Annotated in this window: 62 protein-coding genes and 1 riboswitch (2 of these 63 only partly in view); of the genes, 37 read left to right on the plus strand and 25 right to left on the minus strand. The window is 70.1% G+C overall.

What is annotated here, in order from left to right; all coding sequences use genetic code 11:
* The 3 genes in view from HHL11_RS24825 to HHL11_RS24835 are tightly spaced (at most 2 nt apart) and all read left to right on the plus strand, a layout consistent with a single transcriptional unit that may run on beyond the window.
* Window positions 1-804 carry the 3' portion of an ABC transporter substrate-binding protein gene (locus tag HHL11_RS24825; RefSeq protein ID WP_169421299.1) on the plus strand. The gene continues 192 nt to the left of window position 1, outside the view, so only the last 804 of its 996 coding nucleotides appear in the window; its start codon lies off the left edge, out of view; it ends in the stop codon at window positions 802-804.
* A 2-nt stretch (window positions 805-806) separates the two neighbouring features.
* Window positions 807-1,574 (plus strand): SDR family oxidoreductase, encoded by a 768-nt coding sequence (locus tag HHL11_RS24830; protein WP_169421300.1) that lies wholly within the window; start codon window positions 807-809, stop codon window positions 1,572-1,574.
* A complete protein-coding gene (locus tag HHL11_RS24835) occupies window positions 1,571-2,584 on the plus strand; it encodes a thiamine phosphate synthase (RefSeq protein ID WP_169421301.1) in 1,014 nt (337 codons plus the stop codon). Before HHL11_RS24830 ends, HHL11_RS24835 begins: the two co-directional genes overlap by 4 nt.
* 102 nt (window positions 2,585-2,686) lie before the next feature.
* Here the strand turns inward: HHL11_RS24835 and HHL11_RS24840 are convergent, their stop codons facing one another.
* From HHL11_RS24840 to HHL11_RS24850, 3 genes are read right to left on the minus strand one after another with little or no spacing between them, the layout of a single operon-like run.
* A complete protein-coding gene (locus tag HHL11_RS24840) occupies window positions 2,687-3,463 on the minus strand; it encodes a thiazole synthase (RefSeq protein ID WP_169421302.1) in 777 nt (258 codons plus the stop codon).
* Between the two features lie 5 nt (window positions 3,464-3,468).
* Window positions 3,469-3,672, minus strand: coding sequence for a sulfur carrier protein ThiS (gene thiS / locus HHL11_RS24845; RefSeq protein WP_169421303.1), 204 nt, complete (start codon window positions 3,670-3,672; stop codon window positions 3,469-3,471).
* Window positions 3,669-4,685, minus strand: a complete 1,017-nt coding sequence (locus tag HHL11_RS24850) for an FAD-dependent oxidoreductase (protein ID WP_169422263.1) — start codon at window positions 4,683-4,685, stop codon at window positions 3,669-3,671. Before HHL11_RS24850 ends, thiS begins: the two co-directional genes overlap by 4 nt.
* A gap of 38 nt (window positions 4,686-4,723) precedes the next feature.
* A riboswitch (TPP riboswitch) is annotated at window positions 4,724-4,835 on the minus strand.
* A 51-nt stretch (window positions 4,836-4,886) separates the two neighbouring features.
* Here HHL11_RS24850 and HHL11_RS24855 point away from each other — a divergent pair.
* The 3 genes from HHL11_RS24855 (at window position 4,887) to HHL11_RS24865 (ending at window position 7,964) form a co-directional block, all read left to right on the plus strand.
* Window positions 4,887-5,372, plus strand: a complete 486-nt coding sequence (locus HHL11_RS24855) for a MarR family winged helix-turn-helix transcriptional regulator (protein WP_169421304.1) — start codon at window positions 4,887-4,889, stop codon at window positions 5,370-5,372.
* A 112-nt stretch (window positions 5,373-5,484) separates the two neighbouring features.
* Entirely contained in the window at window positions 5,485-7,200 is a 1,716-nt protein-coding gene (locus HHL11_RS24860) for a tannase/feruloyl esterase family alpha/beta hydrolase (protein ID WP_169421305.1), read from the plus strand.
* A 50-nt stretch (window positions 7,201-7,250) separates the two neighbouring features.
* On the plus strand, window positions 7,251-7,964 hold the full coding sequence (locus tag HHL11_RS24865) for an aspartate/glutamate racemase family protein (protein WP_169421306.1): 714 nt from the start codon (window positions 7,251-7,253) through the stop codon (window positions 7,962-7,964).
* Here the strand turns inward: HHL11_RS24865 and HHL11_RS24870 are convergent, their stop codons facing one another.
* Entirely contained in the window at window positions 7,965-8,774 is an 810-nt protein-coding gene (locus tag HHL11_RS24870) for a DODA-type extradiol aromatic ring-opening family dioxygenase (protein WP_169421307.1), read from the minus strand. It lies immediately after the preceding gene.
* Window positions 8,775-9,041: 267 nt separating this feature from the next.
* Complete coding sequence (locus HHL11_RS24875) at window positions 9,042-10,007, minus strand: MBL fold metallo-hydrolase (protein ID WP_169421308.1); 966 nt, start codon at window positions 10,005-10,007, stop codon at window positions 9,042-9,044.
* Between the two features lie 251 nt (window positions 10,008-10,258).
* Here HHL11_RS24875 and HHL11_RS24880 point away from each other — a divergent pair, with 251 nt between their 5' ends.
* Genes HHL11_RS24880 through HHL11_RS24885 form a run of 3 tightly spaced genes read left to right on the plus strand, consistent with a single transcriptional unit; the run spans window position 10,259 to window position 12,132 of the window.
* A complete protein-coding gene (locus HHL11_RS24880; RefSeq protein WP_169421309.1) occupies window positions 10,259-10,534 on the plus strand; it encodes a hypothetical protein in 276 nt (91 codons plus the stop codon).
* Window positions 10,535-10,573: 39 nt separating this feature from the next.
* Entirely contained in the window at window positions 10,574-10,702 is a 129-nt protein-coding gene (locus HHL11_RS34735; RefSeq protein WP_281068737.1) for a hypothetical protein, read from the plus strand.
* Window positions 10,699-12,132, plus strand: coding sequence for an MATE family efflux transporter (locus tag HHL11_RS24885; protein WP_169421310.1), 1,434 nt, complete (start codon window positions 10,699-10,701; stop codon window positions 12,130-12,132). The genes HHL11_RS34735 and HHL11_RS24885 overlap by 4 nt, the downstream gene beginning before the upstream one ends.
* A gap of 6 nt (window positions 12,133-12,138) precedes the next feature.
* Here HHL11_RS24885 and HHL11_RS24890 read toward each other — a convergent pair whose 3' ends face one another.
* Complete coding sequence (locus HHL11_RS24890) at window positions 12,139-13,683, minus strand: MFS transporter (RefSeq protein WP_169421311.1); 1,545 nt, start codon at window positions 13,681-13,683, stop codon at window positions 12,139-12,141.
* Window positions 13,684-13,757: 74 nt separating this feature from the next.
* Between HHL11_RS24890 and HHL11_RS24895 the strand changes: the two genes are divergently transcribed.
* From HHL11_RS24895 to HHL11_RS24910, 4 genes are read left to right on the plus strand one after another with little or no spacing between them, the layout of a single operon-like run.
* Window positions 13,758-14,993 (plus strand): 3-methyl-2-oxobutanoate dehydrogenase (2-methylpropanoyl-transferring) subunit alpha, encoded by a 1,236-nt coding sequence (locus HHL11_RS24895; RefSeq protein ID WP_169421312.1) that lies wholly within the window; start codon window positions 13,758-13,760, stop codon window positions 14,991-14,993.
* A gap of 2 nt (window positions 14,994-14,995) precedes the next feature.
* A complete protein-coding gene (locus HHL11_RS24900; RefSeq protein ID WP_425355224.1) occupies window positions 14,996-16,057 on the plus strand; it encodes an alpha-ketoacid dehydrogenase subunit beta in 1,062 nt (353 codons plus the stop codon).
* Complete coding sequence (locus tag HHL11_RS24905) at window positions 16,057-17,328, plus strand: dihydrolipoamide acetyltransferase family protein (protein WP_169421313.1); 1,272 nt, start codon at window positions 16,057-16,059, stop codon at window positions 17,326-17,328. Before HHL11_RS24900 ends, HHL11_RS24905 begins: the two co-directional genes overlap by 1 nt.
* Complete coding sequence (locus HHL11_RS24910) at window positions 17,325-18,080, plus strand: PIG-L deacetylase family protein (protein ID WP_342593272.1); 756 nt, start codon at window positions 17,325-17,327, stop codon at window positions 18,078-18,080. Before HHL11_RS24905 ends, HHL11_RS24910 begins: the two co-directional genes overlap by 4 nt.
* On the opposite strand, the gene HHL11_RS24915 is transcribed toward HHL11_RS24910, so the two are convergent.
* Window positions 18,041-18,430, minus strand: a complete 390-nt coding sequence (locus HHL11_RS24915) for a surface-adhesin E family protein (protein ID WP_169421314.1) — start codon at window positions 18,428-18,430, stop codon at window positions 18,041-18,043. The two genes, HHL11_RS24910 and HHL11_RS24915, sit on opposite strands and share 40 nt — an antisense overlap.
* Before the next feature lie 121 nt (window positions 18,431-18,551).
* Here HHL11_RS24915 and ydiK point away from each other — a divergent pair, with 121 nt between their 5' ends.
* Window positions 18,552-19,604, plus strand: coding sequence for an AI-2E family transporter YdiK (gene ydiK / locus HHL11_RS24920; RefSeq protein WP_169421315.1), 1,053 nt, complete (start codon window positions 18,552-18,554; stop codon window positions 19,602-19,604).
* Between the two features lie 146 nt (window positions 19,605-19,750).
* On the opposite strand, the gene HHL11_RS24925 is transcribed toward ydiK, so the two are convergent.
* The 4 genes from HHL11_RS24925 to HHL11_RS24940 all read right to left on the minus strand — a co-directional run bounded on the left by HHL11_RS24925 (window position 19,751) and on the right by HHL11_RS24940 (window position 24,071).
* The gene (locus HHL11_RS24925; RefSeq protein WP_169421316.1) at window positions 19,751-21,268 is read right to left on the minus strand and encodes a tripartite tricarboxylate transporter permease; all 1,518 of its coding nucleotides are present in this window, start codon (window positions 21,266-21,268) and stop codon (window positions 19,751-19,753) included.
* 1 nt (window position 21,269) lies between these two features.
* The gene (locus tag HHL11_RS24930) at window positions 21,270-21,656 is read right to left on the minus strand and encodes a tripartite tricarboxylate transporter TctB family protein (RefSeq protein ID WP_169421317.1); all 387 of its coding nucleotides are present in this window, start codon (window positions 21,654-21,656) and stop codon (window positions 21,270-21,272) included.
* Window positions 21,657-21,865: 209 nt separating this feature from the next.
* Window positions 21,866-23,266 (minus strand): sensor histidine kinase, encoded by a 1,401-nt coding sequence (locus HHL11_RS24935; protein ID WP_169421318.1) that lies wholly within the window; start codon window positions 23,264-23,266, stop codon window positions 21,866-21,868.
* Between the two features lie 115 nt (window positions 23,267-23,381).
* The gene (locus HHL11_RS24940; RefSeq protein ID WP_169421319.1) at window positions 23,382-24,071 is read right to left on the minus strand and encodes a response regulator transcription factor; all 690 of its coding nucleotides are present in this window, start codon (window positions 24,069-24,071) and stop codon (window positions 23,382-23,384) included.
* Between the two features lie 36 nt (window positions 24,072-24,107).
* Here HHL11_RS24940 and HHL11_RS24945 point away from each other — a divergent pair, with 36 nt between their 5' ends.
* Together HHL11_RS24945 and HHL11_RS24950 are read left to right on the plus strand one after the other, a co-directional pair.
* The gene (locus tag HHL11_RS24945) at window positions 24,108-24,686 is read left to right on the plus strand and encodes a flavin reductase family protein (RefSeq protein WP_169421320.1); all 579 of its coding nucleotides are present in this window, start codon (window positions 24,108-24,110) and stop codon (window positions 24,684-24,686) included.
* A gap of 43 nt (window positions 24,687-24,729) precedes the next feature.
* Entirely contained in the window at window positions 24,730-25,536 is an 807-nt protein-coding gene (locus tag HHL11_RS24950; protein ID WP_169421321.1) for a transporter substrate-binding domain-containing protein, read from the plus strand.
* A gap of 10 nt (window positions 25,537-25,546) precedes the next feature.
* Here the strand turns inward: HHL11_RS24950 and HHL11_RS24955 are convergent, their stop codons facing one another.
* A complete protein-coding gene (locus HHL11_RS24955; RefSeq protein ID WP_342593273.1) occupies window positions 25,547-26,245 on the minus strand; it encodes a siderophore-interacting protein in 699 nt (232 codons plus the stop codon).
* 52 nt (window positions 26,246-26,297) lie between these two features.
* Here HHL11_RS24955 and HHL11_RS24960 point away from each other — a divergent pair, with 52 nt between their 5' ends.
* On the plus strand, window positions 26,298-26,768 hold the full coding sequence (locus HHL11_RS24960; protein ID WP_169421323.1) for a MarR family winged helix-turn-helix transcriptional regulator: 471 nt from the start codon (window positions 26,298-26,300) through the stop codon (window positions 26,766-26,768).
* A 26-nt stretch (window positions 26,769-26,794) separates the two neighbouring features.
* Here HHL11_RS24960 and HHL11_RS24965 read toward each other — a convergent pair whose 3' ends face one another.
* Window positions 26,795-27,718, minus strand: a complete 924-nt coding sequence (locus tag HHL11_RS24965; RefSeq protein ID WP_169421324.1) for a LysR family transcriptional regulator — start codon at window positions 27,716-27,718, stop codon at window positions 26,795-26,797.
* A gap of 167 nt (window positions 27,719-27,885) precedes the next feature.
* On the opposite strand from HHL11_RS24965, the gene HHL11_RS24970 reads away from it, so the two are divergent.
* From HHL11_RS24970 to HHL11_RS24990, 5 genes are read left to right on the plus strand one after another with little or no spacing between them, the layout of a single operon-like run.
* Entirely contained in the window at window positions 27,886-29,178 is a 1,293-nt protein-coding gene (locus tag HHL11_RS24970) for a gallate dioxygenase (RefSeq protein WP_169421325.1), read from the plus strand.
* A 32-nt stretch (window positions 29,179-29,210) separates the two neighbouring features.
* Window positions 29,211-30,299, plus strand: coding sequence for a porin (locus HHL11_RS24975; RefSeq protein ID WP_169421326.1), 1,089 nt, complete (start codon window positions 29,211-29,213; stop codon window positions 30,297-30,299).
* Window positions 30,300-30,315: 16 nt separating this feature from the next.
* Window positions 30,316-31,677, plus strand: a complete 1,362-nt coding sequence (locus tag HHL11_RS24980) for an MFS transporter (protein ID WP_169421327.1) — start codon at window positions 30,316-30,318, stop codon at window positions 31,675-31,677.
* A gap of 30 nt (window positions 31,678-31,707) precedes the next feature.
* The gene (locus HHL11_RS24985; protein WP_169421328.1) at window positions 31,708-31,962 is read left to right on the plus strand and encodes a hypothetical protein; all 255 of its coding nucleotides are present in this window, start codon (window positions 31,708-31,710) and stop codon (window positions 31,960-31,962) included.
* 16 nt (window positions 31,963-31,978) lie between these two features.
* Window positions 31,979-32,506: a nucleoside 2-deoxyribosyltransferase gene (locus HHL11_RS24990; RefSeq protein WP_169421329.1), complete on the plus strand. Its 528-nt coding sequence runs from the start codon at window positions 31,979-31,981 to the stop codon at window positions 32,504-32,506.
* Here HHL11_RS24990 and HHL11_RS24995 read toward each other — a convergent pair.
* Together HHL11_RS24995 and HHL11_RS25000 are read right to left on the minus strand one after the other, a co-directional pair.
* Window positions 32,503-33,495 (minus strand): aldo/keto reductase, encoded by a 993-nt coding sequence (locus HHL11_RS24995; protein ID WP_169421330.1) that lies wholly within the window; start codon window positions 33,493-33,495, stop codon window positions 32,503-32,505. The two genes, HHL11_RS24990 and HHL11_RS24995, sit on opposite strands and share 4 nt — an antisense overlap.
* 19 nt (window positions 33,496-33,514) lie before the next feature.
* Window positions 33,515-34,630, minus strand: a complete 1,116-nt coding sequence (locus HHL11_RS25000; RefSeq protein ID WP_169421331.1) for an NADH:flavin oxidoreductase/NADH oxidase — start codon at window positions 34,628-34,630, stop codon at window positions 33,515-33,517.
* Between the two features lie 115 nt (window positions 34,631-34,745).
* Between HHL11_RS25000 and HHL11_RS25005 the strand changes: the two genes are divergently transcribed.
* Entirely contained in the window at window positions 34,746-35,258 is a 513-nt protein-coding gene (locus tag HHL11_RS25005) for a tetratricopeptide repeat protein (protein WP_169421332.1), read from the plus strand.
* Here the strand turns inward: HHL11_RS25005 and HHL11_RS25010 are convergent, their stop codons facing one another.
* The gene (locus HHL11_RS25010) at window positions 35,259-36,239 is read right to left on the minus strand and encodes a LysR family transcriptional regulator (RefSeq protein WP_169421333.1); all 981 of its coding nucleotides are present in this window, start codon (window positions 36,237-36,239) and stop codon (window positions 35,259-35,261) included.
* Between the two features lie 74 nt (window positions 36,240-36,313).
* On the opposite strand from HHL11_RS25010, the gene HHL11_RS25015 reads away from it, so the two are divergent.
* From HHL11_RS25015 to HHL11_RS25045, 7 genes are read left to right on the plus strand one after another with little or no spacing between them, the layout of a single operon-like run.
* Window positions 36,314-36,862, plus strand: coding sequence for a GAF domain-containing protein (locus tag HHL11_RS25015; RefSeq protein WP_169421334.1), 549 nt, complete (start codon window positions 36,314-36,316; stop codon window positions 36,860-36,862).
* 11 nt (window positions 36,863-36,873) lie between these two features.
* Window positions 36,874-37,272: a VOC family protein gene (locus tag HHL11_RS25020; RefSeq protein WP_169421335.1), complete on the plus strand. Its 399-nt coding sequence runs from the start codon at window positions 36,874-36,876 to the stop codon at window positions 37,270-37,272.
* Entirely contained in the window at window positions 37,269-38,045 is a 777-nt protein-coding gene (locus HHL11_RS25025) for an alpha/beta fold hydrolase (protein ID WP_169421336.1), read from the plus strand. The genes HHL11_RS25020 and HHL11_RS25025 overlap by 4 nt, the downstream gene beginning before the upstream one ends.
* Before the next feature lie 11 nt (window positions 38,046-38,056).
* Window positions 38,057-38,833 (plus strand): ABC transporter ATP-binding protein, encoded by a 777-nt coding sequence (locus HHL11_RS25030; RefSeq protein WP_169421337.1) that lies wholly within the window; start codon window positions 38,057-38,059, stop codon window positions 38,831-38,833.
* 12 nt (window positions 38,834-38,845) lie between these two features.
* The gene (locus tag HHL11_RS25035; protein WP_169421338.1) at window positions 38,846-39,724 is read left to right on the plus strand and encodes an ABC transporter permease; all 879 of its coding nucleotides are present in this window, start codon (window positions 38,846-38,848) and stop codon (window positions 39,722-39,724) included.
* A gap of 22 nt (window positions 39,725-39,746) precedes the next feature.
* Window positions 39,747-40,838 (plus strand): ABC transporter substrate-binding protein, encoded by a 1,092-nt coding sequence (locus tag HHL11_RS25040; protein ID WP_169421339.1) that lies wholly within the window; start codon window positions 39,747-39,749, stop codon window positions 40,836-40,838.
* Between the two features lie 4 nt (window positions 40,839-40,842).
* Entirely contained in the window at window positions 40,843-41,967 is a 1,125-nt protein-coding gene (locus tag HHL11_RS25045) for an FAD-dependent monooxygenase (RefSeq protein ID WP_169421340.1), read from the plus strand.
* Window positions 41,968-41,974: 7 nt separating this feature from the next.
* Here HHL11_RS25045 and HHL11_RS25050 read toward each other — a convergent pair whose 3' ends face one another.
* The 3 genes from HHL11_RS25050 to HHL11_RS25060 form a co-directional block, all read right to left on the minus strand.
* Entirely contained in the window at window positions 41,975-42,853 is an 879-nt protein-coding gene (locus HHL11_RS25050; protein WP_169421341.1) for a LysR family transcriptional regulator, read from the minus strand.
* 32 nt (window positions 42,854-42,885) lie between these two features.
* Window positions 42,886-43,794, minus strand: coding sequence for a Tim44 domain-containing protein (locus HHL11_RS25055; RefSeq protein ID WP_169421342.1), 909 nt, complete (start codon window positions 43,792-43,794; stop codon window positions 42,886-42,888).
* Window positions 43,795-43,897: 103 nt separating this feature from the next.
* Window positions 43,898-44,119, minus strand: coding sequence for a hypothetical protein (locus HHL11_RS25060; protein WP_169421343.1), 222 nt, complete (start codon window positions 44,117-44,119; stop codon window positions 43,898-43,900).
* A 320-nt stretch (window positions 44,120-44,439) separates the two neighbouring features.
* Between HHL11_RS25060 and HHL11_RS25065 the strand changes: the two genes are divergently transcribed.
* On the plus strand, window positions 44,440-44,994 hold the full coding sequence (locus HHL11_RS25065) for an MOSC domain-containing protein (protein ID WP_169421344.1): 555 nt from the start codon (window positions 44,440-44,442) through the stop codon (window positions 44,992-44,994).
* Window positions 44,995-45,001: 7 nt separating this feature from the next.
* Window positions 45,002-45,508 (plus strand): GNAT family N-acetyltransferase, encoded by a 507-nt coding sequence (locus HHL11_RS25070; protein ID WP_169421345.1) that lies wholly within the window; start codon window positions 45,002-45,004, stop codon window positions 45,506-45,508.
* 7 nt (window positions 45,509-45,515) lie between these two features.
* Here the strand turns inward: HHL11_RS25070 and HHL11_RS25075 are convergent, their stop codons facing one another.
* From HHL11_RS25075 to HHL11_RS25085, 3 genes are read right to left on the minus strand one after another with little or no spacing between them, the layout of a single operon-like run.
* Window positions 45,516-46,478 carry a DnaJ domain-containing protein gene (locus HHL11_RS25075; RefSeq protein WP_169421346.1) on the minus strand — a complete coding sequence of 321 codons (963 nt, stop codon included), beginning with the start codon at window positions 46,476-46,478 and terminating at the stop codon, window positions 45,516-45,518.
* A 54-nt stretch (window positions 46,479-46,532) separates the two neighbouring features.
* Window positions 46,533-46,880, minus strand: coding sequence for a cupredoxin domain-containing protein (locus HHL11_RS25080; RefSeq protein ID WP_169421347.1), 348 nt, complete (start codon window positions 46,878-46,880; stop codon window positions 46,533-46,535).
* A gap of 4 nt (window positions 46,881-46,884) precedes the next feature.
* Window positions 46,885-47,763: a metallophosphoesterase family protein gene (locus tag HHL11_RS25085; protein WP_169421348.1), complete on the minus strand. Its 879-nt coding sequence runs from the start codon at window positions 47,761-47,763 to the stop codon at window positions 46,885-46,887.
* A 119-nt stretch (window positions 47,764-47,882) separates the two neighbouring features.
* Here HHL11_RS25085 and HHL11_RS25090 point away from each other — a divergent pair, with 119 nt between their 5' ends.
* From HHL11_RS25090 to HHL11_RS25105, 4 genes are read left to right on the plus strand one after another with little or no spacing between them, the layout of a single operon-like run.
* A complete protein-coding gene (locus HHL11_RS25090; protein ID WP_169421349.1) occupies window positions 47,883-48,458 on the plus strand; it encodes a sigma-70 family RNA polymerase sigma factor in 576 nt (191 codons plus the stop codon).
* Entirely contained in the window at window positions 48,455-49,201 is a 747-nt protein-coding gene (locus HHL11_RS25095; protein WP_169421350.1) for an anti-sigma factor family protein, read from the plus strand. Before HHL11_RS25090 ends, HHL11_RS25095 begins: the two co-directional genes overlap by 4 nt.
* 9 nt (window positions 49,202-49,210) lie before the next feature.
* Window positions 49,211-49,480 carry a KTSC domain-containing protein gene (locus tag HHL11_RS25100; protein WP_169421351.1) on the plus strand — a complete coding sequence of 90 codons (270 nt, stop codon included), beginning with the start codon at window positions 49,211-49,213 and terminating at the stop codon, window positions 49,478-49,480.
* A gap of 9 nt (window positions 49,481-49,489) precedes the next feature.
* Window positions 49,490-49,969 (plus strand): Lrp/AsnC ligand binding domain-containing protein, encoded by a 480-nt coding sequence (locus HHL11_RS25105; RefSeq protein ID WP_169421352.1) that lies wholly within the window; start codon window positions 49,490-49,492, stop codon window positions 49,967-49,969.
* A gap of 4 nt (window positions 49,970-49,973) precedes the next feature.
* On the opposite strand, the gene HHL11_RS25110 is transcribed toward HHL11_RS25105, so the two are convergent.
* Entirely contained in the window at window positions 49,974-50,159 is a 186-nt protein-coding gene (locus tag HHL11_RS25110) for a hypothetical protein (RefSeq protein WP_169421353.1), read from the minus strand.
* A gap of 127 nt (window positions 50,160-50,286) precedes the next feature.
* Between HHL11_RS25110 and HHL11_RS25115 the strand changes: the two genes are divergently transcribed.
* Window positions 50,287-50,439, plus strand: coding sequence for a hypothetical protein (locus HHL11_RS25115; RefSeq protein ID WP_169421354.1), 153 nt, complete (start codon window positions 50,287-50,289; stop codon window positions 50,437-50,439).
* A 4-nt stretch (window positions 50,440-50,443) separates the two neighbouring features.
* Here the strand turns inward: HHL11_RS25115 and HHL11_RS25120 are convergent, their stop codons facing one another.
* Window positions 50,444-51,676, minus strand: a complete 1,233-nt coding sequence (locus HHL11_RS25120) for a 3-oxoacyl-ACP reductase (protein ID WP_169421355.1) — start codon at window positions 51,674-51,676, stop codon at window positions 50,444-50,446.
* 35 nt (window positions 51,677-51,711) lie between these two features.
* Window positions 51,712-52,338, minus strand: the 3' portion of a protein-coding gene (locus HHL11_RS25125; RefSeq protein ID WP_169421356.1) for a benzoate-CoA ligase family protein. It continues 954 nt past the right edge of the window; only the last 627 of its 1,581 coding nucleotides appear in the window; the start codon falls outside the window, past its right edge — the gene reads right to left on this strand; its stop codon occupies window positions 51,712-51,714.

Genomic DNA, 52,338 nt, shown 5'->3' on the forward strand with positions numbered 1-52,338 from the left:
GATTACGTGCCGGGCGCGGGGAGTGCCGACGCCATCCGCAACGTCCTGGCCGGCCAGGCCGACGTCGCCTTCAGCGATGCCGTGACCTTCCTCGCGGCCGTCGACAAGGGTGAGAAGCTGCGCGCCATCTACGACATCTACCCGCAGAACGTGTTCAACGTCGTCGCGCTCAAGAGCAGCGGCATCACCAAGCCGTCCGACCTGAAGGGGAAGAAGGTCGGCGTCTACAGCCTCGCGAGCGGCACGCGCCAGAACCTGCAGGTGTTGCTGCACCAGGCCGGTTTGGCCGAAGGCGACGTGCAGGTGCAGGTGACCGGCGTGCTGAACTTCGCGCCGCTGCTGCAAGGCCAGGTGGACGCGACCGCTGCCACCGACACCGGCCTGGCCGTGGGCCGCCGCCGTGGCCTGGGCGAAGTGAACGTCATCGAAGTGGGCAAGTACCTGCCATCTTCCAGCGACCTGTTCGTGGTGCGCGAAGACGTGTACCAGCAGAAGAAGGCGCTGCTCGCGCGCTTCCTGCTGGCCTACCGCAACGCGGCGGCCTGGATGATCGCGAAGCCGGAAGAAGCCGCGCAACTGGCCACCAAGCGCGCCATCGACGGCAGCGACCCGGCGGTGAACCTGGAGATCATCAAGCTGCGCAATGCGTCCAGCGTGTCGGACCTCACGCGCAAGCAAGGCCTGGGCACGATCGACATTGCCTCGCTGCAGAAGGCGGCCGATGCCTACCGCCAGCTTGGCATGCTGCAGAAGGCCGTCGACGTGAAGCAGGTCGTTGCCACCGACCTCCTGTCCGGACTCTGACCATGGACTTCCGCGGCAAGGTGGTGCTCGTGACCGGCGGCGGCCGCGGCATCGGTGCGGCCATCGCGCGCGCCTTCGCCGGCGAAGGCGCGCTGGTCGCCGTCAACTACCTGCGCGACGCCGAAGCTGCCGCGGCCACCGTGCAGGCGTGCCGGCTCGCGGGCGGCGATGCCTTCGCGGTGCAGGCCGACGTGGCCGTGGCGGACGAGGCGGCTCGGCTGGTGGACCAGGTGGTGGCCGAAGCGGGCAGCATCGACGTGCTGGTGAACAACGCCTTTCGCCCCTATGCCTTCGACCCCGAGCAGCGCAAGACCTTCGGCGAGCTGGGCTGGGGCGACTACCAGGCGCAGTTCGAAGGCGCGGTGGGCGGCGCGCACCACGTCACCCGCGCGGCGCTGCCGCACTTCCTGCGCAAGGCGCAGGGCAGCATCGTCAACATCGTGACGAATCTCGTGGAGCACCCGCTGGTGCCCTACCACGACTACACGACGGCCAAGTCGGCGCTGGTCGGCTTCAGCCGCAACCTGGCGGCCGAACTGGGGCCGCTGGGCGTGCGCGTCAATTGCGTGGCGCCGGGGCTGGTCTATCCCACCAGCGCGAGCGCGTCGACGCGGGCGCGCTTTCGCGAGGACATCATGGCGGCCACGCCGCTGCGCCGGCTGGCGCGGCCGGAAGACGTGGCGGGCCCGGTCCTCTTCCTCGCTTCGGACTGGAGCGGTTTCATGACGGGACAGGTGCTGTTCGTGGACGGCGGCCTGGTGATGCGATGAACGACAGGCAATTGGTGGTGGTCGACGCGGCGCAGTTCGGCGGCCGCCTGCCGGCGGACCTGCCGGCAATCGCGCGCGAGCTCGCGCAGCAGGGGCAGGACGTGTGCATCGCGCGCGTGCTGCATGCCGATGGGCGCATGCTGCACTGGATGCAGGCGGAGCACGCCTGCGGCTGGCTGGAGGCGCAGGGCTCCGGCGCCGCGCTGGCCGTGGACGCCTTGGCGCAACGCGCGCGCGAGGCGCTGGCGCGCGGCTTCGTCGCCGCCGATGCGCTGGTGCTGGCCGTGTGGCAGCCGGGCGAGCCGCTGCCCTGGTTGTCCTGGGGTGAATTGCCGCCGCGGCCACCGCAGCCGCCCGCGGTGCTGCCGCCGCTGGACCTGTACGCCATCGTCGACAGCGCCGCGCGCATGCGGCAGGTGCTGGCCGCCGGCGTGCGCACGGTGCAGATCCGCATCAAGACGCCGGACGCGCGGCTGCGCGCCGAGTTGCAGCAATGCATCGCCGATTGCGCGGCAGCCGGTGCGCGCCTGTTCGTCAACGACCACTGGCAGCTGGCGCACGAGCTCGGCGCCAAGGGCATCCATCTCGGGCAATCGGACCTGGTGGAACTCGGGGAAGAAGGCCGCGCCGCGGTGCTGGCCACCGGCATGGAACTGGGCGTGAGCTCGCACGCGCTGTGGGAGCTGTGCCGCGCGCGCACCTTGTCGCCGGCCTATATCGCTTGCGGGCCCGTGTGGCCGACCACGACCAAGGACATGCCCTGGGTGCCGCAAGGGCTGGACAACCTGGCGTGGTGGGTGAGCGTCGCGGGAAGGCCGGTCACGTCCATCGGTGGGATCCTGGAAGTGGAGCAGGTGAAGCTGGCGGCGAGCACGGGGGCGGAAGGCGTGTGCATCGTGCGCGGGCTGGGAGACGATCCGTCGCAGGTGGTGCCGGTGCTGCGGTCGGCGTTGGAGGAAGGCCGACGCAGCCCGATGCCCGCGCCTGCGTACCCGCACCCCACCTTGTAGGTGCGCCGCTCCGCTGCGCACCGCACGACCACGTGGCCGATCACGCGGTGCGCAGCGAAGCTGCGCACCCTACAGGATCACATGGAGGTCACAGCCTGAACGTCAAAGCACGAATGGCCGCCCCGTCACCGGCGTCGTCGGCACCGCCATCTCCTGCTTCGCCATCACGCCCGCCTCGTAGGCCAGGCGGCCGGACTCGATGGCGAGGCGGAACGCGCGGGCCATCACCACCGGGTCGTGCGCCTGCGCCACCGCCGAATTGAGCAGCACCGCGTCGTAGCCCAGTTCCATCGCCTGCACCGCATCCTTCGGCGAGCCGATGCCGGCGTCCACCACCAGCGGCACGTCAGGCAGGCGCGCGCGCAGCGTGCGCAGCGCGGTGGGGTTCAGCAGGCCCTGGCCCGAGCCGATCGGCGCCCCCCAGGGCATCAGGATGCGGCAGCCCGCATCCAGCAGGCGCTGGCAGGTCACGAGGTCGTCGGTGCAGTAAGGGAAGACTTCGAAGCCGTCCCTCGCCAGCGTGCGCGCGGCGTCCACCAGCTCGAAAGGATCGGGCTGCAGCGTGTACTCGTCGCCCACCACTTCCAGCTTGATCCAGTTCGTGCCGAACAGCTCGCGCGCCATGCGCGCCAGCGTCACCGCTTCGCGCGCGCTGCGGCAGCCAGCCGTGTTAGGCAGCAGGTGGGCGCCGCTCTCACGAATGAGCTTGTAGAAGTCGCCCGGGCCGCCACCGGCGGCCAGCTGGCGCTTCAGGCCCACGGTCACGACCTGCGTGCCCGAAGAAACGATGGCGTCCTGCAGCACCTGCGGCGAGGGATAGCCGGCGGTGCCCAGGAAGAAGCGGCTCTCGAGTTCGATGCCGGCAATGCGCAAGGCCATGGGACTCAACCTCCGGTGATCGGCTGGAAGGTGAACACCGCGTCGCCTTCGGCGAGGTGCACGGTGGCGCGCGCATCGCGCGCGATGAATTCGCCGTTGACGGCGGTGGCCAGCGCCTGTGGCGCCTGGCCCAGGGCTTCCACCAGCTGCGCGAGCGTGGTGCCTTCGGCGACGTCGCGCGGCTCGCCGTTGACGGTGATCTGTTTCATGAGGGCAGTTCGGAAAGCGCCTGTTCCACCAGCGCCGGCGCGATCAGCCAGCCATGGCGGAAGAGGCCGTTGATGCGGGTGCGCCCGGGCTCGTGCGCCAGCAGCGGCAGGTTGTCGGGCAGGGCGGGGCGCAGGTTCGTCTCGCTGTGCACGATGCGAGCCTCGGCCAGTTCGGGCAGCACGCTGTGCGCGGCGGCCAGCAGTTCCACGGTGCTGCGCAGCGACACCGGCGAGCGGTCCTCGCTCTCGATCTCGCTGGCGCCCACCACCACGATGTCCGGCGCGCGCGGCACCAGGTAGACGCGATGGCGCGGATGCAGCAGCCGCACCGGGCGCTGCAGCGCGAGGCCCGGCGCCTGCAGCCAGAAGATTTCGCCGCGCACGCCGCGCACCTGCAGTTCCGGTTTCGCGCCGGTGCCACGCACGTCGAACACCCAGTCGAAGCGCTGTTCGCCGCGCTCGGTCACCAGCAGGCCGGGCGCCGTGCGGGAGACGGTCTCGCCCCAATGCCATTGCGTGTTCTGCGCGCCGGCGGCCAGCGCCTGCATGGCCTGCACGGTGTGCAGTTGGCCTTCGCAAGGCAGCAGCCAGGCGTGGGCCGGGCCTTGCACGTGCGGCTCCAGTTCGCGCAGCGCGGCGGGCGACAGCGTCTCCGGCGCATGGCCGGCCGGCGCCTTGCTGGCCAGCAGGTCGACGACACGGCGCGCTGCACCTTCATCGCCGCGATGCGCCAGCAGCAGGCTGCCGGCGCTGCGAAATTCGACGGGCTGCGGGAGCTGCGAGAGGATGCGCGGCCACAGTTCGAGCGTGCGCAGGCCGAGGCGGAACACGTTGTCGTCCGCGCTTTCCAGCTCGGCCACCGGGCTTAGCATGCCGGCAGCGGTCCAGCCGGCGGCGCCGCGCGCCTGCGCGTTGAAGGCGGGATCGAACACGTGCACCGTATGCCCGGCGCGGCCCAGCTGGAAGGCGAGCAGGCGCCCCAGCAGGCCGGCGCCGGCGATGCCGATCTTCATCATTCGGGGAGGGGGCCGCGCAGGGCGGCGAGAGGAAGGAGGTCTTGCATGGCTCTTCTTACGCCGGTACGAACCGGTTCAAGTTCACGGGTTTGGTTTTTGCCATCTCAGCGAAGCGGCACGATGCCGCCCGCACCCCGGAGCGGTGATGAGTATACGCCCCGCTTGGCGCGCGCCGCTTTTGCGCCAGAATCGCCCCTCATGGCACGCAAGAACGAGGACGGGCAGGCGAGCACCCCGGCGCCCGAGGGGCGCATGGAAGAGGCCGTGCTGCACGACCTCGTCGGCTACCAGCTGGCCCAGGCGCAGATCGCCGCGCTGGCCATCTTCTATGCCGCCGCGGGCCGCCCTCTCGAACTGCGCCACGTCGAATACACGGTGCTGGCGCTGATCAAGGAGAACCCGGCCTGCACGCCGGCGCGGCTGGCCAAGGAACTGGCCGTCACGGCCGGCAACATCACCATGTGGGTGGACAAGCTGGTGCTGCGCGAACTGGTGCGGCGCGAGACCAGCGCGGTCGACCGCCGCGTGCAGCACCTGTACGTCACCGAGAAGGGCGAGAGCCTGGTGGTGGCCGCCACGCGCCAGCTGCTGGATGCCGAACGCAAGCGCCTCGATACGCTGTCGCCGGCCGAGCGCGCCATGCTGGTCGAACTGCTGCACAAGGTCGCACAATCCCGGGATTGATTCAACCCGTCAAGCATATCGGGGCGAACACCTAGGGGAAAGTTCTAGGAAATTGGCGGAAAACAGCTTCATAAGATGAAGTTGTTTGCCCACCAACGAGGAGACATCCCCCATGAAGAACAGACTTCCGGGCTACGCCGCATCCGCGGCCACGCTCCTGCTGCTGGCCGCCTGCGGCGGCAGCGGCAACGACGACAGCGGGCCGCAGCTGGGAGCGGCGGTCGGCGCGCAGCTCAAGTCCTGCACCGACCTCGCCAGCAAGATCAGCTTCGCCAACACCACGATCACTGGCGCCAATGCCGTCGCCGACGGCACGGCGGTGGGAGGCCTTCCCGCGCCGGCGCATTGCCAGGTGACCGGCAACATGTTCAGCCGCACCGGCATCGACGGCAAGCCCTACGCCATCGGCTTCGAGATGCGCCTGCCCAATGACTGGAACGGCCGCTTCTTCTACCAGGCCAACGGCGGCACCGATGGCAGCGTGGTCGCGGCCACGGGCGGCGTCAACGGCGGTGGCGGACTGACGAACGCGCTGAAGATGGGCTTCGCGGTGATCAGCTCCGACGCCGGCCACGCCAACGATCCCACCAACCCGTTCGGGCCGCCCGTCTTCGGCGTGGATCCGCAAGCGCGCCTGGACTACGGCTACCAGGCCGTCGGCAAGCTCACGCCGATGGCCAAGAACGTGATCGCCACCGCCTACGGCAAGGGCCCGGACCGCTCGTACATCGGCGGCTGCTCCAACGGCGGCCGCCACACGATGGTGGCGGCGTCGCGCTATGCCGACCAGTACGACGGCTACCTCGTGGGCGACCCGGGCTTCCGCCTGCCGCTGGCGGCCATCGCCAACATCAAGGGCGCGCAGACCTACGCCACGCTGGCGACCAACCCCGCGGACCTGTCCACCGGCTTCACTACCGCCGAGCGCACGCTGGTGTCCAACGCCGTGCTCTCGAAGTGCGATGCGCTGGACGGTGTCGCTGACGGCATGGTCAACGACACCAAGGCCTGCCAGAAGGCCTTCGACCTGCAGCGCGACGTGCCCACCTGCAACGGCGCGCGCGACGGCAGCTGCCTGAGCGCCGACCAGAAGACCAAGATCGCCGGGCTGTTCGCCGGCGCGACCACCAGCACGGGCGCCAAGATCTATTCCAGCTGGCCTTACGACAACGGCCTGGCCACCGGTGGCTGGTCGTTCTGGAAGTTCACGGTGCCGATGATCCTGGACTCGGGCGCCGTCGGCCTGATCTGGCAGGTGCCGCCGGAAGACCCCGCCACCTTCAGTGGCCCGGTGTTCGCCCTGACCGGCAACGTCGACACCATGCTGGCCAAGGTCAATGCGACGAACGCGACCTACATGGAGAGCGCGATGTCCTTCATGCTGCCGCCGGACGCCGGCAACCTCGACAAGGTGAAGAGCCGCGGCGCCAAGATGATGGTCTATCACGGCACCGCCGACCCCATCTTCTCGAGCGACGACACGACGTCCTGGTATGACCAGCTGTCCACCCGCAGCGGCGGCAGCGCGCAGGGCTTCGCGCGCTTCTATCGCATCCCCGGCATGAACCACTGCTCCGGTGGCCCGGCCACAGACCAGTTCGACATGCTGACCCCGTTGGTGAACTGGGTCGAGAAGGGCGTCGCGCCGGACAGCGTGACGGCCAGCGTGCGCGGCGCCGGCAATGCCGGTGGCGCCAACGCCGACATTCCGTCGAGCTGGTCCGCGACCCGTAGCCGCCCGCTGTGTCCGTATCCGCTGGTCACCCGCTACAACGGCGGCGACAAGGAGTCGGCAGCCAGCTTCAGCTGCGTGATCGCATCGAACTAGCGCTATTTTCCTAGGTGCATTTGCATGGGCCGCAGTGGATACTGCGGCCCATGCCGTCTTTGCCCACCCCCTTGCACATCGGCATCGTGGCCTGTTCCGCCGAGGGTGCCGCGCTCTGCTACCGCACCATCTGCCGCGCTGGCTCCGACCTGCTGGGCGCGCATGCGCACCCGGAGCTGTCGATGCACACGCCCTCGCTGGCGGGCTACCTCGATTGCCTGGAGCGCTCCGACATGGGCGGGGTGGCGCAGCTGATGCTGGAATCGGCGCGCAAGCTGAAGCAGGCCGGCGCCGATTTCCTGATCTGCCCCGACAACACCATCCACGCGGCCTTCGAGCAGGTGGCGCCGCATTCGCCGCTGCCCTGGCTGCACATCGCCGACGTGGTGGCGGCCGAGGCGCAGCGGCGCGGCTTCCAGCGCGTGGGGCTCACCGGCACGCAGTGGCTGGTGGACAGCGACGTGTACCCGCAGAAGCTGGCCGCGCGCGGGCTGCAGTGCGTGAAGCCGAATACGGCGGAGCGCGCGAAGCTCAATCGGATCATCGTCGACGAGCTGGTGCTGGGCGAGTTCCGGGCGCCCAGCGTCGCCTGGCTGCAGCAGCTCATCGCCAGCTTGCAGCGCCAGGGCTGCGATGCCGTTGCGCTGGCCTGCACCGAGATCCCGCTGGTGATCAGCGACGGGAACTCGCCCTTGCCGACTCTGGACTCGACGCGCCTGCTGGCGCTGGCGGCGCTGAAGCGCGCGATCGAAGCGGCGCCCTGATCAGGCCGCGCCGAACTCGTAAGAGGCCATCGGCACCTTCATGACGTGGTCGACGAACAGCCGGTGGCCGGTGTCGTCACCGGCAGCCCCGGCCGCGACCATCAGCGGGATCAGGTGGTCCTCGCGCGGATGCGCGATGCGCGCGGCCGGGGCCTGCTGCCAGTGCACCAGCATGTCGTTGCGCTTGGCCGCATCGGGCTGCGAGATCGCATCGTTCAGCCAGTCCTCGAACGCCGTGGCCGGCGCCGTGGCGGCGTCCTGGTTGAAGCCGCGCATGTTGTGGAAGGTGAGCCCGCTGCCGAGGATCAGCACGCCTTCGTCGCGCAGCGGCTGCAGTGCCTGGCCGGCGCGGATGTGTTCCGCCGGGTCGTAGCTGGACTTCATTGACAGCAGCACGACCGGCACGTCGGCGTCCGGGTACATCAGGTACAGCGGCACGAAGGTGCCGTGGTCGTAGCCGCGCTGCGGGTCCTCGCCGGCGCGGATGCCGGCATCTCCCAACAGGCCGCGCACGCGCTGCGCCAGCTCCGGTGAGCCCGGTGCCTTGTACTGCAGCTGGTAGGTGTGCTCGGGGAAGCCGTAGTAGTCGTAGTCCATGGGCGGCTGCGCCGAGGTGGACACGCGGAACTCCGGTGCTTCCCAGTGCCCGGTGATCACCAGCACGGCTTTCGGCTTGGCGGGCAGGCGCTGCGGCAGCGCGGCGAACTCGCGCACGGTCTTCGCGAAGGCCGCGCGGCGGTCGTCCATCCACGGCCAGGGGCCGCCGCCGTGCGAGACGAAGTAGACGGGAAAGCGCTGCGTACGGGTCATGAAGCATCCAGGCGAAAGCAGCTAGCGTACTACCGCTCATGCAAGCGTGCATTGCGTCACGGCCGCGTTCGGCCCCATCACCCGAATGACCGATGAAAAACACGCTGCAAATGCGCAGACTCTCTCCATCCCGAGGTGCAAACGTGATGACCGCCAACTTCCCCCTGAACGGCAATTCCCGCAAGCAGCGCAAGACCCAGTCCGTGGCCTGGTTCCTGGCCATGGTGGGCTTCTCGCTGGCCGCGGCGGTCATCATCGTCCTGTAACTCAACGCAACGACGAATAGTTCAAGGGCACGAACACGTAGCCCTTCCCATCGGCCGCCGCCCGCAAGTGCCCCACGCCGGGGAAAGCCAGGTGGGCCGCACCGACCAGGTAGCCACCCTTCGCCGCATCCGTATAAGCCGCCACGCGCTGCGCCATCGCGGGCGCGTTGTCGCTGTCGAAGGCGATCGTGACCGCCGGGTCCTCGAACTGCACGGCCGCCACGTGCATCAGGTCGCCCCACAGCACCAGCTTCTGGCCCTGGCTTTCGATGACATAGACCGTGTGGCCCGGCGTGTGGCCGTAGGCCGATTGCGCGCGGATGCCCGGCGCCAGGTCGGTGCTGCCTTCGAAGGTCTTCAGCATGCCGGCCTGCGCGTACGGGCCCACCGAGGCCTGCGCGGCGGAGAAGAAGTCCTTCATCTGCGGCGCGGCGGCGTTCATGTTGGCCTCGCTCAGCCAGTAGTCGGTGTCGCGCTTGTCGATGCGCAGCACCGCATTGGGAAAGGCGCGCGTGCCGCCGGATAGCAGGCCGCCGACGTGGTCGGCGTGCATGTGCGTGATGTAGATCTCGTCCACCTGCTCGGGCCGGTAGCCGGCCGCGCGCAGGTTCTGCAGCAGGAAGCCCAGCGTCGGCCCGAAGGTGTTGCCGGCGCCGGTGTCCACCAGCACCAGCTTGCTGCCCGTGTTGACCAGGAAGCCGTTGACCGAGGTCTCCACCTGCTCGCCGAGGTAGCTGCGCTTGAGCGCTTCGCCGATGCGGGCCGGGTCGCCCTTGAGCAACTGCGCGACCGGCAGCTTCACGGTGCCGTCGGACAGCACGGTCACTTCGTAGTCGCCCACCATCATGCGCTGCCAGCCGGGCGCCTGCTGCTTCTGCAGCGGCGCGTCGGCAAAGCTGGCGCTGGGCAGGGCGGCCGCGCCGGCCAGGCAGGCGGCGGCGAACAGGGTGGCGAGCAGCTTGGGCATCTCTCGGTCCTCCGGTGTGGGATGCGCGGATTTGACATGGCACGGCCCGGCCGTACAAGCAGGCGGGGAATTCGCTGGAACTGCCGCTGGGCTTCCTGCAGGGCTTGGGGCGCGGCTTCTTCTGGCTCGCACTGCTGGCCTGGGCCGCCACCGCCGTCGCGCGGCTGCGCCGCTTCACCGCCGGCCTTGTCCGACACGCGCCGCCCGGTCCGGCACGTTGAATGAGGGCAGATGCGAAGAAGGAGTTACCCATGAAGCTATCCGCCATCGCGCTGGCCCTGGCCGTCGGCTGCGCCGGCTCGGCCTTTGCCGCCAGCGAGACCACCGTCAAGGACCCGAGCACCGGCGTCACGCTGCACGGGCCGCGGGTCGATGACAGCTACAACGCCACGCCGAAATCGCAGAAGTTCTCGGCCGAGGTGAAGTCCGCCCTGCACCGCGTGGCGAGCGCGACCCGGCGCGTGGTGCATCGCGCCGACGTGGCGCTGCACGACGCCGTGCACCACAACGACTCGGGCCGCGTGTAGATTGCGGCTACGGGCCGCAACGACAGGAAGGCAGCCGACATGACCTTGCTATGGATCGCGTTCTTCGTGCTGGCGGCGCTGTTCGCCGCGGCCGTCGTCGCGAAGATCGTGCGCAGCATCGGGCGCGGCGGCCAGTCGCCGGCCCGGACGGAGCGTCCCTGGCGATGAGGCGGGACAAGGTCCCGATCCAGCGCCAGCAACTGCTGCTTACCGGCTCGATCCCGCGGGCGCTGCTGTCGCTGGCCGTGCCCATCATCCTGGCCAACCTGCTGCAGACCGGTTACCAGCTCACCGACGCCTTCTGGGTCGGCCGTCTCGGCGCGTCCGCCGTGGCGTCCATCTCGGTCAGCATGCCGGTCACCTTCCTCGTCATCGCGTTGGGCTCGGGCCTGGCGATGGCGGGCGCGACGCTGTCCGCGCAGTACATGGGCGCGGGGCGGCAGGACATGGTCAACCACGTGGCGGCCCAGACCATGCTGATGGTGGTACTGACCTCGGTGCTGTTCGGCGGCCTGGGCTACTTCCTGGCGCCGCAACTGCTGCATCTGCTGGGCGTGGCGCCTGACGTGTTCGCCAACGCGCTCGGCTTCTTGCGCGTGTCTTTCGTCGGCATCATCTTCGTCTTCACCTACGCCATGTTCCAGGCGCTGATGCGCGGCGTGGGGCAGACGCGCGTGCCGCTGCTGATCGTGGCCGGCACGGTGCTGCTGAATTTCCTGCTCGACCCGCTGCTGATCTTCGGCTGGGGCCCCATCCCCGGCTACGGCGTGATGGGCGCCGCGCTGGCGACCCTGACCACGCAGGCGCTGGCGGCGATCGCCGGCGTGTTCATCTTCCTGCGCGGCCGCCACGGCATCCACCTGCAATGGCGCGGCTTCCTGCCGGACTGGGAATACATCAAGCGCGCCTTCTTCCTCGGCATCCCCGGCTCGCTGGAGCTGTCCACGCGCGCGCTGGGCCTGATGGTGATGTCCTTCCTGGTGGCGAGCTTCGGCACGCTGACCATCGCCGCTTACGGCGTCGGCTCCAACATCCTGCAGGTGGTGACCATTCCCGTGATGGGCCTGTCGATGGCGGTGTCGACGCTGGTCGGCCAGAACATGGGCGCGGGCAACGTGGACCGCGCCGGGCAGGCCGCACGGCTGGGCGCGGTCATCAGCTTCGTGCTGCTCACGGTGGCGGGCATCGTCGCCTGGTTCGCGGCGCCGCTGCTGATCGCCTTCTTCGTGCCGCGGGATGCGGACGTGATCCGTGAAGGAGCGAAGTTCCTGCGCGTGATGTGCCTGGCCTGGGGCTGCATCGGCGTGCAGCTGTGCATCGTTGCGGCCTTCCGCGCCAGCGGCAACATGCTGATGGCGATGGTGATCGCCATGGTCTCGCAGTGGATGGTGCAGTTCCCGCTGGCCTACGTGCTGGGCAAGCACACGGAGCTGCACGAGCAGGGCCTTTGGTGGTCCTTCCCGGTGACCAACGTCATCGTGGCCCTGGTCTCGCTCGCCTGGTTCGCGCGCGGCAGCTGGAAGCGCACGCGGCTGACGGAGGAGGATGCGCAGATCACGCAGGTGACGGACAACGCCTATACGGAGGAAGGGCGCTGAGCGAGGCTAGGATTCTCTGGCGGCGGGGGCGCGCCGCCCTGCCGCGGAATCGAGCATCAGCCCCGCCACCACCGCGCTCGCCAACGCCAGGCCGGCGCTCGCCGCCATGATCCAGCGGTAGCCCGCGACGAAGGCGTCCTTCACCACCTGCGCGCCGGCGCCCGGCGCGGCGATGGCGGCCAGCTTGTCGCGCTGCGACCAGATCTTGTCGACGACGTCCGCCGGCACGTGCGCGGCGGCCAGGCCCTCGTGCAGGCGCGGCCCGAACACCGAGGCCATCAGCCAGCCGAACACCGCGATGGCCAGCAGCGCAGCGACCCGCGACACCGCATTGTTGATGGCGGAGGCGACGCCGGCCTTGTCGCCATCGACGGCGTTCATGACGGTGGTCGTCAACGGCGCCACCGCGATCGCCATGCCGAGGCCCAGCACCGCGATGCCGGGGAAGAAGCCGCGCAGGTAGCCGCTATGCGTGCCGGGCAGGACCAGCAAGGCGAAGCCGACGGCCGCGATGGCCGGCCCGACCACCAGCGGCCCGCGCGCGCCATGGCGCTCCACCAGCGCGCCGGCCCAGCGTGACAGCGCGAACATGATGGCGATGAAGGGCAGCAGCGCCGCGCCCGCGGCCGTCGCCGACAGGCCTTGCACCTGGATCAGGTTCAGCGGCAGGAAGAACAGTCCGCCACCGAGGGCGGCATAGAGCAGCAGAGTCAGCAGGTTGGCGCCGGCGAAGTTGCGGTTGCGCAGCAGCCCCAGCGGCAGCATGGGCGCGGGCTGGCGCCGCTCCACCAGCAGGAAGGCCACCAGGCTGGCGATGCCGATGGCCAAAGCGGCCAGCACCGCGGCCGAGCGCCACTGCCGCGTGGGCGCTTCGATGAAGGCGAACACGATGCCGCCGAGCGCGAGCGTGGCCAGCAGCGCGCCCGGGAAATCCAGCCGCGCTGCGGCGCCGGCGCGCCGGCCTTCGGGCACGTGCTTCCACGCAATGGCGAGCACCAGCACCGACAGCGGAATGTTCAGCGCGAAGGCCCAGGCCCAGGAGAAGCGATCCACCAGGAAGCCGCCCAGCAAAGGGCCGCCAGCCGACGCCACCGCACTGGCCCCGGCCCAGGTGCCGAAAGCCTTGCCGCGCTCCTGGGGCGCGAACACGAGATGGACCAGCGCCAGGCTGCCCGGCACCAGCAGCGCCGCGCCCGCGCCTTGGACGGCGCGCGCGGCAATGAGCCAGCGCACGCCGGGCGCCAGCATGCAGCCGACCGAAGCGACACCGAAGACGGCCGTGCCCAGCAGGAACACCTGGCGCCGGCCGAAGCGGTCGCCCAGCGCACCGGCCGCCAGCAGCAGCGCGGCCAGCAAGAGGGCATACGACTCGACCACCCACTGCGCCTGGTACACCGAAGCGGACAGTTCACGCTGGATGGCCGGCAGGGCGACGTTGACGACCGTGCCGTCGACGAAAGCCAGGCTGGAACCCAGGATGGCGGCAGCCAGCACCCAGCGCTTCTGCGCGGGGGAACAGGCCACTTCGGCGGCGCCGGACTCTGCGGTCATGCCGGGTTGTACCCCACGCGCGGCGCGTTGTGCGCGACACTGCAGGTGCATCACCTCGGCCTGGAGACAAGCCCATGAGTTCGCACCCGCCGTTGCGCCTGCACGTGCCCGAGCCATCCGGCCGGCCGGGCCACGCCACCGACTTTTCCTACCTGTGGCTGTCGGAGGCCGGCAGCGTGCGCCGGCCCGCCGTCGATACCACGCACTTCGACACGCAGGACCTCGCGTATCGCCTGATCCGGGTCCTCAACCACGAGGGCCGCGCGGTCGGCTCGTGGGCGCCGGCTATCTCGCACGAGCAACTGCGCCACGGCCTGCGCGGCATGATGAAGACGCGCATCTTCGACGCCCGCATGATGATGGCGCAGCGGCAGAAGAAGATCTCCTTCTACATGCAGTGCCTGGGCGAGGAGGCGATCGCGGTGGCGCATGCGATGGCGCTGGAACCCGGCGACATGTGCTTCCCCACCTACCGCCAGCAGGGCCTGCTGCTGGGCCGCGAAGACGTGTCGCTGGTGGAGCTGATGTGCCAGCTCATGTCCAACGAACGGGACCCGATGAAGGGCCGCCAGTTGCCGGTGATGTATTCGTCGAAGGAGAAGGGCTTCTTCTCGATCTCGGGCAACCTCGCCACGCAGTTCATCCAGGCCGTGGGCTGGGCGATGGCCTCGGCGATCTCCGGCGACACGCGCATCGCCAGCGGCTGGATCGGCGATGGCGCCACCGCCGAATCGGACTTCCACACTGCGCTGACGTTCGCGCACGTCTATCGCGCGCCGGTGATCCTGAACGTCGTCAACAACCAGTGGGCCATCTCCACGTTCCAGGCCATCGCGGGCGGCGAGTCGACCACCTTCGCCGCGCGCGGCGTGGGCAACGGCATCGCTTCGCTGCGCGTCGACGGCAATGATTTCCTCGCGGTGTACGCGGCCACGCGCTGGGCTGCCGAGCGCGCGCGCAGCAACCTCGGCCCGACCCTGATCGAGTGGGTGACCTACCGCGCCGGCGCGCACAGCACTTCGGACGATCCTTCGCGCTACCGGCCCGCGGACGACTGGCAGCGCTTCCCGCTGGGTGACCCGATCGCGCGGCTGAAGCAGCACCTGGTCGCGCTGGGCATCTGGTCGGAGCAGGAGCACGAGAAGGTGCAGCAGGAGCTGGAAGCGGAAGTGGCGGCGGCGCAGAAGGAAGCCGAAAGCCACGGCACCTTGCTCGACGGCCACATCCCGAACGTGGCCTCGATGTTCGAAGACGTGTATGCCGAAATGCCCGCGCACCTGCGCCGGCAGCGGCAGCAACTGGGGCTGTAGACATGTTGGCGAAGACGCGGGAATCGGAGCAGGCGCAGGACGCGGGCACGAAGAAGCCCATGACCATGATCCAGGCGCTGCGCAGCGCGCTGGACGTGATGATGGAGCGCGACCCGCGCGTGGTGGTGTTCGGCGAGGATGTCGGCTACTTCGGCGGCGTCTTTCGCGTCACCGAAGGCCTGCAGGCCAGGTACGGCGCTTCGCGCTGCTTCGACGCGCCCATCAACGAAGGCGGCATCGTCGGCATTGCCGTGGGCATGGGCGCCTACGGCCTGCGGCCGGTGGCGGAAATCCAGTTCGCCGACTACTTTTATCCGGCGTCGGACCAGATCGTGTCCGAGGCCGCGCGCCTGCGCTATCGCTCGGCCGGCGACTTCACCTGCCCGCTGACCTTGCGCATGCCTTGCGGCGGCGGCATCTACGGCGGCCAGACGCACAGCCAGAGCCCGGAGGCGCTGTTCACGCACGTGTGCGGCATCCGCACCGTGATGCCCAGCAACCCCTACGACGCCAAGGGCCTGCTGATCGCGTCCATCGAGTGCGAGGACCCGGTGATCTTCCTGGAGCCCAAGCGCCTGTACAACGGTCCCTTCGACGGCCACCACGACCGGCCGGTCGTGTCCTGGTCGGGGCAGTCGCTGGCCGAGGTGCCCGAGGGCTACTACAGCGTGCCTCTGGAGACGGCGTCGGTGTTCCGGCCCGGCCAGCAGGTGACCGTGCTGGCGTACGGCACCATGGTCTGGGTGGCCGAGGCCGCGGCGCGCGAAAGCGGCGTGGATGCGGAGATCATCGACCTGCGCTCGCTGTGGCCCATGGACCTCGACCCGGTCGTGGAGTCGGTGAAGAAGACGGGCCGCTGCGTGGTCGTGCATGAAGCGACGCGCACCAGCGGCTTCGGCGCCGAGCTGTCCTCGCTGGTGCAGGAGAACTGCTTCTACCACCTGGAGGCGCCGATCGAGCGCGTGACCGGCTGGGACACGCCTTATCCGCATGCACAGGAGTGGAATTACTTTCCGACTCCGGAGCGCGTCGCCGCGGCTTACCGCCGCGTCCTGGAGGAGTGATGGGGCAGTACACGATCCGCATGCCCGACATCGGCGAAGGCATCGCCGAAGTCGAACTGGTGAAGTGGCGCGTGGCGCCCGGCGAGGCGGTGGCCGAGGACCAGGTACTGGCCGACGTGATGACCGACAAGGCGACGGTGGAAATTCCTTCGCCGGTGGCCGGCACGGTGAAGTCGCTGGGCGGCGAGCCGGGGCAGCGCATGGCCGTGGGCGCCGAGTTGATCCGGCTGGAAGTGGAGGGCGCCGGCAACGCCGCGCGGGCGCCCGTGGCCGCACCGGCACTTGCGGCCACCGCTGCCGTCGTTACGGCGCCCGCGCCGCCGCCTCCACTCGCATCCCCTGCGCCGACGCGTACGCCAGACGAGCGCGCGATCGCTTCGCCCGCCGTGCGCCGCCGCGCCTGGGAGCTGAACATCGACCTGCAATACGTGCATGGCAGCGGGCCGGCCGGCCGCATCACGCAGGCCGACCTCGATGTCTATCTCGCTTCGCGCGGCGGCCAGCCAGCTACCACCACGTCGGCTCCGCCTGCAGGCCGGGTTCGCGAAGCGACCCCAGCTCCCCCCGCGAACGAAGGCGAACAACAGGTCCCCATCATCGGCCTGCGCCGCCGCATCGCCCAGAAGATGCAGGAAGCCAAGCGCCGCATCCCCCACTTCACCTACGTCGAGGAAATCGACGTCACCGAAGCCGAGGCGCTGCGCCAGCAGCTCAATGCCAGGTACGGCGAAGAGCGCGGCAAGCTCACCCTGCTGCCCTTCATCGCCCGTGCCATCCTCGATTCGCTGGCCGACTTCCCGCAGATGAACGCGCGCTTCGACGACGAGGCCGGCATCGTCACGCGCCACGCCCCGGTGCACCTGGGCATCGCCACGCAGACCGACTCCGGCCTGCTGGTGCCGGTGCTGCGCCATGCCGAGACGCAGGACCTGTGGGGGCTGGCGCGCGAGATCGCGCGGCTGGCGGAGACGGCGCGCAGCGGCCGCATCACGCGCGAGGAGCTCTCGGGCTCCACGATCACGCTCACCAGCCTGGGCGCGCTGGGCGGCATCGTCTCCACGCCCGTCATCAACCATCCGGAGGTCGCCATCGTCGGCGTCAACCGGATGGTGGAGCGGCCGGTCTTCCGTCATGGGACCGTCGTCGGGCGGCAGCTGATGAACCTGTCCTCGTCCTTCGACCACCGCGTGGTGGATGGCATGGATGCGGCCCGCTTCATCCAGGCCGTGCGGGCCCTGCTGGAGCAGCCGGCGCTGCTGTTCGTGCGGTGAGCGCGGACCTGTTCGAAATCGGCGCGGGGCCGCGCTCGCTGCGCGAGCTGCATCTCCCGCGGCCGCTGCAGGTCGCCGTCATCGCGCCGCATCCCGACGACTTCGACGCGATCGGCGCCACCCTGCGCCACCTGCACATGCAAGGCCATGCCATCGAGGTTGCTGTCATGACCAACGGGGCCAACGGCGTCGATGGCGAGGCCAGCACCGAGGAGAAGACCGCGCTGCGCGAAGAGGAGCAGCGCGCCAGCTGCGCCTTCTTCGGCCTGCCGCCCGGGCGGCTGCACTTCCTGCGCCTCTGGGAGCAAGCGGACGAAGACGAGCTCGCCGGACTGCGCGCCTGGATGGCGGGCCGCCGCCCCGATCTCCTGTTCTTGCCGCACGGCAACGACAGCAATCGCACGCACCGACGCACCTTCGAGGCCGTGCGCGCGGTGGCGGCGGAGCAGGGCCTGAACGCCTGGGCTTGCCTCAATCAGGACGCGAAGACGGCGGACATGCGGGTAGACCTGTTCTGCGGCTTCGACCAGGAGGAGGCGGACTGGAAGGCATGCCTGCTGCGCTGCCACCGCTCGCAGCAGGAGCGCAACCTGCGCACACGCGGCACGGGCTTCGACGAGCGCGTGCTGCAGGTGAACCGCGGTGCGGCGCAGGCCCTGGGCAGCGCGCTGCCTTATGCGGAGGTGTTCGAGCTGCTGCGCCTGGGGCCGGCTCAGGAGCCGGCCCGCGCTGCCTCGCACACCGCGTCGTAAGTCCAGGCCAGGTCCTCGCCCGTGACCTTGCGGGACGGGCCCGGCACGCTGGACATGAACACCGCGCGCCCTTGCGCGTCATGTCCTTGCGCTTCGAGCATGCGCACGGCGCGTGCGCCGCAATCGAATTCCAGGCGCAAGGTGCTGCGATGCACGGCCGGCGCGTCCTGCGCCAGCAGCGGGGCCCGGCCCCACCAGCGCACCCACAGCACCACGCGCTGGCCCTGCTGCTCTAGCGAACCGAGGTCCACGTTCACTTCCGGTGCGCCCGGGACCGGGAACCACGCGGCAGCGCTGGCGCCGCTGCACGCGGCCACGCAGGCGATGGCGAGAAGGAGGCGCTTGGCCATGGCAGGCCCATGCTAAGCCAAGACCCGCGCGCCGTGCTCCCGCGCCGCAGCATGCCGGCGCCGGCTGGTGAGACCAAGGTCCCAGGCGGCGCGGGGCCCCGCCATCGGTAAACTGCGCAGCGTGACTGAACAGCGAAACGACCTCACGCGCCTCGTCCTCTCCGTGCTGTTCATCGGCGCGCTGATGGGGGCCTGCTTCTGGATCCTGCGGCCTTTCCTGGGCGCGCTCATCTGGGCCATCATGATCGTCGTCGCCACCTGGCCGATGCTGCTGGCGCTGGACCGCATCCTGAAGGGCCGGCGCTGGGCCTCCGTGACGATCATGTCCGTGATCCTGCTGCTCGTGCTGGTGGTGCCGATGACGGCCACGGTGGGCACGCTGGTGGTCCACGCCGACGACATTGCCGAGTGGGCCCGCCAGCTGAAGGATTTCCACCTGCCTCAGCCGCCCGGCTGGGTCGAGTCGCTGCCGCTGGTCGGCGACACCGCCGCGCGGCTGTGGCGCGACCTGGCCACCGGCGGCATGCAGGCCATGGTGGCCATGGTGTCGCCCTACGCCGGGACGCTCACGCGCTGGCTGGTGGCGCGCGCCGGCGGGCTGGGCGCGCTGGTGCTGCAGTTCTTCATGACGGTGCTGGCGGCGGCCTTCCTCTATTGGCGCGGCGAGGACGCCGGGCGATGGGTGCTGCGCTTCGGTGCCCGCCTGGGTGGCGCTTCGGGCGAGAACGCGATCCGGCTGTCCGGGCAGGCGATCCGCGGCGTGGCGCTGGGCGTGGTGGTGACGGCGCTGGTGCAAAGCGTGATCGGCGGGGTCGGCCTGGCGATTGCCGGCGTTCCTTTCGCTTCGGTGCTGACGGCGGTCATGTTCCTGGCCGCGGTGGCGCAGATCGGCGCCGGCATCGTGCTCGTGCCGCCGGTGATCTGGCTGTATTGGTCCGGCTCCCCGGGCTGGGGCACCTTCCTGCTGGTGGTGACCATCGTCGTCACCACGCTGGACAACGTGCTGCGGCCGATGCTGATCAAGATGGGCGCGGACCTGCCGCTGGTCCTCATCTTCATCGGCGTGATCGGCGGCCTGATCGCCTTCGGCCTCATCGGCATCTTCGTCGGCCCGGTGGTGCTGGCGGTCACGCACACGCTGCTGCAGGCGTGGATGGACAAGGACAGGATCTGACGATCGGGCGAAGGCCGGCAACGGCGCGCGGACCGGCTAAGGCTCGCCTCGCAGGTCTTCGTCGGGGATAGGTTCCAAGCTTCCGGCGGCCAACAAAAAAGCCCCTTGCTCGCGCAAGGGGCTTCGTTGCTTGAGGGCGCAGCGCCTTAGGCGGGCTGCTCAGTCAGTTCGGCCGCGGCCTTCTTCTTCTTGCCTTGCGCCAGGAAGAACGACGTCACCTGCCAGATGATGAAGATCAGGATCAGGCCCAGCAGGGTGCCGCTGATCGGGCGGGTCACGAAGATCGAGAAGGAACCGCGCGACAGCAGCAGCGAGCGGCGGAAGTTCTCTTCCAGCATCGGGCCCAGGATGAAGCCCAGCATCAGCGGGGCCGGATCCAGTTCCAGGCGCATCATGATGTAGCCCATCAGGCCGAACGCCGCCGTGATGAAGATGTCATCGACGTTGTTGTTGACCGAGTAGGTGCCGATGCAGCAGAAGAACAGGATGCAGGGGAACAGGACGTTGTACGGAACCTTGAACACCGACAGCCAGTAGCGCACCAGCGGCACGTTCAGCACCAGCAGGAAGCAGTTGCCGATCCACATCGACGCCACCAGGCCCCAGAACAGTTCGGGGTGGCCGGCGATCATGTTCGGGCCGGGCTGGATGCCCTTGATGATGAACGCGGCCATCATCAGCGCCATCACGGCGTTTTCCGGGATGCCGATGGACATCAGCGGAATGAACGACGTACGGGCAGCGGCTTCGTCGGCGGCAGCCTGGCCGGCCACGCCTTCGATGCAGCCGGAGCCGATCTCGTGCTTGTACTTGCTGACCTTCTTGTCGATCGCGTAGGCCGCGAACTGGGCGATGGTCGGGCCGCCGCCGGGCAGGATGCCCAGGAAGGAACCCACCAGGGAGCCGCGCAGGGCGCTCGGCCAGATCCGCTTGAACTCGGCCCAGGTCGGCATCAGCTTGATGGCGCCGTTGAAGGGCGAACGCTCTTCGCGGGCATCCAGGTTCTTGGTGATTTCGGCGATACCGAAGCAGCCCAGGGCGATGGAGACCACGCCGATGCCGTCCGCCAGGAAGGGCAGGTCCATCGTGAAGCGCTGCATGCCGGAGTTCACGTCGGTGCCGATCTGGCCGAGCAGCACGCCGATCAGGCACATGGCCAGGCCGTTCAGCAGCGAGCCGGTGGTCACGAAGGACACGCAGACGAAGCCCACCAGCATCAGCGCGCAGTAATCCGCGGGGCCGAACAGGAAGGCGACTTCGCCGAGCATGGGCGCGAACCAGGCCAGCACGATGATGGCCACGGTGCCGCCGATGAAGCTGGACAGGCCGGCCGTGAACAGAGCCAGGCCGGTCTTGCCCTTGAGCGTCATCGCGTAGCCGTCGATACAGGCCACGATCGAGCTCGCGTGCGGGATCTTCATCGTGATCGCCGACACAGAGTCGCCGTACTGGGCGCCGTAGTAGATACCGGCCAGCATGATCAGCGCGCCGGTGGTGTCGATCGAGTACGTCAGCGGCAGCAGGATCGAGATCGTCGCCAGCGGGCCCAGGCCGGGCAGCAGGCCCACCAGGGTGCCGACCACGCACCCGATGGCGCAGTACATCAGGTTGTGGATCGTGAGGGCGTGGCTGAAGCCGAACGCCAGGTTATGCAGGACTTCCATGTCAGTACAGGGGCAGGTTCATGCCGAGGAGCTTGGCGAACACGAAAGCCATGGCGCAAAGACCGATGCAGATCTTCACGTTGCGCTTCCAGGAGTAGCTGGTGCCGGCCAGCGTGGCGATGAACACCATCACGATGATCGCCAGCAGCATGTTGATCAGCAGGGTCACCACGGCGAAGGCGCAGAGGGCGCCCAGGATGATGCAGATGTTCTTCCAGTGCACGCCCAGCGGCACCTTCTCGACGAACCGCGAGCGGATCACGATCGCGATGCCGATCAGCAGCAGCATGCTGCTGATCACGGCCGGGAACAGGCCCGGACCCGCGCGGCTCAGGTCGCCGATCGGGTATTTCAACGCAGTCAGCCCGAAGGTCAGGGAGAGGGCCATGAGGAACAAGCCTCTGGCCAGGTTGCGGTCGTTCATTGGGGGAACCGTGAGATGAAGTGCGGGCGATGTTCGTGCCCGTCGCCTGACCGGAAACTGACCTGAAGGGTGGTGGATATTACGTAGCGTCACAAACGCCCGTGGCTCCGGGACCGCTTTCCCCAATGAAAACACCGCTCTTTCGAGCTCCTAGGGTCTTCCCTAGGGGGCGGTCAGGAAGCCGGCGAAGCGACAGCGCGGAAGGTGATTTCGCAGACCCAGCCGCGGCCGTCTTCGCCGCTGCGCAGCGCCATGCGGGCGTTCATGAGGCGCGCGTACTGCGCCACCAGCGCCAGCCCGAGCCCCGCGCCCTGGCCCAGCAGCTGGCCCGCTTCGCCCTGGGTGCCGCGGTCCGCCAGCTCCACCTGCTGCTCGTGCGGGGCGCCCGGCCCGTTGTCCTGGACCGAGAGCCGCACTTCGTCGCCGGCCTGCTCCACGGCCACCGTCACCGCCGGCTCGGCCACCGAGGCCGACACGCCATAGCGCAGCGCGTTGTCGATCAGGTTGGTCAGGATGCCGTCCAGCAAGGTCGGCTCGGCGGCCACCCAGACCGGCTGGTCGATGCCGCGCGCGCCGAGGTCGACGCCGGCCTCGTCGGCCCGCCGGATGAAGCGCAGCACGCAGTCGCGCACCGCGGCGTCCAGGGCCAGGGGCTGCAGGCGCAGGCCGCTTTCCGCCTCGGCGGCCACCGCCATGGCCAGCAGACGGTCCACCAGCGAGGTGGCCCGCACCTCGCTGCCGGCGATGGCCACCAGCTGCTGGCGCCAGACTTCCGGCTCGGCGTGCCCCAGGCCATATTCGGCCAGGGCGCGGATGCCGGCCAGCGGCGTGCGCAACTCATGGGCCACGTTGCCGGCGAATTCCTTCTGCGCCCGGATGCTGCGGTCCAGCCGCTGGAGCAGGGCGTTGATGGCCAGCCCCAGGGCCTGCAGGTCGCGGGTGGAAGCTTCGGTGGGCACGGGCGACAGGTCTTCCGAGCTGCGGTTGCCCAGCGCCTTCTGCAGCGTCGACAGCGGCTGCACGTCGCGCCGGATCGAGCGCCGCAGCCAGGCCCACAGCAGCGCCAGCAGGGCGATCTGCGGCAGCAGCGAATAGAACATCAGCTCGCGCAGCACGGCGTTGCGCTCGTTGGTGGTCTGGGCCACCACCACGTCGAAGCGGGCCGGCAGCCCGTTGTGCAAGGTGACCGAGCGCAGGATCTTGCCGGCGAAGGCGATGTCGGCGAACTCGTAGGCCGGGCCGGAATGGGCGTTCGGCGCCAGCCCCGGGTCGCCGGCCAGCACCTGGCCGTCCGGGCCGCGCACGCTGAAGTACATGGTCTCGTCCTGGTCGTACAGGATGGTGTTGACCTCCTTCGGCGTCAGGTCGAGCGTCAGCTGCCCGTGCTCGGGGCGCACGTGGGCCGACAGCAGGTAGGCGTCGTCCAGCAGCGAGCGGTCGAAGGCGTGCTGGGCGAAATACTGCGCCACGGCGAACGAAACCACGGTACCCGCCACCCACATCAGCCCCAGCGGCAGCAGCACCGTGCGCAGCAGCCGCTGCACCAGGCTCGGTGGGCGCGGCGCCTCGGTCATGGGCTGGCCGCCTGCGATTGCCGCATTTGTAGGGTGCGCAGCTTGCTGCGCACCGCGCGAGGCGCTTCGCATGTTGCGCAGCAAGCTGCGCACCCTACGGGCCTGGGCGAGTCGCTCAAGCCTCGGGTTCCACCAGGTAACCCAGGCCGCGCAGCGTGCGGATCTGGGCGCCCGAGCCGGCGAGTTTCTTGCGCAGGCGCGAGATGAAGGCTTCCAGCGCGTTGTCGGGCAGCAGGTCGTCCAGCTCGGACAGCTTGGCGGACAGCTCGCGCTTGCTGCAGACGCGCCCGGGCGGCGTCATCAGCTCCCACAACACCTCGAATTCGCGCGCCGGCATTTCCAGCAACTGGCCGTGCAGCTGGAAGCGGCGGGCCACCCGGTCCAGCATGAGCTGGCCCACCGACACCTGGTCGTTGCTGCCGGCGTGGCGGCGTTCCAGCGCGCGCAGCCGGGCTTCCATCTCGCCCAGGTCGAAGGGCTTGCCCAGGTAGTCGTCGGCGCCGGCGTTCAGGCCGGCGATGCGCTCGTCCGTGCGGTTGCGCGCCGTGAGCACCAGCACCGGCGTCCGGTCGCCGCGGGCGCGGGCCGCGCGCAGCAGGCCCAGGCCGCTGCCCAGGCCGGAATGGCTGCGGGCGGACAGCGGCAGGTTCAGGTCCAGCACCACCGCGTCGAAGGCTTGCACCCGCCACAAGTGGTCTGCCTCCTCGATGGAGGCAGCCTCGTCCACGCGGTGCCCGGCTTCGCGCAGGCGCCGCAACATGACGCCGCGCAGGACGGCATCGTCTTCGACCAGCAGGATTCGCATGGGCGCGATGGTAGCGCGCTGCACAATGCCTGGATCATGCCCAGCAGCTTCCAGTCAGTCTCGCTCGCGCATGCGAGCCGTCTCGTCAACCACGGCCCCACCGTCCTGGTCACCAGCGCCGCCGGCGGACGCCGCAACATCATGGCCGCGGCCTGGTCGATGCCGGTGGAGTTCACGCCGCCCCGCATCGCCGTCGTCATCGACAAGAGCACCTACACGCGCGAGCTGGTCGCGGCCAGCGGCGGCTTCGCCCTGTGCCTGCCCGGCACGGCGCTGGTGGACCTGACTTACGCGGTGGGCAGCCGCAGCGGGCGCGACACCGACAAGTTCACGGCTTTCGGGATCGCCGCCCGGCCCGGGCCAGTGCTGGGCCTGCCGGTGCTGGAGGAGGGCTGCGCCGCCTGGCTGGAATGCCGGCTGATCCCGGAGCCGCACACCGAGCAGGCCTACGACACCTGTTTCGGCGAAGTGGTGGCGGCCGCGGCCGACCCGCGCATCTTCGCCAACGGCCACTGGGAGTTCCGCCCGGACAACGCGGACCTGCAGACGATCCACCATCTCGGTGGCGGCAACTTCGTGCGGGCTGGCGGCACCATCCCTGCGAAATCCCTCTGACGGGTTCTGGTATGTTCCGGCGTTTTGCGCCCGGAGGCTGACCATGAACCGTCCCGATTCGACTTGGCTGGCACGCCGCGCCCTGCTGGCCGCGGCATTGGCCGGCGCCTTGCTGGCCGGTTGCGCCTCGGCGCCGACCGCGCCACCACCCGCGGCGCTGCTGGCGCCCACCGGCGCGCTGCGCATCGCCGTCTACCCGGGCAGCCCCACTTCGCTGGTGCGGCAGGCGCCGGAGGCGGACATGCGCGGCGTCAGCGTGGACCTGGGCCGCGCGCTGGCGCAGCAGTTGGGCGTGCCGGCGCGCATCGTCGTCTACCCGCGTGTCGCCGAAGTGGTCGCGGCCCTGCAACGCGGCGAAGCGGACTTCACCGTCACCAATTCGACGGCCGAACGCGCCAGGCTGGTGGACTTCGCCGACCCGCTGGTGCAGCTGGAACTGGGCGTGCTGGTGCCGCCCGGTTCGCCGGTGCAGGCGGTCGATGCGATCGACCGCGCGGGCCTTGTCATCGGCGTCAGCCAGGGCAGCTCCTCCGAGCGCACGCTGGGCGGCCGCCTGCAGCAGGCGAAGCTGCGGACGTTCCCGTCGCTGGCCGCCGCGGCCGACGCCTTGAAGAAGGGCGAGATCGCCGCCTTCGCCACCAACAAGGGCATCCTGTTCGAACTGGCCGACCAGGTGCCGCAAAGCCGCGTGCTGCCCGGAAGCTGGGGTGCCGAACATCTGGCGCCCGCCATCCCCAAGGGCCGCGAGGCGGCCCTGCCTTTCCTGAACCAGTTTGCCGAGCAGGTGCGGCGCGACGGCAGCGTGCAGCGCGCGGCGGACCGCGCCGGGCTGCGCGGCCTGGCGCCCTGAGGCTACAGATCTAGTCTTCCAGGTTCTCGTGGTGCGCTGCAGCCCCGCGCTTCCAGTACGCCGCCACGCGCATGGCTTCCTTGGGGTGCTGCTTGTCCTGCAGCAGCACCCCGCGCACTTCCTTCATCACCGAGGCCTCGCCGGCCGCCCAGGCGTAGCCCTCGCCGGCCGGCAGCGCCTGCGCGCGGAGCGCGGCAACGAATTCCTGTTCGCTGCGCACCCAGCGCAGGTCGACCTGCGCGGCGCTGGCCAGCTCGCGCCGGTCCTCGGGTTCGGCCTGCACGATGACGATCGCGCGCGTGCCCGCCGGCAGCTCCTCGAGCCGCCGCGTGATGGCGGGCAGGGCGCTGGCGTCGCCGGCCAGCAGGTGCCAGTCGTAGTCGGTGGGGATGATCATCGAACCACGCGGCCCGCCGATCACGGCGCTGTCGCCCGGCTTCGCCGCGCGCGCCCAGCTGGCGGCCGGGCCGTGGCCGTGCAGCGCGAACTCGATGGTGAGCGTGCGCGCCGCGTTGTCCCAGCGGCGCGGGGTGTAGTCACGCCGCACGTCGTCGCCGACCATGAACTTGACGTGGTCGTCGAAGGAGGCCGACAGGAAATCGGCGAGGTCCTCGCCGGCGAAGGTGATGGCCCGGAAGCCGGCGCCGGCCGGCGCCACCGCGGCGACCTCGACGTTGCGCCGCTTGAGCTCGTGACGGACGCGTTGCACGCGCCTCTGCGTTGTCTGCATGGATATGTGTTGTTGGTTGATAATGTCATCCATGATCCGCAAATCGGTTGACCTTGTCAACAAAGGGGTGAACGCGCCGGACGAGGTGCTCGATGCCATCCATGGCGTGATGCACGCCTGGCGCTCGCGGCAGTACCAGGTGCTGCGCGAAGCCGAGCAGCCCGTGACGCACGTGGAAGGCAAGGCGCTGGGGTTCTTCGCGCGCCACCCGGGCGCGACGCAGAGCGAGCTGGTCGCGCACACCGGCCGCGACAAGGGCCAGCTGGCGCGCCTGATCGCCGGCCTGCGCGAGCGCGGCCTGCTGGAAGCGCGCGCCGACGAGGCAGACCGGCGCAGCCAGCACCTGCACCTCACCGCGGAAGGCGAAGCCGCGCACCAGGCGCTGCGCCGGCAGGCGAAGAAGCTGGCGACCGTCGCCGTGAAGGGCCTGGACGAGGGCGAGCGGCAGCAACTGCTGGCGCTGCTGGAACGCGTGCGCGCCAACCTCGACCAGGCGGACTGAGCGTCAGCCTTCGCCCGGGCGCCGTTTCAGGCCGCGGCCGCGCCCATGTCGCCCAGCGCGTGGTGGGCCGCGCGCTGCAGGTGCGCCATGAAATGCCGGATCACGGGCTTCAGCAGCGTGTCCTTGCGGGCCATCACGCCCACGGTCAGCTTCAGGTGGCCTTCCTGGATCGGCACGATGCTCATGCCGTGCGCGCCCAGCGGATGGCCTGCGATCGCCAGCGGCATCAGGCCGACGTAGTCGCCGCCCGTGATCATCGACCAGAGCGCCAGCGTGGAGTTGCCCACCGCCAGCGCCGGCGGCGGCTCCAGGCCATGGTGGCGGAACAGGTCCTGCACGTAGCCGGCGCCGCCGGACTGGCTGGTGTAGACCCACTTGGCCCGGGCGGCGGCCAGCTCCTTCAGCGAGGAGGCGCGCGCCAGCTTGCTGCCCTGGCGCGCCACCACGGCCATCTGCAGCGGCAGCAGCGCCTCCGTCACGAATTCGCCCGCCGCCAGGCCGGTGGGCAAGGGCCCGACCAGCAGGTCCACCGCGCCATCGCGCAGCTTCGCGAGCTGCGCCACGTACAGCTCCTCGGTGACGCGCAGGCGGATCTCCGGGAACTCGCTGCAGAAGGTGCGCAACGTCTCCGGAATCAGCAGGATCAGCGCCTGCGGCACGGCGCCCACCTTGATCTCGCCGACCATGTGGCCACCGAGCTGCTCGATCTGTTCCGCCGCGCCGGCGAGCTCGCGATCGACGCGCAGCGCCGCTTCGTACAGCGCGCGGCCTTGCGTCGAGGCGACGACGCCGGCGCGTGAGCGCAGGAGCAGCGGCGCGCCGATCTCGCGTTCGAGTTCGCGCACCGCCTTGGTCAGGGCCGGCTGCGAGATGTCGAGGCGGCGGGCGGCGGCGCGCAGGCTGCCTTCCTGGACCGCGGCGACCAGCGCCTGCAGTGACGACAGTTTCATCGGCCCATCATAAACAGCGCGGACGAGTGAAGAGGCGCGTGATAACCGCGCGTTATCACGCCCCGGAGCGCGGCATCTCCCCAGGGCCACGGGCCATCCCGAGAATGCGCCGCACGAGCGAGCCGCCACCTGCGTGAGCGCGCCGGCAATCCCCCAACTTCCTTCCCATGGCCACACTCATCGGCGGCATCGCCGCATCGCACACGCCCACCATCGGCTTCGCCTTCGACCGCGACAAGCGCAGCGATCCCGTGTGGGCCCCGATCTTCGAAGGCTTCGAGCCGTTGCGCGCATGGCTGCAGAAGGAGCGGCCCGACGTGCTGCTGTTCGTCTACAACGACCACGTCACCTCCTTCTTCTTCGACCACTACTCCGCCTTCGCGCTGGGCGTGGGCGAGCGTTGGGCGGTGGCCGACGAAGGCGGCGGCGCGCGCGACCTGCCGCCGGTGGCTGGCCACCCGGAATTCGCGGCGCACATCGGCCGCGCGCTGATGGCCGACGAGTTCGACATGTCCTTCTTCCAGGAGAAGGCGCTGGACCACGGCTGCTTCTCGCCCTTGTCGATGCTGGTGCCGCACGAGGGCGGCTGGCCCGTGAAGCTGGTGCCGCTGCAGGTGGGCGTGCTGCAGTTCCCGCTGCCGACAGCGCGCCGCTGCTTCCGCCTGGGCCAGGCGATCCGCCGCGCCATCGAGAGCTATCCGCAGGACCTGCGCGTGGCTGTGGTCGCCACCGGCGGCCTGTCGCACCAGGTGCACGGCGAGCGCGCGGGCTTCAACAACACGGCCTGGGACGAGCGCTTCCTCGACCTGTTCGAGCGCGACCCCGAGCGCCTGGCGAGCATGACGCACGCCGAATACGCGGAGCTGGGCGGCGTCGAAGGCGCCGAGGTGATCATGTGGCTGGTGCTGCGCGGCGCGCTGTCCGCGCAGGTGCGCTGCCTGCATCGCAGCTACTACCTGCCGTCGATGACGGGCATCGCCACCGCGATCTACGAGGACCTGGCGAGCGCGCCTTCGGCCGCGGAGCTGGCGCGCCGCCGCGCGCACGAAAGCCTGCAGACCGCCGGCGTGGAGAAGCTGGAAGGCAGCTACCCCTTCACCCTGGAGCGCAGCGTGCGCGGCTACCGGCTGAACCGCTTCCTGCACGACCTGGTGCAGCCCGATCACCGCGCCGCCTTCCTGGCCGACGAAGAAGCCGCCTGCGAACGCGCCGCGCTCACGAGCGAAGAGCGCGACCTGGTGCGCCGGCGCGACTGGCGCGGCCTGATCCAGTACGGCGCGATCTTCTTCGTGCTGGAGAAGCTGGGCGCCGTCACCGGCGTGTCCAACCTGCACATCTACGCCGCCATGCGCGGCGAAACCCTGGAGGAGTTCCAGCGCACCCGCAATGCACCGGGGGCGCTTTATTCGGTGGCCGGCAAGGAGGCCGGCGTCCTGGGCTGGGAACGGCCCGCAACCTAGCAATCGGCGATCACAACGAGGAGACAAGAGCAATGAGAAGAATCCGAATCGCGCTGGCCGTCCTGGCCCTGGCCGCTGGCTGCGCGCACGCGCAGACCAGCGTCACCCTCTACGGCACCGTGGACCTGCCGGTGGAGCACCTCACCAACGCCGGCGGCGGCAGCCTCACGCGCATGCCCGGCCTGACCGGCAGCGTGCCTTCGCGCCTGGGCTTCCGCGGCGTCGAGGATCTGGGTGGCGGCCTGCGGGCGCTGTTCACGCTGGAGGAAGGCATCTCGGTCGACAGCGGCACCCTCAACCAGGGCGGCCGCGCCTTCGGCCGCCAGAGCTGGGTGGGCCTGGCGAACGAGTGGGGCCAGCTGTCGCTGGGCCGCCAGTACTCCATGCTGTTCTGGTCGCAGACCGATGCCGACCTGCTGGGCCCCAACATGTTCGGCTCCGGTTCGCTCGACAACTACCTGCCCAATGCGCGCGTGGACAACGCCATCGCCTACCGCGGCACCTTCGGCGGCCTGAGCCTGGGCGCCACCTGGAGCCCGGGCCGCGATGCGGTGAACGCCGGGCCCAGCCCCGCAGGCACCAACTGCGCCGGCGAAAGCAACACCGACCACCAGGCCTGCCGCCAATGGTCGCTGCTGGCCAAGTACGACAGCAAGGACTGGGGCGTCGCCGCCGCCGTCGACAACATGCGCGGTGGCGCGGGCGCCTTTGCCGGCCTCACCAGCAGCAGCCTCACCGACCAGCGCACCACCCTCGACGGCTGGGTCCGCTTCAGCGCGCTGAAGCTCGGGGCGGGCCTGATCCAGCGCAAGAACGAAGGCAGCGCCACCACGCCGCACAGCGACCTCTGGTACGCGGGCGCGTCCTACCCCATCGGCCCCGTGCTGCTGGAAGGCGAGTTCTTCAAGCTCGATTTCAAGGACAGCGCCAACGGCGCGAAGCTGTGGGCGCTGCGCAGCACCTACTTCCTGTCCAAGCGCACGGCGCTCTATGCCACCGCGGGCCACATCGCCAACAGCGGCACGCTGGCGCTGTCGGTCAGCAACGCCGCGGCTGGCGGCGCACCCAACCCGGGCGGCTCGCAGACCGGCATCGGCGCCGGCATCCGCCACAGTTTCTAAGGTTCAAGGAGAGAGCATGCCGCAGGGCAACACCATCGACGTCCGCGCGTTCATCGACGAGCGTCCCATCTCGCGCTACCAGTGGCTGCTGGTCGCGCTGTGCTTCCTGATCGTCATGGCCGATGGCATGGACGTGGCGATCATGGGCTTCGTCGCCCCGCCTATCCTGCAGGAGTGGGGCATTTCCAAGGCGGCCTTCGGGCTGGTGATGAGCGCCGCGCCGGTGGGGCTCGTCATCGGCGCGCTGGTCGCCGGCCCCAGCTCCGACCGCTGGGGCCGCAAGGGCGTGCTGCTCGCTTCGGTGCTGCTGTTCGGCGTGTTCACCATCCTCACCGCGCACGCGTCTTCGCCGACGGAGATGGCGGTGCTGCGCCTGCTGACCGGCATCGGCCTCGGTGCCGCGATGCCGAACAGCACGACGCTGCTGTCGGAATACGCGCCGGCCCGCAAGCGCGCGCTGCTGATCACGGTGATGTTCACCGGCTTCAACCTCGGCTCGGCCCTGATCGGCTTCGTCGCCGCCTGGCTGATCCCGGTGCAGGGCTGGCGCTCGGTGCTGGTGTTCGGTGGCGTGCTGCCGCTGGTGATCCTGCCGCTGCTGGCCTGGCTGCTGCCCGAATCGGCGCGCCTGCTCGCCGCGCAGGGCAAACCGGCCGCGCGCATCGCCTCGGTGCTGGGACGCGTGGCGGGCCAGCGCTTCACGGGCGAAGAGCGTTTCGTCTCCAGCGAACCGCCGCTGCCCACGCGCAAGCCCATCGGCATCCTGTTCGCCAACGGCTTCGCGCTGCTCACCGCTTCGCTGTGGATCACGTACTTCATGGGCCTGCTGGTCATCTACCTGCTGACCGGCTGGCTGCCCACGCTGATGAAGGAAGCCGGCCTGTCGATCGCGACGGCAGCCAACGTCACGGCGCTGTTCCAGCTGGGCGGCACCATCGGCGCCGTCCTCGTCGGCTGGGCCATGGACAAGGTGAAGCGCCCGGTGTGGGTCATCGCCGCCGCCTATCTCGCCGGTGGCCTCTGCGCCGCCGTTCTGGGCGGGGCGGGCGCGCTGTCGCCCGCGCTCGCGGTGATCGTCTTCTCGACCGGCTTCTGCATGAGCGGCGCGCAGACGGGCCTCAACGCTTTCGCGCCGGCCTGCTATCCGACGATTGCGCGGGCCACCGGTGTCAGCTGGATGCTGGGCATGGGACGCTTCGGCAGCATCTTCGGCTCGGCCATCGGCGGCGCGCTGATCGGCATGGGCCTGGGCTTCGGCCAGGTCCTCGCGATGCTGGCGATCCCGGCCGCGCTGGCGGCGTTCGCGATCCTGCTGAGCCAACGGGCCGCTGCGGCATCAGGGGAACCCTTGCACGCGCCGCAGGTTCGTATAACCTGAGGCCAGCGAAACCTGGCGTACGGAGGCTGCATGGAACTTCGTCTTCACCTGCTCGAATCGTTCATGGCCCGCGGTTCCGACGGCGAGCACTACAAGGTCTGCGCGTACGAGCGGATGACCCGTGACCCGTCGATGCCGATGGCCGACGACAACTGGGAATCCACCGGCGTCACGGAGTACCGCCTGGCCGACGGCCGCCAGCTGCAGGCGCACAAGGACGGCACCATGGACCTGTCGATGGCGGACTCCACGGTGCACCTGACGCCAGAACGCCTGGTGCACTAGCCTTCACAATCGGGCGGTGACCACAACGCACCGCCCCCTTCATCGCATCTATCTCGCCGGCCCGGACGTGTTCCGGCCCGATGCCGCCGCGCACGGCCAGCGGCTCGTGGCCCTGTGCGCCGAGTACGGCTTCAGCGGCATCTTCCCGCTTTCCGCAACGCTGCCGCAGTTGCCGACGCCGCGGGACGTGGCCCGGCATATCTACCAGGCCAACGTGGCCCACATCGACGGCTGCGACGCCGTGCTCGCCAACCTGGCTTTCTTTCGCGGCGCCGAGCCGGACAGCGGCACCTGCTTCGAAGTGGGCTATGCCGTCGCGCGCGGCAAGCCGGTGATCGGCTACGTGCCGGAAGGCGGCAGCTTCGCCGAGCGCATCCGCCAGCAGCAACCGCAAGCCGTTGGCACCGATGGGCGCGATGCGCAGGGCTGGGACTTCGAGGAGTTCGGCCTGCCGCTGAACCTGATGCTCGCGGTGCCCTGCCGCGTCGTGGTGGGCGACGCGCGCGCGGCGCTCGAGGCCTTGCGCGCGGACTTTCCGCGTTAACGCGGGACGCGGCCCGTCACCGGGTATTGCGGGTCGGTGAAGCCCGGCGTCGAAGGATGGCCGGGCGCGACCAGGCCGTCGACCAGCGACTCGTCTTCCGCCGTGAACGGGCCTTGCAGCGCGGCGAGGTAATCGTCCCACTGCTCCAGGGTGCGCGGGCCGGCGATGACCGAGTGCACCAGCCGGTTGTTCAGCACCCAGCGCAGCGCGAAGTGCGCCGCCGTGCCGCCCTGCGCTTGCGCGTGGGCCTGGATCTTCTGCGCCAGCTCCAGCGATTCCTCGCGCAGCTCGGTCTGCAGCATGCGCCGGTCCTTGCGGGCGGCGCGGCTGCCTTCGGGCAGCTGGTCGAGCCGGGCGTACTTGGCCGTCAGCACGCCGCGCGCGAGCGGGCTGTAGGGCACGACGCCGATGCCGTAGTGCTCGCAGGCGGGCAGCAGCTCTGCCTCGGGCATGCGGTTCATCGCGTTGTACTGCGGCTGGCAGGCCACCGGCCGGGCCACGCCGAGCTGGTCGCACAGGCGCACGATTTCAGCCACGCGCCAGGCGCGGAAGTTGGAGATGCCGAAGTAGCGGACCTTGCCGCTTTGCAGCAGGTCGCCCAGCGTGCGCACCGTTTCCTCCAGCGGCACGGTGGCGTCGTCGCGGTGCAGGTAATAGAGGTCGATGCAGTCCGTGTCCAGCCGGCGCAGGCTCGCATCGACGGCGCGCATCAGGTAGCGGCGCGACAGGTCGGCCTTGTCCAGCGGGTAGCCGGCCTTGGTGGCCAGCACCCAGCGCTCGCGATCCGCGTGGATCGTGCGGCCGACGATCTCCTCGGAGCGGCCGTTGGCATAGACGTCGGCGGTGTCGATGAAGTTGACGCCGGCCTCGCGGGCGCGGTCGACGATGCGGCGCGCGTTGTCTTCGTCGGTCTGGTCGCCGAACATCATCGCGCCCAGGCAGAGGGACGACACTTTGAGGCCGCTGCGGCCGAGATTGCGGATTTCCATGGGGCGCGATTGTGCGCCGTCAGCGCTGCCCGTGCTGCATGCCGGTGAACAGGTCCTTCAGCTCGCGCGGCTGGCTGCGCCAGTACTGGTGCGGCGCGTACACGTGCGCGCCCAGTTGCGCCGCGGCGTGCCAGGGCCAGCGCGGGTCGTACAGCATGGCGCGCGCCAGCGAGACCGCATCGGCTTCGTTGTTGGCGATGATCGCCTCGGCCTGCTGCGGCTCGGTGATGAGGCCCACGGCCAGGGTCGGCAGGCCCACTTCCGCTTTCACGCGCTGCGCATACGGCACCTGGTAGCCCGGCCCGAGCTTGATCGCCTGCGCCGGCGAAACGCCGCCGGTGGTGACGTGGATGGCCGCGCAGCCGCGCTTCTTGAGTTCCTGCGACAGCGCCACCGTGCCTTCGATGTCCCAGCCGCCCGGCACCCAGTCGGTGGCCGAGATGCGCGCCCACACCGGCCGCTGCGCCGGGAAGGCCGCGCGGATGGCGTCGAACACTTCCAGCGGGAAGCGCATGCGGTTTTCCAGGCTGCCGCCGTACTCGTCCTGCCGGAAATTGGCGAGCGGCGACAGGAACTGGTGCAGCAGGTAGCCGTGCGCGCAATGCAGCTCGATGCCTTCGAAGCCGAGCCGGGCGGCGCGCTGCGCGGTGGCTACGAAATCGTCCTTCACCTTGCGCAGCCCGTCGCGGTCCAGCGCCAGCGGTGGCGCCTCGCTTTCCGCGTGCGGCACCGGGCTGGGGGCCAGCGTCTGCCAGCCGAGCGGCTCGTGGGGACGGATCTGCCGGCCGCCGTCCCAGGGCGCCTGGCTCGAAGCCTTGCGGCCGGCGTGCGAAACCTGGATCGCCATGCGGATCGGCGAGAAGGAACGCACCGCGGCCAGTACGCGCTGCAGCGCGGCTTCGTTCGCATCGGAGTAGAGCCCGAGGTCGTAGGGCGAGATGCGGCCTACCGCCGACACCGCCGTGGCCTCCACGATCAGCAGGCCCGCGCCCGAGATGGCGAGCTGGCCCAGGTGCATCAAGTGCCAGTCGCCCGCCGAGCCGTCCTCGGCCGAGTACTGGCACATGGGGGCGATGACGATGCGGTTGGCGAGCCGCAGCTCGCCGAGGGAAAGGGGCTCGAACAGCCGGCTCATGGCAAGGGTCTCCCGGGAAGACGCCAAGGCTATCCGATTGCGGCCGCGCGTGCTGCGCACTAAGCTGCGCGCCAGGGCAGTGGAGGGGGGAGCAACAGCACCTCGAGGAGCTGACATGAAGCATTCGCTGATCGCGCTCGTTTGCGCTTCTGCCCTCAGCTGGCCGCTTGCCGCCACAGGCGCGGGCGGCGGCGGGGGCGGAGGAGGCGGGGCCGGTGGCGGGGACGAGGAAACGACGTCCCTGCGCAGCCGCGACCCCGACTACTCCGCCGCCATGGCCGCGGTGAAGACGCAGGACTGGCAGCAGGTCGTGGCCCGCATGGGCGCTTACACCCAGCGGCAGCCCGGCGACGCCGACGGCTGGAACGAGCTGGGCCACGCGCATCGGCAGATGGGCAACATGCAGCCGGCGCTGGCCGCCTACGACAAGGCCCTGAAGATCAACCCCAAGCATCGCGGCGTGCACGAGTACCTGGGCGAGGCCTACCTGCAGATGGGCGACGTGCCGAAGGCGGAGCAGGAACTGAAGGCGCTCGACAAGCTGTGCTTCTTCGGCTGCGAGGAGTACTCGGACCTGAAGAAGAGCATCGACTCCTACAAGAAGGGCAAGCAGGCGAAAGCCAGCTGATCACGCGGCCGCGCGCGCCTTCGCCTGCATCTGCCGCGCGGTCTGCATCACCGCGGCGCGCAGCGACACCACGGCCGGCTGTTGCTCCAGCTGCTTCAAGGTGAAGAAGCTCACCGGCGGCAGCATCCAGCCGAGCCGGTAGGGCAGGGCGGCGACGACGCCGCCCTGCGCCATCTCGGCCACCACGTCGCGCGCGAGGATGCACACCGCGTTGGCTTCGGTGCGCAACACCGTTTCGATGCTGCGCATCGACGTCGTCTCCAGCAGCGGCTGCGGCGGCTGCACGCCGGCGCCCACGAACACTGCGTTGTAGGTGCGGCGCATGGGCGTGTTGGGTGGCGGCAGGATCCAGTCCAGCTGCGCAAGCCGCGCCCAGTCCAGCGGCCCGCGCGAAAGCCGCTTCACGCTGGCGGCCGCCACCATCAGGCAGGGCTCCTGCTCGTAGAAGGCCTGCTGCACGACGCCGGTCACCGGCCCGTCGTAGGAGCGGCCGATGGCGCAATCGAGCTCGCCCGCCATCAGCGCCGCCACCAGTTCGTCGGTGACGCCTTCGCGTGTCATCACCGCCGTGCGCGGCGTGCCCTGCAGCAGGTGCGTGAGCGCGGTGGACAGCAGCTGCTGCGGCACCCATTGCGTCAGCCCCAGGCGCAGCCGCCCGCTGCGGCCCGAGCCGATGGAGGTGAGAACCTGCGCCGTGGCTTCCAGTTCGGCCAGCCAGCGGCGCGCGTATTCGAGCACCGCGTCGCCCGCGGGCGTGGGCAGCAGCCCGCGGCTGGTGCGCTCGAACAGCGGCGCGTCGAAGATGTCCTCCACCTCGTGCAGCGCCTTGGTGATGGCGGGCTGGCTCAATCGCATCTCCGCCGCCACGCGGCCCAGCGTGCGGTGGCGGTCGACGGCTTGCAGCAGCGCGAGCTGGCGCAGCTTCAGGCGCGTGAGCAGCGCGTGTTGCAGCACGGCGGCGGGGTCGCGGGCGGTGGCCAAGGGCATAACTCCGGGGTTATGGGGCCATCAGAATTTACTGCATTTCGGTGAATTGCGCGTCCTAGACTTTTCCCATGGATCCGAGCAACACACCGAGCGCCATCACGGCGGACTTCCTGGACGCGCTGGCCGAGGCCCGCAGCGCCGAGGAGGCCCTGCGGCGTGTCGATGCGCGGCGCTTGCAGATCGCACCGGGCAGCACCTTCAGCATCCAGCAGAACGTGACGACCGCGCGCGACGGGGCCGGCCAGGTGCTGCTGCGCCGCTTCTATACGTCGGCGGCCGCGAGCTTTCCCGTCAACGGCACCAAGCGAAAGCTGCTGACGCCGTGGACCGAATGCCTGTTCCTGCGGGGCGGCGTGTTCGTGGGCGAAGGGGAGCAGGTGCTGGCGCAGACCTTCGACGACTTCGAACAGATGCGTGCCCACGAGTTGCGCAGCGTGGTCAACGTGCCCTTGCTGCAGGGCAATCTCTGCTACGCCACATTCAACGTCTTCGGCACCCGGGCGCGCTGGTCGCCGCAGGAGGTGCTGGGCATCCGCCTGCTGGCGCTGGCCGCCGCGCGCTGGGTGCCGGCCATGCCCGGCCTCGCTTATCGCTTCGAGCGCGCGGCCGCCGTCTGAAAGGGAAAGCCATGCCCGTGAGCGCCTTGCACCATTACACCATCCGCTGCACGCCGGAGGAACTGCCGCCGCTGCTGGACTTCTATACCCGCGTGCTGGGTCTGCGCGCGGGCGAGCGCCCGGTGATGCCGGCGCCCGGCTACTGGCTCTATGCCACCGACCAGCCCATCGTGCACCTCTACGCTTCGCTGCCGCGGCGGCAGGCGGCCGTGGAACCGCCCACCGGTCCGCTGGACCACATCTCCTTCCGCTCGCAAGGCCTGCACGAGATGCGCGGGCACCTGCAAGCGCAAGGCGTCGCGTTCAGCGAAGCGCCGGTCCCCGGCTGGCCGCTGCACCAGGTGTTCCTGCACGACCCCCAGGGCCTGCGCATCGAGATGACCTTCTTCCTCGACGAGGAGGGCGCGTGAGCGAAGTCGTGCAGGCCGGCGACGTGCGTGTCGCGTTCGAGCGCACGGGCGACGGGCCACCGCTGCTGCTGATACACGGCGCCGAGGCCTCACGCCAGATGTTCGCTGCGCTCGTGCCGCAGCTGGCGCCGCACTTCACCGTGATCGCCTACGACCAGCGCGATTGCGGCGACACCGAAGGGCCGGAGCAGCCGGCGAGCCTGGCGGACCTGGCCCAGGATGCGCACCGCTTCATCAAGGCGCTGGGCTTCAAGCGCACGCACGTGTTCGGCTCCTCGTTCGGCGGCCGGGTCGCGCAGGCGCTGGCCTTGCTGTACCCGCAATCGGTGGACCGGCTGGTGCTGGGCAGCACCTGGCCGGTGCCGCGCTCGTACGAGGAACTGTGCCCCGACGCCGGCCGCCTCGGGCAGCTGCGCCGCGGCCTGCCTGGCACGGCGGACGAACTGGCCGGCTGGTTCTTCCCCGAAGCCTTCCTGCAGCAAAGGCCGGAACTGCGCCGCGTGTTCGCCAACGTGCGGCCCGGGTCGGCGCGATCCGAAAGGCGTGCCGCGACCGTGCAGAGCACGCTGGAAAACGGCGTGGCCGACATCGTCGCGCCCACGCTGGTGCTGGCCGGCGAACTCGATCGCGTGGTGCCGGCCAGCGTGACGCTTGCGATGGCGCACCGCATCCGCGGCGCCGATGCGGTGCTGCTGCCTGCCGTCGGCCATGTGACCGCGATGCAGGCCCCCGAGGTGCTGGCGCAGCACATCGTCCGCTTCCTGAACCACTGAGGAGTCAAGTCATGGGCGCGAAGGAGTACATCCGCATCGAAGGCCTGTCCAAGCACTTCGGCGATGGTGGAGAAGGCGTTCGGGCGCTGCAGGACATCGACTGCAGCATCGAGCAGGGCAGCTTCGTCACCATCGTCGGCCCGAGCGGCTGCGGCAAGAGCACGCTGCTGCGCATCCTGGCCGGCCTGCTCGATTACGAGACTGGCCGCGTCGTTCTCGACGGCCAGCCGATCCATGGCACCCGGCGCGACGTCGGCGTGGTGTTCCAGAGCTCGATCCTCCTGCCCTGGCGCAGCATCCTCGAGAACGTGATGCTGCCGGCGGAGGTGCTGGGCCTCCCCGTGAAGCAGGCGCGCGAGCGCGCCATGCAGCTGCTGCACATGGTGCGGCTCGACGGCTTCGAGCACAAGCTGCCGCGCCAGTTGAGCGGCGGCATGCAGCAGCGCGCCTCGATCGCTCGGGCGCTGCTGCACGATCCCAAGATCCTGCTGATGGACGAGCCCTTCGGCGCGCTCGACGCGATGACGCGCGAGCGCATGAACCTGGAGCTGCAGCGCATCTGGATGGAAAGCGGCAAGACCGTGGTGCTGATCACGCACTCGATCCCGGAGGCGGTGTTCCTCGGCGACCGCGTGTTCGTGATGTCGCCGCGCCCGGGCACGCTGGAACGCGTGTTGCCCATCGATCTTCCACGGCCGCGCGCGATGGACGTGATGGCGCATCCGGCTTTCGCGGCGGCTTCGGCGTCGATCCGCGAGCGCTTCTCGCACGCCGCTTCCTTCGACTGACCGGGGGCTTCCATGACGACCGCCATGCTCACCACCAATGACTCCATCGCGCAGGCCCTCCCGGTGAAGCCGAAGCGACCGCGCCGCGCCAATCCGTTCGCATCGACCCGGGTCCAGGCGATCCTGCTGCTGGTCACGCTGCTCGGCTCCTGGGAAGCGGCCGTGCGCATCTTCAAGGTGCCGAAGTACCTGGTGCCGCCGGTCAGCGACATCGCGATCGCGCTGTGGCGCGGCCTGGCCACCGGGCCGCTGGCCAAGGACGGCTTCTGGTTCCATGGCGGCGTCACGGTCGCCGAGATCCTGCTCGGTTTCCTGATCGGCGGCGGCGTGGGCCTGGCGATCGGCATCGTGGTGTCGCAGATGCCGAAAGCCGAGGCGCTGCTGGAGCCCTATGTCGCGGCCCTGCAGAGCGTTCCCAAGGTGGCGGTCGCGCCGATCATCGTGGTGTGGCTGGGTTTCGGCATCGGTTCCAAGGTGATGATCATCTGCCTGCTCACCTTCTTCCCGGTGCTGGTGACCAGCATCGCGGGCTTCAAGGCGGTGGACCCGGACCGCATCGACCTGCTGCGCTCGCTGTCGGCCACGCCCTGGCAGATCTTCCGCAAGGCCAAGTTCCCGAGCGCGCTGCCCTACATCTTCGCAGGCCTGAACATGGCCGCCGCCTTTGCCGTGGTCGGCGCGGTGGTGGGCGAATTCGTCGGCGCCCAGAACGGCCTGGGCGTGCTGATCCTGCAGATGGAAGCGCAGATGGATACCGGCGGCAGCTTCGCGGTGTGCGTGGTGCTGTCGGTGATCGGCATCGTGCTCACCGGCGCGCTGCGCCGCATCCAGCGCCGCGTGCTGCACTGGATGCCGGCCGACAGCTCGCAGCAGCGCACCGTGAACGTTTGACTTCGAACTCCAGGAGAACAGCATGTGGACGAGACGTGATTTCGGATTCGGCCTGGGCCTGGCGGCCCTGCTGCCCACGGCCTTCGCGCAGGACGTGCGGGTGATGCGGGTGGCGAACACCGCGGGCGTCAACGACCCGCAGCAGTGCTTCATCACCGCGGGCCAGCATCCCAAGCTGAACTTCTACAAGCCGAACGGCGTCGACGTGGAATACGTCAACATGTCCAGCATGACGCAGGCGCTGCAAAGCCTGCAGTCGGGGCATGTGGAGTTCGGGCCGGCGGTGCCTGGCCTGCTGCTGCCGGCGATGGCGAAAGATCCCACGCTGGACCTGGTCAGCGTCTACAAGTGGCTGCCGCGCAATGCCAACGTGATCGTGGTCAAGCCCGCAAGCCCGATCAAGACGGCCGCGGACCTGGCGGGCAAGCGCATCGGCGTGCGCAGCCAGGGCGACACCGGCATCGTGCTGACGAAGGTCATGCTCGCCGAACTGGGCCTGAAGGACGACAAGTGCGAATACATCGCCATCGGCGATGGCGCACCCGCGGGCGCCGCCATCGACAACGACCGCGTCGATGCGATGGTGGCCTTCGATACCGCCACGGCCCGCATCGAGCTGGTCGGCACCAAGCTGCGCTACGTGCCGCTGACGCCGAAGTTCGCGCAGGTGGGCTCGGGCTGGCTGTGCGTGCCGCGCAAGCTGCTGAAAAGCGAGCGCAAGTCGCTGGTGGCGCTGTTCCGCGGCATGGCCAAGTCCACGATCTTTGCCAATGCCAACCTCGACGCGGCGATCGACCTGCACTGGGACGTGTATCCCGAGAGCAAGCCCAAGGGCCGCAGCCTCGACGAGGCGCGCAAGGAGCTGGCTTTCATCCTCAAGGACCGCAAGAACAGCTGGATGCGCCGGCCGGACGATCCGGACCAGCGCATGGGCGCTTCCTCGCTGGCCGAGTGGACGGCCAACATCGCGATGACCGCCGAGAGCAGCAAGAACCCCAAGCTCGCGCAGGAACTCGGTGACCCCAACCGCCTGTTCTCCAACGAGCTGGTCGACGAGATCAACGACTTCGACAAGCAGGCCGTGGTCCGGATGGCCCGGGAATTCAAGGGGTAGGTCCATGCAAGTGCTCATCTCCGGCGCCAGCATGGCCGGCCTGTCGGCCGCCTACTGGTTCGCCCGCCTCGGCCACGAAGTCACCGTCGTCGAGCGCGCCGACGGGCTGCGCCCCGGCGGCGCGCCCATCGACGTGCGCGGGCGCGCGCTGGGCACCGCGGAACGCATGGGGATCCTGGGGCAGATCGCCGAGGAGAAGGTTGCCATCGTGCAGCCGGCTCCGGTCCTCGACGGCGCGGGCCAGCAGGTCGCGACGCTGGACCTGCGCTGGTTCGCCAACGAGACCGACGAAGACATCGAGATCACGCGCGACCGGCTCAACCAGATCCTGTTGCGGGCGATCCCCAGCGAGGTGGCGTTCCGCTTCCAGGCTTCCATTGCGTCGCTGGCCGACGGTCCCGCCGGCGTGGACGTGCGCTTCACGAACGGCGCCCAGGCGCGCTACGACCTCGTGGTCGGCGCGGACGGCCTGCACTCCAACGTGCGCAAGCTGGCCTTCGGGCCGGAGCAGGATTTCGTCCGGCACTTCGGCTACTACGTCGCGCTGGTCGATCTCCCGAACGACAGGCCTTGGCAACGGGCGATGCTCAACATCCCGGGCCTGACGGTCGCCGTGCGCGATGCGGGCGATGGACCGCAGGCCATGATGCTGGCTGCCAGCCCCGTGATCGCCTACGACTACCGCGACCTGGCCGCGCAACGGCGGATGATCGGCGACTTCCTCGCCCGCGTCGACGCCTGGCAGGTGCCCGAACTCCGCGCGGCCTTCATGGACCCGGCGGCGAAAGGCTTCTACTTCGACTCGGTGAGCCAGACGCACATGCCGGCCTGGACGCAGGGCAAGGTCGCCGTCATCGGCGATGCGGGCCACTGCGCCGCGCTGTTGTCAGGCATGGGGACGACGCTGGCCATGGTGGCTGCGGAAGCGCTGGCGAATACCTGGACCGAATACGGCGGCGACCTGCAGGCGGCTTCGCCGGCGTATCACGAGCGCGTGCGGCCCTACGTGCAGCAATGCCAGGCCTTCGCGCGCGAAGGCGCGCCGATCATGGTGCCGCCTACGCAGGAAGCACTCGACCAGCGCAACGCGATGTTCCGGGACTACGCGGCCCGCTTCGCGGTGAGCTGAGGCGGCGTCACGCCGCCTGCACCAGCCGCTGCACCAGCGGATGCTGGATCTTGCGTTCCGCCGAGATCAGGAAGAAGTGCTCCACCAGCTCCGGTGTCTGGCCCACCAGGCGCACGCGGCTGTCCTGCAGCAGCTCCTCGTGCGACCAGCTGGAGGCGGGGAACACGCCCATGCCGCTGCGGCCGAAGGCCGCGAGCAGGGCGCTGTCCTCGAACTCGCCGGCGATGCGCGGGCGGATGCCCTGGCGCTCGAACCATTGGTCCAGCCGCGGCCGCACCGCGGCGTGGCCGGTGGGCAGCAGCACCGGCAGCTCGGCCAGGCATTGCGGAAAACGCGGCTTGCCTTTCAGCAGCGCGACCGGCGCGAACCAGCCGAGCGGCGCGTCGCCGAGCGCGTGGCTGTAGAGGCGCAGGTTGGGGTTGGGCGTGGCCGCGCGGTCGGAGAGCACGGCGTCGAGACGGTGCAGCGCCAGGTCGGCGAGCAGGCGATCGAATTCGTCTTCGTGCGCGAGCAGGCGGACGCGCGAGTCTTCCAGCGCCGGCTGCAGCAGGTGCCGCACCACCAGCTTGGGCATCGAATCCGAGATGCCCACCGCAAGCCGCAGCCCCTGGCCCGTGGCCGCTTCGTGCACGGCGGCGGGCAGCTGCTCACCCAGCTGGAAGATCTGGTCGGCGTGCGCCATCGCGACCACGCCGGCCTCGGTGAGCGTCATGCCGCGGCCGGCCGGCTTGAACAGGGCGTGGCCCAGCGCTTGCTCCAGCGCGCGCACCTGCGCGCTGATGGTCTGCACCGCCATCCCCAGCCGGTCGGCGGCGCGGGCCATGCCGCCTTCCTTGGCGACGACCCAGAAGTAATAGAGGTGGCGGTAGTTGAACGGAGCGGCCATCGCCCTAGTGTGCCCTGGCCGCCCCTTCGCGATCAGGCCTGCTGGATGCCGGCCACGACCCAGCCGTCCAGCCCGGCGCGCGAGCGCGTCAGGTGCCAGACTTCGGCCAGGTCCTCGGGCACGGCGCCGGCTTCGGTGCGCACGCTGCCGCTGAAGCGAACGCTGACGATGTAGCGGTCGCTTTCCTGCGCCACTTCCAGCACCTGCGCCTGCAGGCCGAACACCTCGGTGTGCTGCGGCGCGGCGCCGCGCTCGGTGATCTCGGCGCGCACCAGGTCCAGCATCTCCGGCGTCACGTAGTCGCGCAGGCGCTCCATGTCGCGGGCGTCGTTGGCGGCCTGCAGCGCGAGGAACTGCGACTTGGCGTTGCGCTCGAAGCCGGCCACGTCGAAGTCCGCCGGGATGGCGCTGGGCGCGCCCGTCGCGGGCAGCGCGCTGCCGATCGCCGAGCCGATGCCGGCGCCGATGCGCGAGTCGCCTTGCGGCGCGTCCATGCCGGTGCGGGCCATCAGCGGCGCGCCCGCGGCGGCCGGCGACTGGCTCGCCATGCGCTTGCGCATGAACCAGGTCACCAGCGCCAGCACCGCCATCGCGATCAGCGCCATCGTCAGCATGTTGGCCATCGCCTCGCCGAAGCCGAAGTGCGAAGCCAGCGCGGCCAGGCCCAGGCCGGCGGCGATGCCGGCGATCGGGCCCATCCAGCTGCGCTTGGGCGTGGCGGCCGCGGCCGCGCCTGCCGCAGCCGGCGCGGTTGCGGGCGTTTGCGCGCCCTGTGCGTTGCGAGGCGTGGCCGGCGTCGCCGGGGGAGTCGCGGGCGTGCTCGTCACCGAGCGTTGCATGCCGCCCGAGCGGCCGCCGCCGAGCCGCTTGGCGTCCGCGTCGAATGCCAGGGTGCTGCCCAGGGCGAGCACCACGGCCATGAGTGCCGCTGCCTTCTTCATGAGAGTCCTTCTCGAAAACTGTTCCAGGAAGAAGGAACTTAGCGGCGGCAGCCCCCATGAAAAAGCAGAGGAAGCCTGCAGGTCGCTCAGGAAAAAGCGAAGTTCAGGTCTTGGAGGCGCGGGCCGGCGGCGCCTCGCGCCGGGACTCCGCTTTCACCTTCCGCTCCTTGTCGGCCTGGGCGCGGTCCAGCGCTTCGGCGCGGGAGCGGGCGGCCAGGTGCGCGTCGCGCGTCATGTTGGCGGCGATGCTGCCGTTGGCCGCGCAGGCGGCCCCGGCGGCGGCGAGGCACAGCACGGCCCCGGCGCCCAGGAATGGCGTCTTCATGGTGGATTCCTTGTCGCAAGAGTGAGGGTCGGGCGCGCGGCCGCAGGCAACCGCGGCCCACGCAGTCGGGCCGGTCTCAGGAGGGGATGGCGCCCGAGGCGGATGCCTCGCGGGCTCTTACGGGCACTTCAGTGCTGCTGCGCGTGCGGCCGACTGGTTGAAGTGGCGCACGAAGGCGACGAAGGTGTTGCGTCGAAGCTGGAACAACTTTTCCATGGTCGTACCCTTGCGGGCCTCGCTGGAACACCCATTACAGCGAAAGTGCGTGCACCTGGCAAGTCGGACGGATTCGCTTCCTGGCCCGGACTTAACATCGGCGAATGCAGGACCTGCGCGCGCTCGCCGCTACCTTCCCCTTCACCGGAAAGCTCGAAGCCATCCTGCTGCGGCCCGCGCGTGGCGCGCCGGTGCTGCAGCCGAGCGCGTGCATTGCGATTGCGGACCGCGGCCTGGACGGCGATCGCACGGCCGCGGGGCGCGGCGGCGGCAAGCGGCAGGTGACGCTGGTGCAGGCCGAGCACCTGCCGGTGATCGCGGGCCTGTTGCGGCGCGAGGCCGTCGATGCCGCGGACCTGCGGCGCAACCTCGTCGTGGCCGGCCTCAACCTGCTGGCGGCGCGCGCCCTGTTCGCCGACCAGCCGCTGCGGCTGGCGATCGGCGACGAAGCGGTGCTGGAGATCACCGGCCCTTGCGAGCCCTGCTCGAAGATGGAAGCGACGCTGGGTCCCGGCGCCTACAACGCGATGCGCGGCCACGGCGGCGTGACGGCGCGCGTGTTGCGCGGCGGCCGCGTCGCCGTGGGGGACGTCGTGCGCTGCACGCTGGCGCCCATCAGCCCTGGTGCCGATGCGGGCTTGGAGCTGCCGCTAGATTGAGGCGGCCATGTCTTCCGCCGATTCGCTGGCAGCCGTCACGGTCCGGGCCATTCGCGCCACGGACCTGGGGCACATGCGCGAGTTCGTGCAACACCTGTCGCGGCACAGCGCCTACCTGCGCCTGCTGTCGCCGCGCACGCCGACCGAAGACGAGATGCGGCACTCGACCGACGTCGATGGCGAGCACGAATTCGCGCTGGTGGCGATGGTGGTGGAGGGCGATGGCGAGCGCCAGGTCGGCGTCGCGCGCTACGTGAAGGAGCCCGAAGGCGGTGCGGCCGAATTCGCGATCGTGCTGGCCGACGATTGGCAGGGCCGCGGGCTGGGGCGCGAGCTGCTGACGCAATTGGTCGACGCGGCGGCGCGGCATGGCGTGCGGCGCTTGTTCGGCGTCACGCTCAGCGAGAACCGGGCGATGGTGGCGCTGGCGCGCAAGCTGGGGTTCCGCACGCGGCGTTCGCCGGAGTCGGCGATGTTGATGGTGGTGGAGCGGGAGTTGGACCCCGACATGTAGGGTGCGTTCAGGCCCGCTGCGACGCCTGCCAGCCAGCCATCAGCTGTTCCCACTCCCGCATCCGCTCCCCTGCCGGCGTGGCGCTGGCGCCGGTGTTGCTGGCCACCAGCTTGTCCACCAGCGCCTCCTGCGCCTTGCCCAATGTCTCGGGAAACAAGGGGATCACGGTCACCATGCAGTCCCCGCCCAGCCCCTGGTCCTTGACGCGGTAGGTGAGATAGCCGCGGCGCAGGCGCATCTGCTGCGGCCCGCGCGGCGTCGGCACTTCGATCCAGCGTTCGGCCATCCACGCGAAGCCGTCGACCGGCAGCTCGCAGCGCACCGTGCCATCGGTGTCCAGCGTGAAGAAGGGATGCGGCTGCAGCGCGATGCGCACCCGCAGCGCCAGCGGCTCCGTGCGGCCGTGCACGCGGGCGCTGGCATCGAGCAGGTGGCCGGCGCGGGCACCGGCGGGCACCTGCACGTGGCAGCGGTACTTGCGGGCCCGCGCGCGGCCGCGGCCTTCGCAATGGGCGCAATGCGTGCGCGTGCTGCCCTGGCCGCTGCAGGCGCCGCATTCCATGCTGGATTGCATCCACGAGAACCACAGCTGCGAGCGCACGCGGCCGCTGCCTTCGCATGCGGCGCAGCGCTGCGGCTGCGCCTGCCTGCCACTGCCGGCGCAATGCGCGCAGTCCTCGACGATCTCGCCGTGCAGCTCGCGTCTGCAACCGCGCGATGCTTCCTCCAGCGTCACGGTCAGCGCGTGTTCGACGACTGCTTCTTCTTCGCCGGGCGCTTCTTCTTCCGCCTTCCAGCGGCGGATTTCCGCCAGCGCGCGGTTGATGCGCTGGATCTTGCGCAGCGCCTGCGGGCTCGCGTTGCGGTCCGGGTGCCAGCGGGCGGCCAGGCGGCGCCAGGCCTCCTTGACTTCGGCGTCGCTGCAACCGGGCTCGAGGCCGAGTTCGGCGTAGGACTCGTCGATGTTCATGGCTGCTCCGCCCTCTTTGTGCGCTGCACAATTCTAGCGGAGCGCTGCGGGCTTTCAGCTGCGGACCTCCAGTGTTCCGCTCATGTTTTCGTGGCCGTTGCCGCAGAACACGTCGCACAGGAAGGTGAACTGGCCGGTGCGCGTCGGCGTGAAGCGCAGTTGCGCCTCCTTGCCCGGGACGATGTCGGTGCGCACACCGAAATCCGGCAGGTTGAAACCCATCGGAACTTCGGGCGAGGTCAGTCGCAACAGCACCGGCACGCCGGCGCGCACGCGCAGGGTCTCGGGCTCGAACTGGAAGCGGCGGGCCACCACGTGCAGTTCCAGCACGCCATCGGATTGCGCCAGCGCGGCGGCCGGCAGGGCGAAGACGAGCGCGCGGCGCAGGGAGTCGACGGGCATCGCATCACCCCTGCGTCACGGGCCGTTCGGACAGCACGTAGCGCGCCTCGGCGGGCTCCGCCTCCACCTCGCGGAAGCCGAGTCCGCGATAGGGCTGCGACGGATCCCAGGCCACCGGCGTGCGCTTCGGTTGCGAACCCGGCGCCGGCAGCGGGAACATCAGCGACTTCGCCGAATGGTGGGCGATCGCGCCGGTCATGTGGTGGTTCTCCTGGTGGATGTGGCCATAGAACACGACCACGTTCGGATGCGCCTGCAGCAATTCCACGGCCTGCGCGCCGTCGCGCGTGGCCCAGTCCCATTGCGGATACAGGTCGAACAGCGGCCGGTGCGCGAACACCACGATGCGGGCGTCGCGCGGCTGCGCCTGCAGGTCGGCCTGCAGCCAGGCGAGCTGCTCCTCGCCCAGCTTCGCCGCCGGGTCGCTGACGTTGTCCAGCACGATGAAGTGCACGCCGCGGTGGTCGAACACGTAGTGCGTGGGGCCGAAGAACTCGCTGTAGGCCTTGCCCTGGTCCAGCGCGGCGTCGTGCTCGCCAGGGATGTAGCGGACCTCGCGCACCTTCAGCGCGCGGGCCTGCTGCTGGAATTCGGCCATGCGCTTGCGCCGCTCGCGCCCGTCTTCGGTGGTGTGGGTGAGGTCGCCGGTGAAGATGACGAAATCGGGCGGCTCGGGCAGCGCGTTCACCGCCGCGATCGCCTTGGGCAAGGTGCCCCGCGCGTCCGGGTTCTCCGGGCCTTCGAAGCCCCAGTGCGTGTCCGAGAGCTGGACGAAATAGAAGTCGTCCGCCGCCGCGTGCGCCGCGCCGGGCAGCGCCGACGAGAACACCGCGCCGCCGAAGGCGGCCAGTTGCAGGAATTGCCTGCGATCGAGGAAAGCCATGCTTGCTCCTTGGTGGGTCCGTGCTGGCAATACCGGCGCCGGCCCGCGCGCATTCCACAAGCCCTGTGGCGCGCGGGGACATCGGGAATAAACTGGCCCCGGCTCCGGTAAGGACCTCCGTGACGGACGAGACCGACCTGCGCCGCTTCGAGCGGCTTGCGCTGCCGCACCTGGATGCGGCCTGGAACCTCGCGCGCTGGCTCACGCGCGACGAGCAGGACGCGCAGGACGTGGTGCAGGAGGCGATGCTGCGCGCGCTGCGCTACTTCGCGTCCTTCCGCGGCGAGAACGCGCGGCCCTGGCTGCTGGCGATCGTCCGCAACACCTGCATGGCCTGGCTGAAGAACAACCGGCCGGCGCTGTTGCTGCCGCTGGACGACGACGATGAGGAAGGCCCGCAGCTGCCCGCGCCCGAACGCGACGAGCCGCACGTGGCCGCCGCCCTGCGCGACGAGCGCGCGCAGGTCAACCGCGCACTGGCTGCCTTGCCGGTGCACTACCGTGAGGTGCTGGTGCTGCGCGAACTGGAAGACCTGAGCTACAGGGACATCGCCACCATCGCGCAGGTGCCGGTGGGCACGGTGATGTCGCGGCTGGCGCGGGCCCGCGAGCAGCTGCGCGCGGCGCTGCAACCCGAGGCGCGGCCCGGCTTGCGGGCGGTGCCTCGGGCCGCCAACGGGGAGGGCCGGCGATGAGCATCGATCCGCGGCTGTTGAACGCCTTCGTCGACGGCGAGCTGGAGCTGGAGCGCCAGCTCGAGGTCGAGCGCGACGCCGACCCCGCCGTGCGGGCCGAAGTGGAGCGCTTGCGCGCTTTGCGCACGACGTTGCGCGAGCAGGCGAGCTATCACGCCGCGCCGGCCGCGCTGCGCGAGCAGGTGCAGGCCATGCTGCGCGCCGAGGCGCGTCCCGCCGCGCCGGTGGCGCCGCGCCGGCGCTGGGCCATCGCCTGGCCGTCCTTCGCCGCCGGCATGGCTGCGCTCGCGGTGGCGCTGGCGGCAGTGCAGTGGCTCCTGCTGCCCCAGCAGGACGTCTCCCGCATCCAGGACGAGGTGCTGGCCAGCCACGCGCGTGCCGTCGTGTCCGGACGGCTGGTCGACGTGGCCTCCTCGGACCACCACACCGTCAAGCCCTGGCTGTCCGGCCGGCTGGACTTCTCGCCGCCGGTGACGCCGCCGCCGGGCAGCGAACTGCTGGGCGCGCGGGTGGATTACATCGACGGCCGGCCGGTCGCCGTGCTGGTGCTGCGCCATGCGGGCCACGTCGCCGAGGCGTATGCCTGGCCGGTGGCCGGCGCGGACGAAGGCGTCACCTTGGCGCAGCAGCGCGGCTTCCAGCTGGCGCGCTGGACGGCGCACGGCATGCGGCATTGGCTGGTGTCGGACCTCAACCCGCAGGAGTTCGCCGCGCTGGTTCGCGATGTGCGCGCGGCAGACTAGACTGGGAGGATGCCGACCAAGACCTTCACCACGGGCCGGATCCGGAAGGCCGACTACGACCCGGCTTCGCGCCAGCTGGACCTGCACTGGGACAACCAGAGCGTGCTCGCGTACAAGCACGTGCCCGAGGAGGTGTTCCGCCGCCTGTGCGCCGCGCCGAATCCCACCACCTACTGGGAAGACCGGATCGCGGAGGAATACCCGAAGGCGCAGCCGCGCTCCTCGGGCAAGGGCTCCGGCGGCCCGACCTTGAAGGACCTGTTCGGCGGCGAGGACTGACGGCGCCGCATGCCCAGCCTCGAAGACCTCGACCGCACCGACCGCCGCATCCTGCAGCAGCTGCAGGAGGACGGCCGCATCTCCAACCTGAAGCTCGCCGAGGCGGTGGCGCTGTCACCCACGGCGGTGCTGGCGCGCGTGCAGCGGCTCACGCGCGACGGCTACATCCAGGGCTACGAAGCGCGGCTCGATCCCAAGCTGTTGGGCGCCGGCATGCTGGTGTTCGTGGAAGTGCTGCTCGATCGCACCACGCCCAACGTGTTCGACCAGTTCCGCGCCGCCGTGCAGGTGCATCCCGAGATCCTGGAATGCCACATGGTCGCGGGCGGCTTCGACTACCTGCTGAAGACGCGCGTGGCCGACATGGAGGCCTACCGCAATTTCGCCGGCACGGTGCTGTGGCAGCTGCCCGGCGTGCGCGAGACGCGCACCTATGCGGTGATGGAGGAGGTGAAGAACTCCACGCGCATTCCGATCCCGGGGGCTTGAGGGTTTACGGCTTCTTCTTCTTTTCCGACTTGTCCTTCGGCGGCAGGCCGGCCTTGCGGCGGATGTCGCGCAGCACGTGCTTGAAGATGTCCTTCACCCCCTCGCCGGAGCGCTGGCCGGGCAGGCGAGACTCCTGCCAACCCGACCCGGTGGAGTCCCCCGGGGGTTCCGGCTTCTTGTCTGTAGCCATGTGCGCGCTCCTCTGTACCGCACCAGTGTCGCACCGCTCCCCGGGAAATATGTAGGACTTTCGTGCAGCACCGTGCGGCCGCCGGGGCCATGCGGCCGTAGGAGCCGCGGCGGTGCACACTAGGCGCATGTCCAGACGATTGATCGCGGTCCTGTTGCTGGCGCTGGCCGGCTGCGCCAGCCTGCCGCCGCCCCCGCGCGAGCCGTCGCCCTGCGAGCTGGAGGGCGAGGCCTCCTACGCCTGCCAGGTCCAGCGCTACCAGGACGTCGACGCGAACTAGGGCCTCAGGCCCCCAGCCAGGACTGCCCGCAAACGCGCAGCACCTGTCCGTTGCAGCCCCGGGCTTCGGGGCGCGCAAGGAAGGCGATGGCCTCGGCCACGTCCGCGGGCCGGCCGCCCTGGCGCAGCGAATTCAGCCGCCGCCCGACCGTGCGCACCATGAAGGGAATGGCGTGCGTCATCGCGGTCTCGATGAAGCCGGGCGCGACGGCATTCACCGTGCTTCCGCGGGCCGCCAGCTGCTGGCCACGCGCGGCAACGTAGCCGACCAGCCCCGCCTTGCTGGCCGCGTAATTGGCCTGGCCGGCATTGCCGGCGATGCCGCTGATGGAGGCCAGGCAGATCTCGCGGGCGGCGGCGTTCAGCGCGCCGGCCGCGTCCAGCGCGGCGTCGATGGCGAGGATCGCGCGCAGGTTGAGGTCCAGCACCTGGTCCCATTCCTGCGCGGACATGCGGCCCAGGCTGCGGTCGCGCGTGATGCCGGCGTTGTGCACCAGGACGTCCGCGCCGCCTGCGCGCTGCACGGCTTGCGCGAGCTGCGCCGGCGCGCCGGGTGCGGTCAGGTCCAGGGGCAGGGCTTCGCCGCTGGTTTCCGCCGCCAGCGCGCGCAGGGCGGCGTCCGCTTGCGGCACGTCGACGCAGAGCACGCAGTCGCCTTCGGCCGCGAGCCTCCGCACGGTGGCGGCGCCGATGCCACCGGCCGCGCCGGTGACGACGGATATGCGGCGCGCAGGGCGCGCAGTGGCGCTCGCCGCCTGCCAGTGCAGCGCCTGGCCGCAGACATAGGCGGAGCGCTCGCTGCAGAAGAAGGCGAGCGGCGCATCGAGCGCGGCGCCCGGCTCCAGGTACAGGCAGTTGGCCGTCGCGCCGCGACGCCCCAGCTCCTTCGCCAGCGAGCGGGTGAAGCCTTCGACGGCCCGGGCGCAGGCGGCTGCTTGCGGCGAAGGCGGAACGCCCGCAGCCAGGAGCAGCACGCGGCCGCCGGCGCCGAGAAGACGCACTGCGGGATGCAGCGCGTCGTACAGCACGCGCAGCGCGGCTACGCTGTCGCAGCCGGACGTATCCAGCACCACAGCATCCAGCGGGCCCCGATCGACAAGCAGTCCGCCCTGGGCTCGCACGGCCTCGGCCAGCGCGCCCGGACCTTGCACGAGCACGCATCGCCCTGTCAGTTCATCCGGTGCATAGGCGCCAGTCCGGCGCGGCAGCACCGGAGCCCGATATTTGCTGAAAAGCATGGGCGCGGATCATAGGCCGCCCGGATGACAGCGCTTCAGGCCGCCTGGCGCGCGGCCTCCCGCTCCCGCAGGCGGAAGCGCTGGATCTTGCCGGTGGCCGTCTTGGGCAGTTCGGGCAGGAACTCGATCGCGCGCGGGTACTTGTAGGCCGCCAGCCGTTCCTTGACGAAGGCCTTCAGCTCCTCGGCGCTCGCCTCGCGCCCCTGCTTCAACACGACGAAGGCCTTGGTCTTGGTCAGGCCCTCGGCATCGGACACGCCGATCACCGCCGCTTCCAGCACGGCGGCGTGCTGCACCAGCGTCGCTTCCACCTCGAACGGGCTCACGTAGATGCCGCTCACCTTCAGCATGTCGTCGCTGCGGCCGCCGTAGGTGTAGCTGCCATCGGCGTTGCGCAGGTACTTGTCGCCGCTCTTGCACCAGGCGCCCTGGAAGGTGTCGCGCGACTTCGCGCGGTTGGACCAGTACATCAGCGCGCTGGAGGGACCCTGGATGTAGAGGTCGCCCGGTTCGCCATCGGGCACCGGCGCGCCGTCGTCGCCGCGCAACTCGATGCGGTAGCCGGGCACCGGCCAGCCGGTGCTGCCGTAGCGCACCTGCTCCGGCCGGTTCGAGAGGAAGACGTGCAGCATCTCGGTGGAGCCGATGCCGTCGACGATGTC

The sequence above is a fragment of the Ramlibacter agri genome (assembly GCF_012927085.1).
Lineage (GTDB): Bacteria > Pseudomonadota > Gammaproteobacteria > Burkholderiales > Burkholderiaceae_C > Ramlibacter > Ramlibacter agri.

Excerpts from the sequence above, each read along its gene's own strand:
- HHL11_RS24840 (WP_169421302.1), bottom strand. The coding sequence starts at position 3,463 with ATGGCCTTGCGCATTGCCGGCATCGAACTCGAGAGCCGCTTCTTCCTG.
- HHL11_RS25020 (WP_169421335.1), top strand. The coding sequence starts at position 36,874 with ATGCCCGTGAGCGCCTTGCACCATTACACCATCCGCTGCACGCCGGAG.
- HHL11_RS24970 (WP_169421325.1), top strand. The coding sequence starts at position 27,886 with ATGGCCACACTCATCGGCGGCATCGCCGCATCGCACACGCCCACCATC.
- HHL11_RS25060 (WP_169421343.1), bottom strand. The coding sequence starts at position 44,119 with ATGAAGACGCCATTCCTGGGCGCCGGGGCCGTGCTGTGCCTCGCCGCC.
- HHL11_RS24905 (WP_169421313.1), top strand. The coding sequence starts at position 16,057 with ATGGGGCAGTACACGATCCGCATGCCCGACATCGGCGAAGGCATCGCC.
- HHL11_RS24960 (WP_169421323.1), top strand. The coding sequence starts at position 26,298 with ATGATCCGCAAATCGGTTGACCTTGTCAACAAAGGGGTGAACGCGCCG.
- HHL11_RS25055 (WP_169421342.1), bottom strand. The coding sequence starts at position 43,794 with ATGAAGAAGGCAGCGGCACTCATGGCCGTGGTGCTCGCCCTGGGCAGC.
- HHL11_RS24995 (WP_169421330.1), bottom strand. The coding sequence starts at position 33,495 with ATGGAAATCCGCAATCTCGGCCGCAGCGGCCTCAAAGTGTCGTCCCTC.
- HHL11_RS24895 (WP_169421312.1), top strand. The coding sequence starts at position 13,758 with ATGAGTTCGCACCCGCCGTTGCGCCTGCACGTGCCCGAGCCATCCGGC.
- HHL11_RS25050 (WP_169421341.1), bottom strand. The coding sequence starts at position 42,853 with ATGGCCGCTCCGTTCAACTACCGCCACCTCTATTACTTCTGGGTCGTC.
- HHL11_RS25035 (WP_169421338.1), top strand. The coding sequence starts at position 38,846 with ATGACGACCGCCATGCTCACCACCAATGACTCCATCGCGCAGGCCCTC.
- HHL11_RS24950 (WP_169421321.1), top strand. The coding sequence starts at position 24,730 with ATGAACCGTCCCGATTCGACTTGGCTGGCACGCCGCGCCCTGCTGGCC.
- HHL11_RS24890 (WP_169421311.1), bottom strand. The coding sequence starts at position 13,683 with ATGACCGCAGAGTCCGGCGCCGCCGAAGTGGCCTGTTCCCCCGCGCAG.
- HHL11_RS25065 (WP_169421344.1), top strand. The coding sequence starts at position 44,440 with ATGCAGGACCTGCGCGCGCTCGCCGCTACCTTCCCCTTCACCGGAAAG.
- thiS (WP_169421303.1), bottom strand. The coding sequence starts at position 3,672 with ATGAAACAGATCACCGTCAACGGCGAGCCGCGCGACGTCGCCGAAGGC.
- HHL11_RS25110 (WP_169421353.1), bottom strand. The coding sequence starts at position 50,159 with ATGGCTACAGACAAGAAGCCGGAACCCCCGGGGGACTCCACCGGGTCG.
- HHL11_RS24850 (WP_169422263.1), bottom strand. The coding sequence starts at position 4,685 with ATGAAGATCGGCATCGCCGGCGCCGGCCTGCTGGGGCGCCTGCTCGCC.
- HHL11_RS25085 (WP_169421348.1), bottom strand. The coding sequence starts at position 47,763 with ATGGCTTTCCTCGATCGCAGGCAATTCCTGCAACTGGCCGCCTTCGGC.
- HHL11_RS25000 (WP_169421331.1), bottom strand. The coding sequence starts at position 34,630 with ATGAGCCGGCTGTTCGAGCCCCTTTCCCTCGGCGAGCTGCGGCTCGCC.
- HHL11_RS25095 (WP_169421350.1), top strand. The coding sequence starts at position 48,455 with ATGAGCATCGATCCGCGGCTGTTGAACGCCTTCGTCGACGGCGAGCTG.
- HHL11_RS24935 (WP_169421318.1), bottom strand. The coding sequence starts at position 23,266 with ATGACCGAGGCGCCGCGCCCACCGAGCCTGGTGCAGCGGCTGCTGCGC.
- HHL11_RS25045 (WP_169421340.1), top strand. The coding sequence starts at position 40,843 with ATGCAAGTGCTCATCTCCGGCGCCAGCATGGCCGGCCTGTCGGCCGCC.
- HHL11_RS24855 (WP_169421304.1), top strand. The coding sequence starts at position 4,887 with ATGGCACGCAAGAACGAGGACGGGCAGGCGAGCACCCCGGCGCCCGAG.
- HHL11_RS25075 (WP_169421346.1), bottom strand. The coding sequence starts at position 46,478 with ATGAACATCGACGAGTCCTACGCCGAACTCGGCCTCGAGCCCGGTTGC.
- HHL11_RS25015 (WP_169421334.1), top strand. The coding sequence starts at position 36,314 with ATGGATCCGAGCAACACACCGAGCGCCATCACGGCGGACTTCCTGGAC.
- HHL11_RS24945 (WP_169421320.1), top strand. The coding sequence starts at position 24,108 with ATGCCCAGCAGCTTCCAGTCAGTCTCGCTCGCGCATGCGAGCCGTCTC.
- HHL11_RS24860 (WP_169421305.1), top strand. The coding sequence starts at position 5,485 with ATGAAGAACAGACTTCCGGGCTACGCCGCATCCGCGGCCACGCTCCTG.
- HHL11_RS24915 (WP_169421314.1), bottom strand. The coding sequence starts at position 18,430 with ATGGCCAAGCGCCTCCTTCTCGCCATCGCCTGCGTGGCCGCGTGCAGC.
- HHL11_RS24965 (WP_169421324.1), bottom strand. The coding sequence starts at position 27,718 with ATGAAACTGTCGTCACTGCAGGCGCTGGTCGCCGCGGTCCAGGAAGGC.
- HHL11_RS24880 (WP_169421309.1), top strand. The coding sequence starts at position 10,259 with ATGAAGCTATCCGCCATCGCGCTGGCCCTGGCCGTCGGCTGCGCCGGC.
- HHL11_RS24925 (WP_169421316.1), bottom strand. The coding sequence starts at position 21,268 with ATGGAAGTCCTGCATAACCTGGCGTTCGGCTTCAGCCACGCCCTCACG.
- HHL11_RS25040 (WP_169421339.1), top strand. The coding sequence starts at position 39,747 with ATGTGGACGAGACGTGATTTCGGATTCGGCCTGGGCCTGGCGGCCCTG.
- HHL11_RS25120 (WP_169421355.1), bottom strand. The coding sequence starts at position 51,676 with ATGCTTTTCAGCAAATATCGGGCTCCGGTGCTGCCGCGCCGGACTGGC.
- HHL11_RS24870 (WP_169421307.1), bottom strand. The coding sequence starts at position 8,774 with ATGACCCGTACGCAGCGCTTTCCCGTCTACTTCGTCTCGCACGGCGGC.
- HHL11_RS25105 (WP_169421352.1), top strand. The coding sequence starts at position 49,490 with ATGCCCAGCCTCGAAGACCTCGACCGCACCGACCGCCGCATCCTGCAG.
- HHL11_RS25030 (WP_169421337.1), top strand. The coding sequence starts at position 38,057 with ATGGGCGCGAAGGAGTACATCCGCATCGAAGGCCTGTCCAAGCACTTC.
- HHL11_RS24930 (WP_169421317.1), bottom strand. The coding sequence starts at position 21,656 with ATGGCCCTCTCCCTGACCTTCGGGCTGACTGCGTTGAAATACCCGATC.
- HHL11_RS25115 (WP_169421354.1), top strand. The coding sequence starts at position 50,287 with ATGTCCAGACGATTGATCGCGGTCCTGTTGCTGGCGCTGGCCGGCTGC.
- HHL11_RS24875 (WP_169421308.1), bottom strand. The coding sequence starts at position 10,007 with ATGCCCAAGCTGCTCGCCACCCTGTTCGCCGCCGCCTGCCTGGCCGGC.
- HHL11_RS24900 (WP_425355224.1), top strand. The coding sequence starts at position 14,996 with ATGTTGGCGAAGACGCGGGAATCGGAGCAGGCGCAGGACGCGGGCACG.
- HHL11_RS24865 (WP_169421306.1), top strand. The coding sequence starts at position 7,251 with ATGCCGTCTTTGCCCACCCCCTTGCACATCGGCATCGTGGCCTGTTCC.
- HHL11_RS25100 (WP_169421351.1), top strand. The coding sequence starts at position 49,211 with ATGCCGACCAAGACCTTCACCACGGGCCGGATCCGGAAGGCCGACTAC.
- HHL11_RS24940 (WP_169421319.1), bottom strand. The coding sequence starts at position 24,071 with ATGCGAATCCTGCTGGTCGAAGACGATGCCGTCCTGCGCGGCGTCATG.
- HHL11_RS25070 (WP_169421345.1), top strand. The coding sequence starts at position 45,002 with ATGTCTTCCGCCGATTCGCTGGCAGCCGTCACGGTCCGGGCCATTCGC.
- HHL11_RS24835 (WP_169421301.1), top strand. The coding sequence starts at position 1,571 with ATGAACGACAGGCAATTGGTGGTGGTCGACGCGGCGCAGTTCGGCGGC.
- HHL11_RS25005 (WP_169421332.1), top strand. The coding sequence starts at position 34,746 with ATGAAGCATTCGCTGATCGCGCTCGTTTGCGCTTCTGCCCTCAGCTGG.
- HHL11_RS25080 (WP_169421347.1), bottom strand. The coding sequence starts at position 46,880 with ATGCCCGTCGACTCCCTGCGCCGCGCGCTCGTCTTCGCCCTGCCGGCC.
- HHL11_RS24975 (WP_169421326.1), top strand. The coding sequence starts at position 29,211 with ATGAGAAGAATCCGAATCGCGCTGGCCGTCCTGGCCCTGGCCGCTGGC.
- HHL11_RS24885 (WP_169421310.1), top strand. The coding sequence starts at position 10,699 with ATGAGGCGGGACAAGGTCCCGATCCAGCGCCAGCAACTGCTGCTTACC.
- HHL11_RS24980 (WP_169421327.1), top strand. The coding sequence starts at position 30,316 with ATGCCGCAGGGCAACACCATCGACGTCCGCGCGTTCATCGACGAGCGT.
- HHL11_RS24830 (WP_169421300.1), top strand. The coding sequence starts at position 807 with ATGGACTTCCGCGGCAAGGTGGTGCTCGTGACCGGCGGCGGCCGCGGC.
- HHL11_RS24985 (WP_169421328.1), top strand. The coding sequence starts at position 31,708 with ATGGAACTTCGTCTTCACCTGCTCGAATCGTTCATGGCCCGCGGTTCC.
- HHL11_RS34735 (WP_281068737.1), top strand. The coding sequence starts at position 10,574 with ATGACCTTGCTATGGATCGCGTTCTTCGTGCTGGCGGCGCTGTTCGCC.